Raw genomic sequence first — 56,484 nt, 5'->3', positions numbered from 1 at the left:
CTTCATCGAAATTCTTGTATTGCTGGTGCTGGTCTGCGCCACGATCGTTGCCTTTGCGCGCATCCGCCGCATGGCGGCACTGATGCTGCTGCCTTACCTGGCGTGGATTTCGTTTGCATGCGCGCTCAATTTCTGGGTGTGGCAGGCCAATCCCGCGGCACTATGACCGCTGCCCGCTTCACTCACGCCTGGGCAGCGACCTGCGGGCACCAGGCGCGCAACAGCCCCGGCTTGAATGCTTGTTGCCCACAACCGGTAGGGCATCGCACCACGCGTGCCGCCGAGTGGCTGACCAGGCCTTGCCCTTCTTCAGCCTTGAACACGGTTTCGCAGGACAGGCAACGGGCAACCAGCGAGTAGAGATGGAGGAGGCGGCCACTGGCCGGGTCCTGCAGGACATCCACGTCAAGCAATTCGAACTGGCAGCTGTCCGCCAGCATGCGGTAGGGCGAAGAAGGCAGCGTCTGCAGATTCACGGCGTGGAGGGCGATGGATGTGTGCTCACACTAGGCCACACGGTGTCGAGCCGATGTGCAGTGCGCATGCAGCGACCGCGAAGCCCCGATGGGAGCGGCGCCCCGCTAGAGCTTCACGAAACGCTGGATCTTCCGTGCCAGCCAACCACTGAACACCAGCGGTGCGTCCAGTGCGGATACACAGATGCACGGCACGCCCGGCGCGGTCACAGGCTGGTGCTCCACGTCCTCATCCAGATCCGCCACGTCACCCGGTGCGAACAGGCCAAGGGCATCGTTGTAGGAACCGCGCAGGATCTGGGTCAACTCGCTGCGCCCATGGCTGTGCATCGGCAGGCATTTGCCGGGGGCGATCTTCAGCATGATCAACGACGGCATCTGCTCGGCGCGGATGCAATGCACCCCCGGCGCCATCCAGCGCCAGCGCAAACCGCTGAGCGAGGTGCCGAAATACGGATGCAGCGACGCCGGCAGATGGTCCGGATGGGCTTCCGGCCGCTCCCGTGGCATCGGGCGTGCAGATGTAGCCATGGTGATCGGGGCTTCCGTGGCCAGCTGCAGCAGCATCGCCTCACGCAGTGCATCGCGGCGGGCGTCACCGTCGCCCCGTGGCGGCTGCGTCTGTTCCAGCAATACCGATCCGATCGCCTCGGCCTCGCGCAATCGCTGGCGGCAGTGCGGGCACTGTTCCAGGTGCGCGCCGGCAACAATGCTCAATGGTGCCGGCAGTGCGCCCGCGGCGTAACTCATCAGCGTGGATTCGTGCAGATGGTGGTGCGGATTCACAGTGCACCTCCCACTTTGGCCTGCAGTTGCAGGAACGCACGCCGCAGATGCGACTTGACCGTGCCCAGCGGCATGCCCAGCGCCTCGGCGATCTCACTGTGGCTCTTGGCTTCGAAATAGGACATGCGCACCAAACGCGCCTGCACCGCTGGCAGTTCGTTGATGCGCTGGCGCAGGCGGGCCTGGTCGGCGAACTGTTCCGCGCTACTGCGCTCGACCACGTCCAGCGTGGCCGCGTCTTCCACCGCCGCCTGCACCTGCATCCAGCTGCGTTCGCGACGGATGCGGTCGATATGCAGGTTTCGGGCAATCCGGTACAGCCAGGTACTCAGCGCGCCCTGGGCCGCGTCGTAGTCGGCGGCCCGCAGCCACAGGCGCAGCAGGCATTCCTGCGCCAGCTCCTCGGCCACGGCGTCGGGCGCACCCAGACCACGCAGGTACACGCACAGCCGGGGCATGAAATAGTCGTAGATCCGCATGAAGCAGTCGCGGTCGCGCAGCCGCGCCACGCCGTCCATGTCGCCGGCCCAGTTCATCGGCTCGCTGCTCGGCTGATGGGAACTGGACACGATGCGTGCGGTATCGAAGTTGAGGAGAGTGCTGGCGGCGTCAGGGTACATCTGCGTTCGCGGCGGGCGGGTGAAGGTCTGTCCTCTGTACGTGCAGGGGCAGCAATTGGATGCAGCCGGCACAGCGCATCCAACCGGCCGCCGCCGCCGTATGACCTGAGCCCTCCCCTTCCGGATGAACGCGATGCGCACTGCCTTGCTGCTGCTGTGCCTGCCCCATGCTGCGCTGGCGACCCCCTGGCTGCGAAGCGAGGGCGTGGCCACCTCCATGCAGGGCGATGTTCTTTACCGCGAAGTGCACTGGCGGCGCGAGGCGACGGAGGGGGCTGAGCGCTGGGTGGTGTACCAGTGCCCGGATGGCTAGCCCTTCGCCCGCAAGCATCTGCCGGCCAGCGTCTTGCCGCAGACGCGGGGTTACGCGCTGGAGGACCGCCGCAGCGGCCAGAAGGCCGAGATCGAGGCGGCCGGCAATACCGTTTCGATTGTGTGGAAGGAGGACGCTGCCAGCCCGCCCAGGCGGGGCCGGCTTGAACTGCCGAAGGATGCCGTGATCGATGCGGGATTCGACGCGGCCGTGCGCCTGCACTGGCCGGCGCTGATGCAGGGCGATCGCATCACGCTGCCATTCCTGATGCCAGGCCGGCAGCGCTACGTCCCGGTGCAGGTGCGGCGCATCGCCCCAGTACGCTGGCAGGGCATCGATGGCCAGTCGATCGAGGTCAGCCTGGACACCTGGTACGGCGGCATCGCGCCGCGCCTGTCACTGGTCTATGCCACCGGTGACCGCCGCCTGCTGGAATTCCGCGGTACCAGCAACCTGCGCGACGCCCGCGGCAGCTACCCGCAGGTGACCGTGCGCTTCAGCTCGCCCTCTGCCGAGCGACCGGCGAGCGAATGGCAGCAGGCATCGACGCAACCGCTGGTTCAACGCTGCGCCGTGACGCCTGGGTGAATGCGAAATTTACTGCGCCGTGGCGCATCCATTGCGCATCCTGCTGCGTACAGGAAGACACGACTCCAACCGGGATCCGTCATGGCCTCTGTAGCGCCCCTTCCCCGCCGACGCCGCCTGCTGCGCACAGTGCAGCGCTGGATCGACACCGGTAGCGGCGCTGATGCCAGCACGGGCCAGCCGGGCCGCATCGACTGGCTGCGGGCGGTACCGTTCGCGCTGATGCATGTGGCCTGCCTGGGCGTGATCTGGGTGGGCGTGTCGTGGACCGCGGTGATCGTGGCCGTCGCACTCTACGCGGTGCGGATGTTCGCGATCACCGCGTTCTACCATCGCTACTTCTCGCACCGCACTTTCCAGGCGTCGCGGTCGGTGCAGTTCGTGTTCGCGGTGATCGGTGCCGCCAGCGTGCAACGTGGTCCGTTGTGGTGGGCCGCGCATCACCGCCACCACCATCGCCATGCCGACCAGCCGCTGGATCCGCACTCTCCGCGCGAACGTGGCTTCTGGCGCAGCCATATGGGCTGGTTCCTGACCCGCGAGGCCTTTGCCACTGATCTGTCGCGGGTGCCCGACCTGGCGCGCTTCCCGGAACTTCGCTGGTTGGATCGCTTCGATACTGCAGTGCCGGTGCTGTTGGCCGTCGGCCTCTATGCACTGGGCGCAGCCCTGCAGCGCTGGGCGCCGGGCCTGCACACCACGGGCCCGCAGTTGCTGGTGTGGGGCTTCTTCATCTCTACCGTGGTGCTGTTCCATGCCACGGTCACCATCAACTCACTGGCACACCAGTTTGGCCGCCGCCGTTTCGAGACCCGCGACGACAGCCGCAACAACCTCTGGCTGGCACTGCTCACCTTCGGCGAGGGCTGGCACAACAACCACCACTTCTTCCCGGGCACCGTGCGCCAGGGCTTCCGCTGGTGGGAGATCGACCTGACCTGGTACGGACTGCGTGCGATGTCCGTGGTCGGGCTGGTCAAAGGGCTCAAGCCGATCCCCGAATGGGTGCTGGCCAAGGCGAGGTACTGACATGCGCATCGCGATCATCGGTTCCGGCATTGCAGGCCTGGCCAGCGCCTGGTGGCTGCACGGCGAACATGAAGTCACGCTGTTTGAAGCCAACGACTATCTGGGTGGCCATACCCACACCCATGACGTGCAGGTGGACGGCAGGCACCTGTCCGTGGATACCGGCTTCATCGTCTTCAATCCGCTGCACTATCCGTTGCTGACGGCATTGTTCGACGAGCTGGGCGTGGCCTCGCAGCCGACCACCATGAGTTTTTCGATGCACAGCGAGCGCAGCGGCGTGGAATACAACGCCACCTCGCTGGATGGCCTTTTCTGCCAGCGCCGCAACCTGCTGTCGCCCCGCTTCTGGGGCATGCTGGGCGACCTGCGGCGCTTCTACCGCGACGCGCCGCTGCTGCTGGCCGAAGACGAGGGCCCCACGCTGGGCCAGTATCTGCGCAGCCAGCGCTATGGCGAGGCCTTCATCGAAGAACACCTGTTGCCGATGGCCTCGGCGCTGTGGTCTTCACCAACGGCCACCGTCATGGACTTTCCGGCCCGCTATCTGGCCCAGTTCATGGCCAACCACCAGATGCTGCAGATGACCGGGCGTTCGCCGTGGCGGGTGGTCAAGGGCGGCTCGGCACGCTATGTCGACGCCCTGCGCGCCCGCTGGCAGGTACGGGAACGACTGGAATGCCCGGTGCATGCTGTCGAGCGCATGCCCTGGGGTGCGCAGGTGCATAGTGCCGCCGGCGTGGAAGGCTTCGACGAGGTGATCCTGGCCTGCCACAGCGACCAGGCGCTGGCGCTGCTGGGCGATGCCGACGCCATCGAGCGCGAGGTGCTCGGTACCATCCGCTACCAGTCCAACGAAGCAGTGCTGCACACCGATGCATCGCTGTTGCCCCGCAAGCGCAAGGCCTGGGCCGCCTGGAACGCGCATGTTCCGCACGATCCTGCCGCGCCGTGCACGGTCAGCTACTGCATGAACCTGCTGCAGGGCCTGCCCGGTAACACTCCGTTGGTGGTGACCCTCAACCGCAGCGAGGCCATCGATCCATCCAAGGTGCTGCGCACACTGCGTTACGCACACCCGTTACACGACCACGCTGCAGTGCGGGCACAGCAGCGCTGGGCGGAACTGCAGGGCCGGCGCCATACCTGGTTTGCCGGTGCGTATTGGGGATGGGGCTTCCATGAAGATGGCATCCGCAGCGCCCGCCGCGTGGTCGACGCGCTGCGCGCCTGCGAGCCGCACCGGCGCGCCCCCTCGTTCGGCGAGGTTGCCGCATGAGCGCCAGCGCACTCTATGTCGGACACGTGATGCACCGGCGCCATCACCCGCACCCGCACGCCTTCCGCTACCCGATCGCACAACTGCTGCTGGATCTGGACGAGATGGAAACTGTGTTCACTGGCCGCTGGCTGTGGTCGGTCAACCGACGCAACCTGGCCGAGTTTCGCCGCACCGACTACTTCGGCGATCCCGCACGGCCACTGGCCGATGCGATACGCGACCACGCTGCAGGCACGCTCGGCTACCGGCCAACCGGCCCGATACGCCTACTCACCCATCTGCGCTTTGCCGGCCACGTGTTCAACCCGGTCAGCTTCTACTACTGCTACCAGGCCGATGGCAGCACGCTGGACTGCGTCATCGCCGACATCACCAATACCCCGTGGAAGGAACGGCACGCGTATGTGCTCCCCGTTTCCACCGCCCTCCATGAAGGCAGCTCGCTACGCTGGCAGTTCGACAAGTGCTTCCACGTATCACCCTTCATGCCCATGGACTGCCGCTATGACTGGCGGTTCAACGCTCCAGGCGATGATCTGCGCGTGCATATGCAGGTCTGGCGCGACGGCGTTCGGCAGTTCGATGCCACCCAAGCCATGCAGCGGCGCCCCCTGGATGGGCGCGGGCTGGCCCGGGTCCTCGCCTGCTATCCGCTGATGACCACCCAGGTGGTGGCTGCCATCCATTGGCAGGCGTTGCGCCTGTGGCTGAAACGCAACCCGGTGCACGACCACCCTTCCCTTGCCGAGAAACCCCGATGAACGAGATGAATCCCTCGGTAGCCCTGCCACAACCGGGCACGCTGGACGTTTTCCTGCGCCGCCGCCTGCTGGCGCAGCTGGCGCCACTGCGCGATGGATACCTGTGCGTGCGCGATGCGCTGGGCGAGGTCCGGCTGGGCGACGCCCGCGGCAGCCTGCACGCCACGGTCACCATCGACGACCCGGCGTTCTATCGGAAAGTGGCTGCACAGGGCAGCGTCGGGGCCGGCGATAGCTACATCCACGGCGACTGGCACTGTGATGATCTGGTAGCCCTGGTGCGGCTGCTGGTTCGCAACCGCGATCTGCTCGACAGCATGGAACACGGCCCAGCCCGCGTCGGCGGCTGGCTGCTGCGCGGGTGGAACCGCCTGCGCCGCAACAGCCGCGAAGGCAGTCGCCGCAACATCGCGGCCCACTATGACCTGGGCAACGATTTCTTCGCGCTGTTCCTGTCGCCGGACCTGATGTACTCCTCGGCCCTGTTCGCCAACGACAGTGAGACATTGGAGACGGCTTCACAACGCAAGCTGGACCGCATCTGCCAGCAGCTGCAACTCAAACCGGGCGACCACGTGGTCGAGATCGGCACCGGCTGGGGCGGTTTTGCCGTACATGCGGCCCAGCACTACGGCTGCCACGTCACCACCACCACCATTTCCGCCGAACAGCACGCACTGGCCGTGCAGCGGGTGCAGGCCGCCGGCCTGCAGGGCCGCGTCACCCTGCTGATGCAGGACTACCGCGACCTGCAGGGACGCTACGACAAGCTGGTGTCGATCGAGATGATCGAAGCCATCGGCGCCGAATACCTGGATACCTACATGGCTACGCTGCAGCGGCTGCTGAAGCCCAATGGCGTGGCGTTGCTTCAGGCCATCACCATCGAAGACCATCGCTACGAACAGGCCCGGCGCAGCGTGGACTACATCAAGCGCCATGTATTTCCGGGCAGCTTCATTCCCTCGATCAACGCGATCATCGCCGCCAAGACCCGGGCCAGCGACCTGCAGCTGATCGCACAGCAGGACTTCGGTCATTCCTATGCGTTGACGCTGCGCGCATGGCGGCAGCGCTTCCTCGCCCAGCTGCCCGCAGTGCAGGCACAGGGATTTGATGCGCGCTTCTGTCGACTGTGGGAGTTCTACCTGGCGTACTGCGAGGGAGGGTTCCTGGAGCGTTCGATCGGCGTGTCGCATCTGCTGCTGGCGCGCCCGGGCCACCAGCCTGCGGCGCCCGTGGGCGATGACCACTGAGATGCAGCGCTTCTGGGCCAACCTCATCGGCAACCAGCTGGTCTGGCTGTGTGCCGTGGCCGGCGCTGGCCACGGTTGGCAATGGCCGGCGCTGTTGGCTGCCACTCTTTACGTGGGCAGCCAGGTGCTGACATCGCCTCAGCCGCGGGTGGACCTGCGCCTGTTGCTGGTTGCGATGGCCTGTGCGTGGCTGGTAGATGCCAGCGCGGCTGCAAGCGGTGCGGTGCGCTATGCGGCCGCCCCCCTCGGCTGGGCGCCGCCCCCGTGGATCATGGCGCTGTGGGCGGCGTTCGCGATGACACTGACCACCTCGATGTCCTTCCTGCAGCGGCACCTCGTACTGCCGATTCTGTTCGGCATGCTGCTGGCGCCGCTGGCCTACCTCTCGGCCTCCCGGGGCTTCGGTGCAGTGCAGTTCCGGGCGCCCGCATGGCAGGGCCTTCTGGTGTTCGGCCTGGGCTGGAGCATTGCCCTGCCGTTGCTGTGCGCAGCGGCCCGACGCTGGTCCCGGCCTTCACGCCACCCGCCGCTTGCAGGAGCCTCGTCATGATCAATCTGTGGTGGGTGCTGCTGTACGCAGTGGCGGTGATGAGCTGGGGCTGGGCCTGGCAGCGGCGCCACACCAACATCGGCGTGGTCGATGTGCTGTGGGCCAAGGGCGTGGGTGCCTCTGCGCTGTTGCTGGCGCTGCTCGGCGATGGCGCAGTGATGCCGCGGGTTGCGCTTGGCGTGCTCGGCGGACTCTGGGGCAGCCGCCTGGCCCTGCATCTCTGGCATCGGGTCCGTCACGAACAAGAGGACGGGCGCTATCGCTATCTGCGCGAGCATTGGCGTGGTCACCAGGGCAAGATCTTCGGCTACTTCATGGCCCAGGCGCTGCTGATCATTCTGTTCGCCCTGCCCTTTGTCGCGGTGGCGGCCAATCCGCGCCCGGGACTGTCACTGTGGTGGGTGGCTGCAGCGGGCATCTGGCTGCTCAGTGTGGGCGGCGAGGCACTGGCTGACCGCCAACTGGCCCGGTTCCGTGCCGACCCGGCACACAAGGGCCGCACCTGCCGTGATGGGCTCTGGCGCTATTCGCGGCACCCGAACTACTTCTTCGAATGGCTGCACTGGTTCAGCTACGTGCTGCTGGCGGTGGGCTCACCGCTGTGGTGGCTGTCGTGGTCCGGGCCACTGCTGATGTATGTGTTCCTGCGCTACCTGAGCGGCATCCCGTTCACCGAGAAGCAGGCCCTGCGCAGCCGCGGCGAGGACTACCGCGCCTACCAGCGCAGCACACCGATGTTCTTTCCCTGGTTCCCCCGCCCTTCCAAGGAGCAGTCCCCATGAACGCCATTCCGTCACTGAACCCGACCGAAGACGCCGAGACCGGGCTGATCGCCTGGGCCGAGCGCGGCCTGGTACCCGATGCCGCGTTGCGTGCCGGCATCCGCCGCCTCTGCGCACAGCGCCTGCATGACGAGGCCGAGGGCGGAATCGAGGGGCAGTCGGCACGTTTCAGCCGGGGCATCACCGAACTGGCCGGCAGCCCGCTTGCACTGCATACCGATGCCGCCAATCGCCAGCACTATGAAGTACCCGCAGCCTTCTTCCAGGCGTGCCTGGGCAAGCGCCTGAAGTACAGCAGCTGCTACTACCCCAGCGGACGGGAAACGCTGGACCAGGCCGAGGAAGCCATGCTGGAGCTGTACGGCCAGCGCGCCGGTCTGGCCAACGGCCAGCAGATTCTTGAGCTAGGCTGCGGCTGGGGCTCGCTTACGCTGTGGATGGCCGAACACCATCCGCAGGCCAGAATCACCGCTGTCTCCAATTCGCACAGCCAACGCCAGCACATCATGGCGCAGTGCGCGGCGCGCGGCCTGGACAACGTCGAAGTACTGACCCGCGACGTCAACGAGCTTGAACTGGCGCCGGCGCAGTTCGACCGCTGCGTGTCGGTGGAGATGTTCGAGCACGTGCGCAACTACGAACGGTTGCTGGCAAACATCGCGCACTGGCTGAAACCCGACGGCGCGCTGTTTGTGCACATCTTCGCCCATCGCACGCTGATGTACCCGTTCGAGACCGACGGGGGCGACAACTGGATGGGGCGCCACTTCTTCACTGGGGGCCTGATGCCGGCCGCCGACACACTGCTGCACTTCCAGCGCGATCTGCAGCTTGAGCAACGTTGGTTGCTGGACGGCACCCACTATCAGCGCACCGCCGATCACTGGCTCGCCAACCAGGACGCGGCGCGGGAGGAGCTGATGCCCGTACTGGTCGCCACCTATGGTCAGGCCGCCGCGAAGGTCTGGTGGCAGCGCTGGCGGATGTTCTGGATGGCCTGTGCCGAGCTGTTCGGCTACGACGACGGCCAGCAATGGCTGGTGGCCCATTACCTGTTCCGCCCACGCTGAGGTGTGACATGCGCATTTTCCCGCTGCTTCCCCTGCTCGCCGCCGGCCTGTTGGGCGCCGGTTGCAGCTCCAGCGACACCCGGCCCCTGCCCCGTCCGCCATCGGTGGATGTTCCACGTTTCATGGGCGACTGGTACGTAATCGCCCACATTCCATCGCGCCCTGAACGCGACGCCTTCGACGCAGTGGAAAGTTACGCGCTGCGCCCGGATGGACGCATCCAGACCACCTTCACCTATCGCAGGGGAAGTTTCGACGCGCCACAGAAATCAATGCATCCGATCGGCCGGATCGAAAAGGAAGGAAACGGCGCGATCTGGGGCATGCAGTTCATCTGGCCGATCCAGGCCGAGTACGTCATCGCCTGGCTGGACGATGGCTACGGCCAGACCATCGTGGCACGCAGCAAGCGCGACTACGTCTGGTACATGGCGCGTACACCGCAGGTCTCGGACAGTGACTACCAGCAGGCCGTGCAGCGCATCGCGGCCATGGGCTACGACACCGCCAAACTGAGGCGGGTGCCACAGTCGCTGCGCTGAGGACGCCTCTCGTGAGAGCCACTGCCGCTGCAGCAGATGGCCGGATCAATCCCATCAGCCCCATCAATGACCGGTGAGAAATTGATGGGAATTGCACATCGATTCTTAGGAATAATCGCAAAATTCAGCGAAATTCGATGTACTGGGTGGCAGTGACGCCAGAATGATGACCACGCCCTTGGGCGCTGATCACCTCCCCGCGCATGAATGGACATCCTGCACCGCGCCGCCTGCGCCTGGCGCTTCTGGACGATCATGAAGTCGTCCGTCGCGGCATCGCCCTGCACCTCACCCGCGACCGCCGCTTCAGCATCGCCGCCAGCCACTCCCTCAGCGAAGATTTCATCACCACCCTGCATCGATTGCCGGTCGATGTGGCGATCATCGACCTGGCCCTGAGCCCCGGCGACCGCGGCAGCGACGCGCTGATTCCCCTGCTGCGTTCGACTTTCCCCCGCATTCCACTGCTGGCATTCGCCACACTCTCGCCTGCGACCAACCTCAGCCACCTGATCAATGCCGGTCTCAGCGGCATCGTCGGCAAAGCCGAACCGCTGCCGATGCTGTCCGACGCCATTGTGCGCGTGCATCAAGGGCTGAACCGCCTTCCCCCTGGCTGCATCCTTCCTGCCGACTGCAATGTACTCAGCCGCAACGAACGCGAGGTGCTGGAGCTGGTGCTTGCAGGGCTCACCGTGTCCGAGATCGCGCTGCGCCGCCACCGCAGCGTCAAGACCGTCAGCACCCAGAAGGTGTCCGCGCTGCGCAAGCTCGGCGTGCGCAACGATGCCGAAATCTACGCCATGCGGCCACACGCGGGCGCCTCATGAGCCGGCAGGTCCGCTCGCGACTGCGCACATCCTTCGCCCTGCTGCTGGTGCTTCTGCTGCTGCCGGCGGCATCGGCCGAAGATGTCCGGTCACAACACTGGGGCCCAGATCGCGAGGTGCGGGTAGCGACCGCCCCGTTCCTGCGCCCGGTCCCTGCAGCTCTTTCAGAAGCGACATCGCTCCCCACCCTCGCCCACGGCTACACCGGCCTGGTGGCGCGGCATACCCGGCTGCATTTCCTGGATCTGCCCTACCCCAGCATCACCGCGTCCGTGGCTGCGGTATGCCATCGCGACGCCGATCTGGTGCTGGTGGTCCGCGGCTCTGCTCCGTTGCAGCTCCCGTGTGCAGACCTGGTCGCCTCCACGCCCTTCCGTGGTGGCAGGACAGTCCTTGCCGGACGCCCCGGCCAATGGCTGCCCCGCGGCTTGCCCGATCTTGAAGGGCGGACGCTGGCCGTACTTGAAGGCGGCCCCTATACCCGCTGGCTGGATGCACACCACCCACAGATTGATCTGCTGCGCCTTCCCGACCAACATGCGGTACTTGCGGCGGTCATTGCCGGCACTGCGGATGCTGCGATCGGCGTGGATACGACGCTGCGCCCGATGATCCACCGCTACTTCAGCGGCGAACTGCTGCTGCAGGCGATCAGCAGCGACTTCTCCACCGACCTGCATCTGCTCGCCCGCCGCGAGGACAGGCACCTGCTCGAGCGCATCGACCAGGGCCTGCAGGACATCACACTGGAAGATCACGCCAGCCTGCTGCATCTCTGGGCCCAGCAGATGCTGCCAGCATCGGTCGAACGGGTGCTGGACCGGGTGCGCTCGCCACCGCCGGCCTGGCTGCTGACAGTGATCGCGCTGCTGGCCGGGCTCCCGTTGCTCTGGCACCCGCTACGCCGTCGCTTCGGCCGCAGCGAGCGTGACCGCGCACGTGCGATCGGCATGATCAGTCACGAAGTACGCAATGCCGCACAGGCCCTGCTGGGTTCGATCGTCCCGCTGCAGCAGGCGCAATCGCCGGAAGGCCGCCGCGAACTGCTTGCGGCGACAACCGCGGCCGGGCGCGCCTTGCGGAGGCTGCTGGATCGCTCACTGGACTTCTCACGCCTTGCCAGTGGCGGCTTCATGCCGCGGCGGCAAGCCTGCGACGTGACGCAGCTCTGCAACCAGTCGCTGGACGCGATCCGCCCGGAAGCAGGCAGGAAAGGCCTCAAGCTCAGACTGGACTGCGATGCAGAACCGCTACCGCTTCTCCTGCTGGATCCGGATGCGCTGCGCCAGGTCATCGACAATCTGCTCGGCAATGCGCTGAAGTTCACCGACGTCGGCGGCATCGATCTGCGCCTGCGGCTGCAGCCATCAACGCGCCCGCATGCGCTGCTGCTGGAGGTGATCGACAGCGGCATCGGCATTGCCGCTGCGCAGGCGACCTCACTGTTCCAGCCCTTCCAGCAGGGCGAGGAAGGACAGCAGCGCGGCGGCAGCGGATTGGGGCTGGTGATCGCGCGCGAACTGGCGCGCTCGATGGACGGCGAGCTGACTGTCCATAGCGTGCACGGTCGCGGCAGCCGCTTCACCCTGCGCCTGCCGGTACGGATTGCCAGACCAGACCTGCGGCGTGGGAACACGTCCCTGCAGGACAAGCCACTTGCCGGCCTGGATCTGCTGCTGGTCGAAGACCACGACCTCAACCGCCGCCTCATGGCTGCCCAGCTGGAGCGGCTGGGTGCTGATGTGCTTGCACTTGTCACCGCCGGCAGCGCGCTGGAAGAGCAGGCATTACGTCCGCGCGGCACGGTGCTGCTCGACATCGGGCTTCGCGACATGGACGGCTATGCGCTCGCCGGCAGGCTGCGTGCGCAGGCGCGCACACCTCTGCAACTGATTGCGTTGTCGGCACGCGCAGGCCGTCGCCATGCGCGACGCTGCCGCGAAGCGGGGTTCGACGCAGTCCTTGCCAAGCCGTTGCAGATCGAGAGATTGCTGCAGGTGCTGGGTCTGCCGGAACCTCAGCAGACACCCCCGCTCGAAGGCGTGGATTGCATGGATTCGGCCTATGTGGCCGACATCGGCACGGAACTGGCCGCCATCGAGCGTGCGATCACCGACACCGTTGCGGATGCCTTGCGCCATCACGCCCATCGCCTGCAGGGCACGCTGCAGATCTGCGGCGCAACGGCTCAGGCCGGTACCGCCGCCGACCTCTGGGAGCTGGGACACGACGCCGCGCCCGACTGGGGCGATGCGCGGCGCTTGCTGCAGGCGCTGCAGGACTGGCACGGCTCCCCAGCGCAGGGAGCCATGCCTACGGCCTGATCAGGCTGCCAGGCGCTCGACCTGGCGACGGGTCAGGTCGTTGAAGCGACCCAGCGACATCAGGTGCTGATGGATCAGCGCCAGCCAGCCGCTGCGGTGCCACTCGACCACGGTGGCGTCCGGCAGAGCGACGAACTTCTCGACATCCACCACCAGGAAGCCGTTGAGGTTGAACTCGCGGCCGTCCGGGGTGCGCACGGTGGCGTTGCGCTCGACCAGCAGGCCGTTGTCGACCAGTGCCTTGGAGAAGGCCTGGGTCTGTTCGTGCTCGCGGGTGTACTGGCCGCAGAATTCCAGCGCCTGCTGCACCATCTCGGTGGCCTTGCCATCGGCGAACAGCGGCTGGCCTTCGTCACCGCCCTTGACCACGCGCGAGCTCGCTTCGTCGATGCCCAGCAGGAAGTCGTTGTCCGCGCCGGTGTCGATGAAGATGAAGGGGTGGCGACGCAGGTAGGCCGGGATATAGGCCTCGTCTTCCCACAGCCCGTCCTTGATGAACAGGTTCTGGTCGGACACACCGACGGCTGCCATCGGCACCGCGGTCGGGCCGGCGAAGAGAATCGGGAAGTGGTGCAGGGCCAGCGAGAACTCGCCCAGCACCAGCGGAATGGCGTTGTTGCCGGCGGCAAACTCGAGCCTGCCCGGCAGGATGCGCAGATCGGCATGCACATCGGCCTGCAGCGGCACCGGACGGGTGTAGAACAGGGGGGCGCTGCTCGGCGCCGCTTCGGTGGTGGTGTCGCTGGTGGTGGTCATCTTGGGAACCGTTCGATCATGCACGCCTGCCATCCCGGGCGCGCCAGCGGGAACAACCTGAATCCCGCATTATCAACAAGCTCGATGACAACGGCCACCCCACCGACGGCCTATTTCAACTGCAGGGGGTAACGCTGCCAGAGAACGTGGACCAGGAAGCCAGCCAGCTCGGTATCGCGGGCGCTGACCGCAGCGCGGATCTTGTCCAGCAGCACCATGTCGCTGCATGCACGTACATCGGCGTGATTGGCCTGCCCGGCCCGGCGCGCCCGGTAGCGCGCGGCCCGCTGCGCGTCACTCATTGCGTAACCGAACTTGGGCGGACGGCCGCGTTTGCGCGGCAGGGTCAGCTCCAGGGTTCCGGGATCTTTGTCATCACGCATGAGAGGGGTGCGGGCGGCGGCGAGCAACGGGGGGTGCGCAATTTATCGTGAGGCATCACTTTAATCCAGCTTTTTCTGCAGTTTTGTTGCAATGCAGTGCAAAAACTCGCACCTCAAGGACTGCATCCACGCATGGCGTGGATCTACCGCAAAGCCCGCAACCCGGTTGCGCAGCCGACCCGCGCCATGCGTGGATGCGGAGACCCGCAAGCACCCCGGTAGATCCACGCCATGCGTGGATGCGGAGACCCTCCAGCACCGGTAGATCCACGCCATGCGTGGATACGGAGACCCGTCAGCCCCAGTAGATCCACGCCATGCGTGGATACGGAGACCCGTCAGCCCCAGTAGATCCACGCCATGCGTGGATACGTGCTCCCGACCACAAAAAAGGGAGCCCGCGAACGGGCTCCCCTCACCTTCCTTCATGCAGCGCGCACCGGCTCGTAGCCGTGCAGGTGCGCTTCGCTGCTGGCCCGTCCCTGGCTGAGCGAACGCAGTGCAGTGGTGTAACCCACCAGCTGCGCCAACGGCGCAAACCCGCTGACTTCGGCCCGACCTTCCTGGTCTTCGATGCGGGCAATGCGGCCATGGCGGCGGTTGAGGTCGCCCACCACATCACCCACCGACGCCGACGGCGAATGCACCGTCACCGCCATCACCGGCTCCAGCAGCTGCGTGCCACCTTCCACCAGCGCCGCCTTGATCGCCTCGGCACCCGCACGGTGGAACGCCATCTCCGAAGAATCCTTGGCGTGGGTCTGGCCATCGACAAGACTGACCTCGATACCAACCACCGGATGACCCTGCGGCCCTTCCGACAGCGCAGCACGTACGCCCTTCTCCACCGCGTTGATGAAGCTGCGCGGCACCACGCCACCGACAATGCGGTCGTTGAACACCACCTGGCCGTCCTCGCGCGGCGACACATCCAGCACCACGTGCGCGAACTGACCCTGGCCGCCGGTCTGCTTGACCAACCGCCCGACGACACGGGTCATCGCACGCATCGGCGTCTCCTGGTAGGCCACGCGCGGCGCACCTACGCCCACATCAACCTTCCATTCGCTGCGCAGGCGCTCGACCATCACCTCCAGGTGCAGCTCGCCCATGCCCCAGACCAGGGTCTCCGCCGTGTCGCGATCGGTTTCGACGCGGAACGAGGGATCTTCCTGGGCCAGGCTGGCCAGGCCCTGCGCCATCCGGATCAGGTCGGCCGCACGTGCGGGCTCCAGCCGCCAGGCCAGTACCGGCGCCTGTGCCTGGATGCTCTCCAGGCGCAGCGGCTGCGCACGACCGCTCAGCGTTTCACCGCTGACCGCATCCTTCCAGCCCAGCACCGCGACGATGTCACCGGCCACGGCCTGTTCGATGTCGTGGGTCTGGTCGGCCTGCACCCGCACCAGGCGGCTGACACGCCGTCCCTGCGGATGCTGCGAACTGGCCACGGCGTCGCCCACCTTCAAGGTACCCGAGTACAACCGCACGAAGCTCAGCGCGCCGTGCTGCTGGTGGGTGATCTTGAACAGCAGGCCGGCCAGCGGACCGTCCGGATCCGGCGGCAGCACCACCTCGCCCTCATCGCTTTCAGCGCTCACGGCAGGGCGATCCAACGGCGATGGCAGGTAGTCGACCACCGCGTCCAGCAACGTTTCGATGCCCTTGTCCTTGAAGGCGGCACCGGCAAGCACGGGTACGCCCCCACCGGCCAACGTCGCCCGACGGATCGCAGCCCGCAGCTGCTCCGCATCGATCACACGACCTTCCAGCCAGGCATCGGCCAGCAGTTCGTCGTGGTCCGCCACGGCCTCGACCAGCGCATCGCGTTGCGGTTGCCACTGTGCGCGTGCCGCGTCGTCCCACGAGGTGATGACCGTCGCCGCACCGTCGCGCCACTGCAGCACCCGCTCGTCGACCAGATCGACCCAGCCATTGAAGTCGCTTTCGCTGCCCAATGGCACACCCAGCGCCCAAGGTCGCGCCTGCAGCTTGTCCTGCAACTGCTCAAGCACGCGCTCGAACGAGGCGCCGACGCGGTCCATCTTGTTGACGAAGGCAATCAGCGGCACGCGATGGCGACGCGCCTGACGCCACACGGTCTCTGACTGCGGCTGCACGCCGTCCACGGCCGAGAACACGGCCACGGCGCCGTCGAGCACGCGCAGTGAACGCTCGACTTCGATGGCGAAGTCGATGTGGCCAGGGGTGTCGATCAAGGTCAGCCGATGCGGCGGCAGGTCACGCGGCGCCCACTGCGCCTGTACGGCGGCAGCGCCGATGGTGATGCCACGCTCGCGCTCGATCGCCGAGAAATCGGTGGTCGCATTGCCGTCGTGCACTTCGCCGACGCGGTGGATTTCGCCGCTTTTCCACAGCAAGCGTTCGGTCAGCGTGGTTTTGCCGGCGTCGATGTGGGCAATGATGCCAAGGTTGCGACGACGGGAAAGGACTTGGGTGTTCATGAGAAAGGTTCCTGCAAAGCCAACTTCGGGGGCCGCGCACCCCGGTTGGCGACAGGGTGCGCGGCTAGCGTTCGGTCTCGGCGATCTGGTGCATGGCACGTTCTCCTTGGGGTACTGGGTGGAGTCGATTGGGTAGAGTCGACTGTCAGTCGACTTGCGGGAAATCAGAAACGAAAAGAGCGCCCCGGAGGGCGCTCTGTCGAAGGTCCAGCGATGGCCGTCTCAACGGCCTCGTGGGGCTCCAGGCAGACACGCCCGTTCCGCGCTTGCGCGGGTCAGGGTGAAAAACTTCAGGAGCGGCATCCGGTTCATGGGGCGCATTCTAGACCTGCCAATCTGGCGCGCAAGTGAATATTGCATACATAAATGGAACGATGCGCACCACAGTAGAGCCACCCCACGGGTGGCTGTGTTGAGTGCCCGGTGCCTTACTTGCACCCATGCAGCGTGCGCGCCTCCGCCACCGTTGCTGCCTGGCCATCCCCCATCGAAATCCACCCCTTCAACGACGTCGCCGGGTCCATGTGCGGCAGCCGTGGGCCACCATGGATCAGCACCTCGGTCCAGCTCCCCACCGGCGTCAGCTCAGACAGGCGTGCCGCCTGGTCATCCTCGGTACTGAACATGTCGTCCGGCGATGCAGGCTTCGCATTGTTCACGGTCTCGGCCTTGAGCGCCCGAACCCGCAATACGCCATCAGCCATGCGCTGGGTGGTGACGTCATAGCGCTCCACGCCGTAGGCCCAGTTGCTTTCGCCCGTGCTGCGCAGCTCGCTGCCGTCGTCAGCCACCACCACCGAATCACCCGCCGCCTCAGCCACGGCTGCAATCGCGCCCAACCCTGACATCACCGCCTGATAGACGATCATCTGCCGCTGCTCCGCACTGAGCGCACGCGCATCCGCTTTGGCTGCGGGAATATTCAGGTACGCCACTTCTTTGCACAGCACCAGCACCTGCTGGTCGTCCCAACGTATCGACAACTCGTCGTTGGCATAGTGACGAGTCGACATCGTGGCAATTGGCATGCCGTGGCTTGCGGAGTGCCGGGTCTCGATCAGCGATGCCTGCTCGGACGCGCTCATCAGTGACACCGAGGACGTGGAGGCCGCATTGGCGGCACAGACAGAAGCGGCCATCGCGGTCAGCAGCACACCGCGAGAAACGGTACGGATCATTGCATCAGTCCATTGAGATACTCAGATGCACCATGATATGTCGAGCGAGGCACGATGGGCCCGTGCGGCCCTGATCAGCTCATTTCCCCGTAGGTGCAGCCTACCGTCACCCATCCCGGCGAATAGGAAAGATCAACAATCATCCGTACATGTCGATCACCAGGAAGCGTTTTGTACAGATTGAGTCCTTTCCAGCCATACACTCTTTCCATGGCCCCCGCATCCCAGCGCGATGACATACCCCCGATATGGTTGGCAATGGATCTCCCTCGCGCCATCTCTTGTCCGACGGGCGCCGGAATGGCAAGAAGCATCTCCTGAACGCCCGAAACATGCACGAGCGTCGAGGATTCTCCCCACGCCATGACAGGAGCCCGAGCCTCCCAGAGCATCAGTGCCGCGCCATTGCCTGCCTTGCTCTGACTGAAATCCGTCAGGTCGCCCACTGCAATCCGACCAGTGAAGCTGTCCAATTCCTTGTGAGTCAGCTGGCACTGCAACAAGCGGGACAGGGTCGACGATACATCCTGTTGCGCTTGAGCGGGACATGAGAGCCCCATTGCCACACAGAGTACCGCCGCCCGCGCGCCCCGCACTTCATTAAACATCACACCCACACTGAGCATCCCTCTCGAAATTTCGGCGAAGGCCAATCAATGCGGTAGAGCATTCAAGAAGTAAAGCCGATGCGCCACCCGCCGGAGCATCGCCCACTGGGCGCAATGCACCTGCCAAAGCAGCAGGCCACTAACGCCGGTCCATTTGCGTCGAAGATGAGAGGCGCAATTACCTGCGCCCTCCTCCTTCGCAGGCGGATCCAGGCTACGTCACCACCACCAACGGCACCCCACGCCGCGGGTGCTCCAGTACCACAACATCCTGCTGGTAGACCCGCTGCAGATTGTCTTCGGTCAGCACCTGCAACGGCGTGCCATCGGCCGCCACCCTGCCCTGCTCCAGCAGCACGATTCGATCGGCATAGCCAGCGGCCAGATTGAGGTCGTGCAGCACCACAATCACGCACGCACCGGCTTCGGCACAGGCGCGCACACTGCGCAGCGTGCGCTCCTGATGGCGAAGATCCAGCGCGGCGGTCGGCTCATCCAGCAGCAGCAGCGGCGTGTCCTGCGCCAGCACGCGCGCGAATGTGGTGCGGGCGGATTCGCCACCGGACAACTGCTGCACCTCGCGCAGGCGCAGCGCCTGCAGTTCGGCGGCATCGATTGCCGCTTCCACCTGGGCGTCGTCCACGGCTGGATCCGGCGGATGCGGCAGTCGACCCATCGCCACCACTTCCTCCACGCTGAAGGCAAAGCGCACGCCGTGCTCCTGCGGCATTACCGCGCGCTCGCGTGCCAGTGGCCCCGCCTTGTAACTGGCCAACGGCTTGCCCAGCAGGCTCACCTCACCCACGTCAGCGCGCAGATCACCCGCCGCAACGGCCAGCAAGGTGGATTTGCCCGCGCCATTCGGGCCAACCAGCGCAGTCACCGTACCCGGCTCGAATGCCAGCGAGATGCCGTGCAGAATCTCGCGCTGCTGGCGGCGCACCACCACCTCGTGCAGCTTCAGCAGCACGCTCATGGCGCCGCCTTGCGGCGCTGCTGCAGCACCAGCCAGAGGAAGAACGGCGCGCCCAGCGCGGCCGAGAACAGGCCCAGCGGAATCTCCGCGGGCGGATCCAGCGTGCGTGCGGCGGTGTCGGCCACCACGATCAACAGCGCACCGAGCAGGCCGGACAACGGCAGCAACCAGCGATGACCGGGGCCGACAAGCAGGCGCGCCACGTGCGGCACCACCAGGCCAACGAAACTGATCGAACCGGCAAATGCCACCGCTGCGCCCACCAGCAGCGCACTGAACGCCACCAGGCGACGCCGCGTGCGGGTGACATCCAACCCGAGGTGCTGTGCCTGGCGTTCGCCCAGCGCCAGCATGTCCAGCGGCGTGGCCAGTCGCTGCAGCGCAAACACGCCAATCGCAAACAACGGCACCACGGCTGCCACATCGGCCCAGTTGGCGCGTGCCAGCGAGCCCATCTGCCAGAACACCAGCGACTGCAGCTCGCTTTCGCTGGCGATGTACGTGAGGAAACCGATCAGTGCCGAGCAGAAGGCTGCCATCGCGATACCAACCAGCAACAGCGTCGCGTTGCCCGAACCTTTGCCAGGCCGGGCCAGCGCGTAGGTCAGGCCGATCGCCAGCGCACCGCCGGCGAATGCCGCTACAGGCACCAGCCAACCGGCTGCGCCCGCAGCGCCGAGAACAATGGCGGCGACTGCACCCAGCGCAGCACCCTGGCTGACACCTACGATGCCGGGGTCGGCCAGCGGATTGCCGAACAGGCCCTGCAGGCTGGCACCGGCCATCGCCAGCGACGCACCGACCATCGCACCCAACAGGGCACGCGGAATGCGCAGCTGCCAGACCACGGCGAGGTCGCGGCTGCTGACCGCCTGCGGATCGAGCAGGCCCAGCTTCACCGCCAACGCCTGCATCACCTCCAACGGCGGCAGCCGCAGCGGGCCCACGGCAAACGAGGCCAGCACCGCACCCAGCAGTGCCAGCAACGCCACCAGCAACATCGTCCGCCCGCGACGGCGGCGCCGATCCGCCGGACTCATGCCTTCGGCAACGCCGCCAGGGCCTTGGCCAGCGCCAGCGCGCCAGCACCTGAACCGACGCTGGTGTACTTCAGCTGCACATCCGGCATCACCCAGACCCGGTTGGCCTGCCCGGCCGGAGTCTGCTTCAGCGTCGGGTACGCCTTCCACAGGCCTTCGGCACCACCGAACAGCTGCAGGTCATGCTCGGTCACCAGGATCACCTCCGGTGCCGCGGCGACCACGCCTTCATTGCTCAGCTGCGAGTAGTTCTTCACCCCCGCCTCGGTGCCGATGTTGACGCCGCCAGCCAGCGCGATCAGCTGCGCCGACGCGCTGTCGGCACCGGCTACTGTCGGTGAGCCGCCAGCGCCCGTTGCCGACACATGGATCAGTCGTGGCGCATGGCCCAGGCCCTTGCCAATCGCTGCAGCCTCGTCGAGCTGACGCTGCACCTGCGTGGCAAGTACCTGCCCTGCCTCGGCCAGCCCTAGTGCGGCGGCGACCTTGCGCACCTTGTCCGGCGCCGGCTGCAGGTCATCGATGACCACCGCCGGCTCGCCCACTTCGCGTAGCTTCTTGGCCAGCTCGGTGTGGCGGCGCAGGCTGTTGCCCAGGAACAGCGAGCCCTGCAGGCTCAACACGCCCTCCACGCCGGTAGTGCGGTTGAACAGGAACTGATGCGGCGCGGCCAGGCCAGCCTGGGTGGTGGTGTTGGTCGGCGCTGCAAACACCTGCTTGCCCAGCCCCAGTGCTTCGATCACCGCGATGACATCGTCGCCGCCGGCAATGATGCGGCTGGTGTCGGCTACTTCGATGTCAGCGCCATCGTCGGAATGCACCTTGGTCGGCAGCACCGCCTTCTGGTCATGCACGGCCGGCATTTCGGCACCGGCCACGCGCTGCCAGCCTGCCGGCAACGCGGCTTCCGCAGCCGCCGTCGTTGCCGCGGGCGGCTCGGCAGGTTTCTTGGCTTCGGAGGGAGCCGACGGGCCGCCACAGGCGGCCAGCGCCAGCGAAACGGCCAGCGGGAGCGCACACAGGCGCAGACGGGACGCGATGTTCATGGACAATCTCCTTGCTGGCAGGGCGACGCGCACGCCGCCCCGCCGTGTGACTTACTGCTTCGGGGTGATGCGGGTGATGCGGTCACCCTTCGGGTCTTCGGCGCCACGCGACTTGTTCACCGCGAACACGTTGCCCTTGCCATCGGCGCGGACATGGTTCGGCAGCGTGCCGCCGTCGAGGTTGGCGACCACCTTGCCGTCACCGTTCACCACGGTGACCGTGCCAGCGCCACGGTTGCTGACGTAGGCCAGGCCGGAGGCATCATCGAAGGCGACGTTCAGCGCGCCGGCGCCAACCGGCACGTCGTGCAGCACCTTGCCGGCGGCCACATCGACGATCAGCAGGTTGTCCGTGCCCTGCGAGGCCACGTACAGGCGGTTGCGCGCTGCGTCGAAGGCCACGCCCGAGGCACTGATCGAGTTGCCCAGGTCGATGACCTTCTCGACCTTGCCGCTGGCCACATCGATCACCGCCGCTTCCGGAGTGCCGATGCTGACGGTGAACAGCTTGCCGGCCTTTTCGTCCAGCACCAGGCTCATCGGGGTGAACTTGCCGTCATCCACGCCGGATTCCAGCGTCACCGCCGGCAGCTCCTTGAGGGTCTTGGCATCGAACACCGACAGGTGGTCTTCACCCGTGGCCGAGGCGAACACCTTGCCGTGGGTGCCATCGACCACCACGTCGCGCGCATGCGGCACGGTGTCGACCGGGAACTGATGGACCAGCGACAGGTCCTTCTGGCGATAGACCGCGATGGAGTTCTGGCGGGTGTTGGTGACCCACACGTTGCCGTTGGTGTCATCCACGCCGACGCCGTAGACCGCGTACACCGCACCGTTGGTGCTGCCCGGCACCTGCGCCGGGGTGATCGCCTTGGTCACCTTCAGCGACTTCGGGTCCAGCTTCAGCAGCTGCGACTGGGTCACCGGCGGGCGGCCCACGGCCGAGGTCACGAACACCGCATTGCTGGCGGCGCTGTAGGCGGACTGGTACAGGCCCGGCACCAGCTTGTTGGACTGGGTGGCGAACTGCGCCTGGCCGGACAACGGCAGCTGCGGCGACACGCGCAGCTTCAGCACGGTGGCTGCGGCCGGCTGGCTGGCACGCACCACCACCGGGTGGGTACCCGGCACCGCGTCGGCCGGAATGCTCAGCTGGGTCTTGAAGTTGCCATCGGCATCGACCACCAGCGGCTGCGTGTTGAGCACGTTGTCGCCACGCAGCAGGCTGACTTTCTGGCCCGGCACGAAACCACGACCGACCACGTCGGCAGTGCTGCCGGGAACCACGTTCTCACCACGTGAGACGACTTCACCCTTGAAGGTGGCATTGGCCGGCTGGTCGAACACCGGCTGTGCGGTGGCGGTCACGGCCAGCAACAGGCCGGCGGCGAGAGAGGTGAGACGGAAAGACGGACGGAACGACATGGAAGGCTCCTTGCACACGTAGGCCGCGCCACGTGACGCGGGATTCATCGGTTGCCTGGGCCGCTGCACATCGGCAGCCTCGCCTGGGTAGTGGGGTCGCACGCCTTTGGCGCGCGAAGGGATTCATTCGGCGGCGTTGTCACCACCGTTGGGCGAGCCGTCGCCGGCACTGCGGTCGGTCACGCCATACAGCTCATGCAGCGCAGCGTGGAACGAAGCGGGCAGCATCGGGCCGTGGCCGAGGCCGTCGAACTCACGGTACTGCACGCTCAGGCCCGGCACCTTGCCCAGCCGTTCGGACAGCTGCATCGCTGCATCCGGGGTGGCGCCACCGATGCGGCGCAGGTGTGCAACCACGCGCGGATTGTTCATGTCGCGCTTGCCGCGATCGCCGACACGCTCGGCACCTCCCAGCATCAGCCACAGCTTTACCGGCTGGCCGTGCACGTTCTGCACGAACTGCTGTTCCGGATCACCCAGCGCCGCGCCCTGGCTCCACCACAGCGACGGGCTGGCTGCCAGATAGGACTGGAAGGCTGCGGGGCGGGTGTACAGCGCGTTGAGCACGAACAGGCCACCCAGCGAGTGCCCCCACAGTGCTTGCTGCTGCGTATCGATGCGTGCGCGACGCTCGACTTCCGGCTTGATGCGGCGTTCGATCACATCCAGGAAGGCCACGGCGCCACCGCCGACCGCCTGGGTCGTACCGCTCTCGTCATCGGCGCGGTCGATCCACGCGGTGTAATCGCGGGTGCGCGCCTTGGAATCGATGCGCAGATCGTTGTCGTAGCCGATCAGCACCAGTACCGGTGGCGCCTTGCGCGCGGCCAGTTCGGCCAGCAACGGCTGGTCCAGGACCATGGCGACGGCGTTCCCGTCCAGCGCGTACAGCACCGGGGAGGACGTTCTGCCGGCCTTGGCCGGGATCGCCAGGTTCACCCGCCAACGGCGCTGCTGGTCCGGGCTGTCCACCACGAAATGCTCGAAGCGATAGCTGGCCGCCGGCTCGTCGAGCACGGTGTGGCCGATCTTCTGCAGCGGATTGCGCTGCTGTGCATGGGCGTACGGGGTGGCCAGGAGCAGACCCATCATCAAGGCGGCCAGGCCGCGGGCCAGCGGACCACGACGCGAAGGCGGGACGAAATGCTTCATCAGCGGCGACAGAAGCGGCCCAGGGCCGCCGGTTCACAAGGGACCGCAGTCTACCTTAAACGCGAATGATTATCACATCGATCGAACGTCACGCTGTGTATCACGCGCGCGATGAATTCACGTTTCCCGGTTGCGCCGGAAACACCGAATCCACTATTTTCCCGGACAACGGGGCGCAGGAGCGCCCTACCCTCGCAGGGCTGCGGATGGATGGGCGATCGAGTCGCCGGCCGCGCCCTGTCCATTGCTGCCCGCATCCACGCCTGCCGTGGATTTACCGACCACCACCCACGGGATTGGATCCCGTGACTGCGAGAACACCTTGAAGCGCACCCGCCTGATCGCACTCTCCCTCGGCCTGCTCGCACCGCTGGCCGCCCATGCCGCGCAGGACCTGCCCACGCTCTACCAGGCCTACGAAGAGGCCGGTTACTCGACCCTGAGCATGGAAGAACTCAACCAGACGGTGACCTTCACCGCCGTGGCGCTGGGTGTTTCCAGCAACCTGCAGGGCGAGCCATTGATCGAGGCCGGCGATGACCAGGGCAACGTCCTGGCCCGGCTGACTACCTCCGACGCCCCGCAGGCCGCCAAGCTCGGCGCACTGGAAGAAGGCGCCGTGTTCACCGCCAGCTGCACGCTGCAGTTCAGCTCCGGCTCGGACTACCTGTCCTTCGGCGATTGCGCCATCAAGTAAAGACGAAGCCGGCGAAACGCCGGCTTCTTTTCTCTGCCCCTGTGGAGTCGAGCCATGCTCGACTCATGCAAGATCACGGCCCCGCAGGCACCGGACCATATGGGTTTTCCTGTGGCGTACCCGGCAGCAGCGAGAAGATCATGATCACGATTCCGCCGCCCGGCACCAGCGCCAGCAGGAACAGCCAGCCCGACTGATTGCAGTCATGCAGGCGGCGTACGGTCACCGCGACCAGCGGCACGATCGTGACCAGCCACATCACACACAGCAACACCACCATGCCGATCAGGATGCCGGCCAGCGCATCGGCACTGTTGCGCAGAAGGATCGCCAGTACACCGGCCAGCAGCATCACTGCCGTTGCGACCAGGAACAGGAACAGCTGGTACATCCAGTATTCGCGGCGGTTGGCGCGACCCTCGAACTGGGCGTAGCGCTTCAACGGCAGAATCATTTCCTGCACGGCATCGATCCTTGAAAAAGTGGCCGCGCAGTGTGCCAAATGCAGGCGCCGGGAACAATATTGTCACTGTAGAGTCGAGCCATGCTCGACTGCTTTACCGAATGTGCCAACAATCCGGCCAGGAGCGAAGTCGAGCATGGCTCGACGCTACACAAGCGGGGTCAGCGGCCCTTCGCGGCCCTTGCCGCCTCACGCTCGGCGCGCAGCCGATCCAGCTTTTCCTTCAACTTGATTTCCAGCCCGCGCGGCACCGGGTTGTAGTACACCCGCTCACCCATCGCATCCGGGAAACCGGTCTGGTCCAGCGCGATGCCCCCTTCGGCGTCATGGTCGTACTGGTACTCGGCGCCGTAGCCCAGCTCCTTCATCAGCTTGGTCGGCGCATTGCGCAGGTGCAGCGGCACTTCTTCGGTACCGCTCTCGCGCACGTCGGCCTTGGCCTGGTTGAAGGCGGCATAGCCGGCATTCGACTTGGCGGTGCTGGCCAGATAGAGCACCAGCTGCGCGAACGCGAGCTCGCCCTCTGGGCTACCCAGCCGCTCGTAGATGTCCCAGGCTTCCAGCGCCATGCTCTGCGCGCGCGGATCGGCCAGGCCGATGTCCTCGATGGCCATGCGGGTCAGCCGGCGCGCCAGATACGACGGATCGCAACCGCCATCCAGCATGCGGGTCAGCCAGTACAGCGCGGCATCCGGGTTGGAACTGCGTACCGACTTGTGCAGCGCCGAGATCTGGTCGTAGAACTGCTCGCCGCCCTTGTCGAAGCGACGGGTGCGGTCGGCCAGCACCTGGGTCAGGGTCTGCGGGGTGATGCGACCACCCTCCCCGCCCGCCAGTTCGGCGGCGATCTCCAACAGGGTCAGCGCACGGCGCACATCACCATCGGCGGCGGTGGCGATTTCCAGCAGCAGCTCGGGGGCAACCTCGATGCCCTCCTCGCCCAGGCCGCGCTCACGATCACCCAGCGCACGTTCCAGCGCCTCGACGATGTCGGTGGGCGAAACGCCCTCCAGCACATGCACGCGGCAACGCGACAGCAGCGCCGAGTTCAGCTCGAACGACGGGTTCTCGGTGGTGGCGCCGACGAACAGGATCGTGCCGCGCTCGATGTGCGGCAGGAATGCATCCTGCTGCGCCTTGTTGAAGCGGTGCACCTCGTCCACGAACAGCACGGTTCGGCGGCCTTCGGCAAAGCGCTGCGCGGCCTCGGCCAGCACCTGGCGCACTTCCGGCAGACCGGACAGCACGGCGGAGATGGCCCGGAACTCGGCATCGGAGTACTCGGCCAGCAGCAGCGCCAATGTGGTCTTGCCGCAGCCCGGCGGCCCCCACAGGATCATCGAGTGCACGCGACCGGATTCGACTGCGCGACGCAGCGCACTGTCGGGCGCGAGCAGACGCTTCTGCCCGACCATTTCGCCGAGGGTGCGGGGGCGCATGCGCTCGGCCAGCGGGCGCATGTGTTCCCGATCAACGCTCAGCAGATCGGGGCCGGGGAATGAAGTGGAGCGATGTCTTGGCACGCGGTCATTGTACCGCGAGAGTGTGCCAACCAAGGTTGGCACCCACCAGAGCAGGTCGCGCCGGGCCCTGCCCGGCAGATCAGGCCGCAGGGTTCGGTAGTGCCGGCCGCTGGTCGGCAGATCAAGAGAGTGTCAACCAAGGTTGACCTCCACCAAGGCGGTGCGGGTTGACACCCACCAGGGCAGGCAGCGCCGGGCCATGCCCGGCGACCCGTATCAATTACCGATGACGTCGGTGCCCTTCGGCGGGGTGAAGCTGAAGGTGCCTGCGGCGAAGCCCGGGTTGCGTTTCCAGCCACTGAAGGTGATCACGGTGCGCTGGCCGACGGCATCCGTGATTTCCATCTTCGCCAGGCCCTGGGCATTGAAGCCCAGCGCGGCGTACTGGAAGCTGGCTTCGGTATCGCGCTTCGGCGACAGCGACAGCCACTGCAGGCCATCCCGCTGGGCGGCTTCTTCGCTGAGGTCGTACTGCTGCTCCAGCAGTGCCGGGTTGATCAGCGCGGTCAGCGGGCTGTTCTGCTCTTCCTTGCCCTGCTCGCGCACGGTGGCCTGTTCCAGGTCCGGCTCGTACATCCAGACCTTCTTGCCGTCGGCCACGATCAGCTGTTCGTGCGGACGCACGTACTCCCAGCGGAACAGGCGCGGCGCCGACAGGGCCACGCGGCCACTGGTCGATTCCTTCACCTTGCCGCGGCTGTCGAACACCTGCTGGCTGAACTGTCCATCCAGCCCCTTCAGGCCGCTGGTGAAGGTCTTCAGGTCATCGCGGGCGCCTGCCCAGGCGCTACCGGCAGCGGCGCAGGCCACGGCCAGGGTGGTGGTGGCGAGGAAACGGCGGAGACGAAGGTTCATGCGGGGATCCTGTAGGCACGCAGGCCAGGAAGGTTGAGATGAGTGTGCCCGGGGCAAGCTGAATGGGCGATCAGGGCGCCATTATGACGCCCTGATCGTCGAACGGCGATGCACGCGTCGAGGTCTCGTTTCATCCACGCATGGCGTGGATCTACCACCACCACTGACATGAGTGGCCGGCATCGCACCACCCACGCGTGGTGTGGCTCTACTTCAACTTGCCGTACAGCACCTGGCCGCGGAAACCGCGCCGCACTTCGCGATACAGCGCGCGGAACGCGGTGTAGTCCTGCGGCTGGCACAGCGCCTCTGGCCCACGCACCGCGTTCTGCTGCAACCGGTGGTGCACGATCACATCCTGCTCCTCGCGACTCCAGTCCACCCGGTACTCGCCGGCGGCATTGGTGAAACGCTGGCTGGCCGGGATGGCGATGATCGGTGCATTGGCCGGGAACTGCAGGCGATAGGTCTCTTCGCGCAGGCTGGCATTGCAGTAGAACGGCGTCTCGTTGGCCGGCGCCGAGGCGGTTGCATACAGCCCGCGCACCGACTCGCCACCCGGCGGATCCGGCACGGCCATGCCGCCGGCCACGCTGAAGTCGGCGTAGTCCTCGGCCTGGAACGCCATGCGATAGCCGAACGGCCGGGTCAGGTCGACCGGCACGCCCTGGATCTGCAGCTGCCCTCGCCCGTCGAAACCGGACGCGGCCATGATCTGCTCTTCAGCGCGCGCACGGTTCTGCGCGTTGAGCTGGGAGAACTGGGCGCGCATGCCGATCTCGGCGTTCTCGCCCAGCTTGGGAATCGTCTCGCCGCGCAGGTTGCCGTTGGCGTCGAAGGTGAAACGCACTTCCATCGAGGTGGCATTGCGCTCCGGCGTGTTGGCCGGGGTACGCGCCAGCGTGGCGTCGCGGGTGCGCATCACCGGCGCACCCAGGTCACCTTCCGGCAGCTGCCCGAAGCGCGCCCACGCAGTGGTCGAATCGAGATACAGATCGAACTCGGGGATGTAGGTGATGGCGTGGTTGAAGCGGCCCAGCACCGGAATCTTCGGCAGCGTCGGGCCACCGCCCGCGCCAATCAGCACCGGCGAACTGGCGATGCCCTTGGCCGCCAGCAGCGCCTCGAGGATCGTCACGTGGTCCTTGCAGTCACCGTAGTGGTTGTCGAGGATGCTCTGCGCGCTGTTCGGCTCCAGGCCGCCATTGCCCAGGTACACCGCCACATAGCGGATGTTCTGCGCCACCCAGCGGTACAGCGCATCGGCCTGCTCGCGACGGTCACTGATGCCGGCGGTGACCTGGTCGGCCAGCGCCTGCAGTTCCGGCGTGACCTGCGCGGCCGGGCCGGCCTTGAGCTGATAGGCGCGACCCATCTGCGACCAGTCACGATACGTGCTGGCCATGATGTTCGGGCCGAACTCCCAGCCCGCCGCCGACCAGTTCTGTGCTGGCATGGCTTCGCGACGCTGGTAGCGCCAGCGCCACTGCGCCTGGCCGTTCTTCACCGTCGGGCGATCGCTGCCCTGCACGCCGCGGCTGTCGACGAACATCGGCAGATTGGCCGGCGCACTCAGGGTGACTTCGGCGTCCTCGTATTCGGTGAACACGTTGAAGGTTTCCCACAGGCCGAAGTAGCCCGGGAAGTACGGCGTGGCCTGGGTGCGGCGCACCTGGTAGTAGAGGCGCGTACCCGGGGCCAGGTTCGGGAACACGATCACCCGCACCTTGCGGTCGGCATACATTGCCGCCGAGGCGCTGGAGTAGCTCTCCTGGGTGTAGATGCGGTCGGCCGGCACGTCACGGCGCTGGCCATCGGCGGTGATGGTGTAGGCGCCGAGCACTTCCAGCGTCTCCATCTTTTCGCTGTAGCTCAGCCGCACCTGGCTGAACTGCTCGACCGAGGCCTTGGTCTTGAGCAGGACTTCGTAGGTTTCGGTCTGCACATTGCCTGCATCCGGCCGCACCTGGTAGTCGGCGCGGTAACGGACAATGCTGAAATTATTGCTGGCTTCGGTATCGCCGCGAGTGGAAGGCGGCGCCGTGGCGGGCGCGGAGGTGGCGGTGTCTGCCAGTGCCGGGCCGGCAGCCAGGAAGGCTGCCAGCGCCAGTGCCAGCGCGCTGGGTACGGGGTGAAGCATGCGTCGGTTCCTTGGACGTCGTGGGGGATACGTCGGGTCTTACTTCGGCGGCGGCGGTGCCAGCACCGTGCGGTCGCCGTTGTGCTCGGGCGAACTGACCACGCCGGCCGCTTCCATGGCCTCGATCAGTCGCGCTGCACGGTTGTAGCCGATCTTCAGCCGGCGCTGCACGCCGGAAATCGAGGCGCGGCGGGTCTCGGTGACCACCCGCAGCGCTTCGTCATACAACGGGTCGGACTCATCGCCGGCAGAGCTGTTCTCGGGCAGGCCGGTGGCACCGACGACCACGCCGTCGCCCATCGTCTGCACTTCGTCCAGCACGCCGTCGACATAGTCGGCCGGGCCCATCGCCTTGAGGTGTTCGACCACGCGGTGCACTTCCTCGTCGGAGACGAACGCGCCGTGCACGCGCTCGGGCATAGCGGTACCCGGCGGCAGATACAGCATGTCGCCGTGGCCCAGCAGGGTTTCCGCACCGGACTGGTCGAGGATGGTGCGCGAGTCGATCTTGGAGCTGACCTGGAAAGCGATGCGGGTCGGGATGTTGGCCTTGATCAAGCCGGTGATCACGTCCACCGACGGGCGCTGCGTGGCCAGGATCAGGTGGATGCCGGCCGCACGCGCCTTCTGTGCCAGGCGCGCGATCAGCTCTTCCACCTTCTTGCCGACGATCATCATCATGTCGGCGAATTCGTCGATGAAGATGACAATGAACGGCAAAGTCTCCAACGGACGCGGCGCCTCACCCAGTTCCGGGTTCGGCTTGAACAGCGGGTCCATCATCGGCTGGCCGGCGTCCTGGGCTTCCTTCACCTTCTTGTTGAAGCCGGCCAGGTTGCGCACGCCCACCGCGCTCATCAGCTTGTAGCGGCGCTCCATCTCGGCCACGCACCAGCGCAGGCCGTTAGCGGCCTCCTTCATGTCGGTGACCACCGGCGCCAGCAGGTGCGGGATGCCCTGGTAGACGCTCAGTTCGAGCATCTTCGGGTCGATCATCAGCATCCGCAGGTCTTTCGGCGAGGCCTTGAACAGCAGGCTCAGCACCATGGCGTTGACCGCCACCGACTTGCCCGAACCGGTGGTACCGGCCACCAGCAGGTGAGGCATGCGCGCCAGATCGGCCACGGTCGAGCGCCCGGCAATGTCCTTGCCCAGCGCCAGGGTCAGCACGCTGGCCGACTTGTCGTATTCCTTCGAGCGCAGCAGCTCGGACAGGTAGATCATCTCGCGGGTGACGTTGGGAATTTCCAGGCCGATCACCGACTTGCCCGGAATCACGTCCACCACGCGCACCGACTTCACCGACAGGCCGCGCGCGATGTCCTTGTCCAGCGAACTGATCTGGCTGACCTTGATGCCCGGCGCGGGCTCGATCTCGAAGCGGGTGATGACCGGGCCGGGGTTGGCACCGACCACCTGGGCGTCGATGCGGAAATCCTTCAGCTTGAACTCGATCTGCCGCGACAGCGCGTCCAGGGTTTCCTTGTCATAGCCCACCGGCTGCGGCTTGGGGTCGTCCAGCAGGGCCAGCGGCGGCAGGTCCGAGCCGTCGCCGTTGACGCCACGGAACATCGGAATCTGCGTGTCGCGCTTGGCCCGATCACTCTTCTCGATCACCGGTTCCGGGCGCGGCTCGATCTTCACCGGCTCGCGCTTGGCGCGCACCTCAGCATCGGCCTTGCGCACTTCCTGGCGCTCCTCGCGCATCACCCGGGTCTGCTTCCACTCGGTGACTTCTTCCTTCTTGCGCTCCAGCAACGGCGCCAGCGACATCACGCCGCGGCCGATCTTCTCCATCACCACGAACCAGGACAGCCCGGTCGCAAGGGTGATCGAGGCCAGCAACAGGACCAGCACGAACAGGTTCGCGCCCAGCGCGCCGAAACCCACCGTGAGCGAATTGCCGACCAGTTTGCCGAGGATGCCGCCCGCACTGGAGACGTCACCGCTGAACAGGCGAACGTGCAGGAAGCCGGTGCCCGCGATCAGGAAGCCGACCAGCCCGACCAGGCGCAGCGCCGGGTCCAGGTCATTTTCGCCCTTGCTTTCGCGCTTGAGCCCGAACATGGCGATCCACGCCAGCGCACCCAGCACCACCGGGAGCAGGAAGGCGATGTAGCCGAACAACTGCAGCAGCACGTCGGCGATCCAGGCCCCGGCGCGGCCGCCAAGGTTGTGCACCGGCGCGACCACGCTGCCGGTGTGCGACCAGCCCGGATCGGTAGCTGAATACGTGAACAGACTGGCCGCCAGGTACAGCAGCGCCGGCGCGATGGCGATCAGGCCAAGGTCGCGCCAGAGGCGTTGGCGGCGTGGATTGTCGGTCGTCGCCGCCGCGGCCGTGCGACGTGACGCCTTGCTGTCGTCGGACTTGGAGCGTTCGGGGACCTGCTTCGCCACCTTAGACCATACCTTTGGAATGCGCTGTTAGTGATTGATAATAAATGAGACGGCGTCAGTTTTCAGTTATGCGACATCTGACAGGGCGTTTGGCCGCCAGAACCACCGCTGGATGACGGCGTTCTGTTCATCGGCTTGAATCGCCCTGCCCCAGCCGCCACTCTATGACCAGCCACGGATGCTGCGCAAACATCGCCAGCGCCTTGTCCCATCTACCTTTTCGCGAGTTTACATGAGCACCAGCCTGCCCTCCCGTCACCAGCGCCTCGTCATCCTCGGTTCCGGCCCGGCCGGTTGGACCGCCGCCGTCTACGCCGCCCGCGCCAACCTGAAGCCGGTCGTGATCACCGGCCTGCAGCAGGGCGGCCAGCTGATGACCACCACCGAGGTGGACAACTGGCCCGGTGACGCCCACGGCCTGATGGGCCCGGACCTGATGGCGCGCATGCAGGCCCACGCCGAGCGCTTCGAGACCGAAGTCATCTTCGACCACATCCATACCGCCGACCTGTCGCAGCGCCCGTTCAAGCTGATCGGCGACAGCCACGAGTACACCTGCGATGCGCTGATCATCTCCACCGGCGCCACCGCCAAGTACCTGGGCATTCCGACCGAGGACGAGTTCAAGGGCCGCGGCGTGTCCGCCTGCGCCACCTGTGACGGCTTCTTCTACCGTGACCAGGACGTCGTTGTGGTCGGCGGCGGCAACACCGCCGTGGAAGAAGCCCTGTACCTGTCCAACATCGCCCGCAAGGTCTACCTGGTCCACCGCCGCGACACCCTGAAGGCGGAAAAGATCATGCAGGACAAGCTGTTCGCCAAGGTTGCCGCCGGCAAGATCGAAACGGTCTGGCACCACCAGGTGGAAGAAGTGCTGGGCAACGAGGCAGGCGTAACCGGCGTGCGCGTGAAGTCGACCCTGGACGGCAGCACCCGCGACATCGACGCCCACGGCTTCTTCGTGGCGATTGGCCACCATCCGAATACCCAGCTGTTCGACGGCCAGCTGGCGATGAACAACGGCTACCTGGAAATCCGTTCGGGCCTGGGCGGCAACGCCACCGAGACCTCGGTGGAAGGCGTGTTCGCCGCCGGCGACGTGGCCGACCAGCACTACCGCCAGGCGATCACCTCGGCCGGCTTCGGCTGCATGGCCGCGCTGGATGCCGAGCGCTACCTGGACGCGCAGGGCAAGGCCAGCTGAGAGGCGGACCCGCTTCTGTAGGGTCGAGCCACACTCGACTCCGGATAGAAGGCCGACGCCAGTGCGTCGGCCTTTTCGTTTTCACGAACCGGCCAGCCCTGTCGCCGCAACACTCAACCCATCTGGCCGCCGTATGCACTGCACCCTGTGCCTGACCGGCGGCGACGTCACCCCATCGGCATCGACCACCTGCGTGTTCCAGAACAAGGGGGCGCTGCCAGCGTTCTCGCACTTCATGATGATCTGACTGGGCTTCTCGTCCGGCGCAGCGATGTGGACCTTGCCGTCGGTGCAGGTCCACCCGGGCGGGCAACCCACATTGGTGGTGACCAGATCAATCGGGTACCGGGGGTGGCCCTCGAACACCACGTCGACACGCCGAGAATTCCCCGCGGACAGCTCGATGGACTGGATGGGCTCCACCTTCAACGGCACACAACCCTCGCCTTCGCGGAACAGCCGATAGCCCTTCTCGACACCCTTCATTGAGGCGGTGCGAAATGCCGGGTCCAGCAACGCTGCGGCATCGGTTGGGTTTGTGTGGAAGGCAACTTCGACAACCACCGATGGCATCTGCGCGAATCCGTTTTCACCGTGGCCGGCGGCTGCACCCGCCGCCGCAACAGGGAAGTCTGCATACTCCTCCTGTGCCGTAATGAGCTCGCGCATGTAGCAGAGCACCATGTCGGCAAGCTGTTGATCACCTGGCTTGCGCGGATGGTAGTACACGCGCGTGCCCCGAGCCGCGCCCGAGGCATCCGCATTTGTGTGGATGCTGAGCAACCCTGCTGCACCAAGATGATTCGCATAGTAGGGCCGGGCACGAATATCATCGGAAACCTCCCTGTCTGTCGCCGCGCTGTTGACAAAGTGATTCCAGATATCCGGCCGATCTGGCAGCAGATCGCGGAGATGGTACCTGGATGACATTTCGTTCCAGGCCCTCTCGGACTCTGGATGCAGGTCGCCCTGATTGCGACGCGCCCGGTGGATCACCCGCCCTCCACGCTCTTCCATCAACTGCTGCAGTTCTTCGGCATAGCCAACGGTAATCAGATCCTCCTGAACGCCATTCCTGGCAGGGCGCTGGAACTCCCACTCCAATCCAGGATGCACACGAACCAGGCCGTGACTTGCAGAGACCAGTACCGGGTTCACCCTTGAAGCATCCGATGACTGAGAGGCTGCCGCAGGCATGATTGGAAAGTGCTCCCAGTAGGGCTTTCCTTCGTACAGGACCTCCGACTGGACCTCGCCTGCGCCGGACGTCAATGCATAGAACTCAAGCGAGCTCCGGATGTACTGCTCGATTTCCTCAAGTGAGTGATCATCCTCCGCAGGCAACATGCCAGGGCCGAAGCGTATGATCAGCCGCTGGCGTTCCAGATCGACGGAAGCCTTTACGACCACATGAGTCGACCGCGACGTTCGGATCTGGTGCGCGTCAAGCATCCGCTGCGCCTCTCGCGTCAGCAGCAGATCCAGCGCTGGATCAGTCTCGATCATCGCATGTGCGGGCTGGGCAATCGCTGCCGGCCCAGCGCCCAGGCCAGCAATGATCAGTGCAAACGCAGAGCAACGGAGAGCATTCATGCATTCCATGTATCGAATCCTTCGATGTGGGTATGCGCCAGAAGGGCGCGAAGATGGAATGTCCCATCCAGCTCCCAGCTACTTCGTTGAACCGACTCGCGATTTCGACCAATTCGGATAATCCTCAAGTCGAGTGCGGCAACACTTTTCGCACCCCGCCTGCCCTATCCTTCCCCCATGTCTTCCCCCCGCTTCCTCGACTCCCTGCAGTCCATTCCCGCCACCGACTGGGATGCCCTGCACGACGGGCAGAACCCGTTCGTCAGCCACGCCTTCCTCTCAGGCCTGGAACAGCACGGCTGCCTGCGCGAAGACTGGGGCTGGCAGCGCCGGCACTTCACGCTGTGGGAAGGTGATCGCCTGACTGGCGCCATTCCGGGTTACCTGAAGACCAACTCGCACGGCGAGTTCGTGTTCGATCACGCCTGGGCCAACGCGTATGCCCGCCATGGCCGCGATTACTACCCGAAATGGCTGGGCGCGGTGCCGTACTCGCCGGTCACCGGGCCGCGACTGCTGGCCCGTCACGATTCAGAGCGCGCCGCACTTCTGTCAGCACTGCGTGACGCGCTGCCGGCGCTTGATGTCTCCTCCGCCCATATCAACTTCCACACCGCCAGCGACGAGTCCCAGTTCGGCGATGACTGGCTGCTGCGCGAGGACGTGCAGTTCCAGTGGCAGAACCCGGGCGACTGGACCACGTTCGATCAGTTCATCGGCGCGATGGACCACAAGCACCGCAAGAACATCCGCCAGGAGCGCGCCAAGGTCACGCGCCAGGGCATCAGCTTCCGCGTGGTGCACGGCGACGACGCCAGCCGCACCGACCTGCAGGCGATGTACCGCTTCTATCTGCAGACCTTCCTTGAATACGGCAACGCCCCGGCGCTGACCGAGACCTTCCTGCGCCACCTGGCCATTTCATTGGGCCGCGGGCTGGTGCTGTTCCTGGCCGAACAGGACGGCGAGCCGATTGCCGGCGCGCTGTGCCTTCGCGGAGGTGACACGCTGTACGGCCGCTACTGGGGCGGCGCTACCCTGCCCGGCCTGCACTTCGAGGCCTGCTACTACCAGGGCATCGAGTACTGCCTGCGCGAAGGGCTGACCCGCTTCGAGCCCGGGGCGCAGGGCGAGCACAAGCTGGCACGCGGGTTCCTGCCAACCCTGGTGCGCAGCCGGCACTGGGTGGCCGATCCGGAATTCGCCGAGGCGCTAGGGGACTGGTGCAGACAGGAGCGACGCGATGTGCGGCGTTATCAGCAGGAGCAGCAGGGGCATAGCCCGTTCCGCGCAGGAACGTAGAGTCGAGCTTGCTCGACCGGCGCGGTGCCGAAAAGCGTGCCAACCAAGGTTGGCATCTACCAGGGCAATGAGGCGTGCCAACCAACGTTGGCATCTACCAGGGCAATAGCGAGGACGCAGTGCTCAGGTGCACTGCCAGAAGTGCCCGCTCACCCTGCACGTCGCGCACCAGAACGTATAGAGCATCCCGCCACTGCCCCACAGCAGCGTGCCCTCACCCGTGGTTGGCAGTGTCGAATCCAGCTGCATCACGAATGGCATCTCCTGGCCGCAATCGATGCACGCCGGGTACCAGGCGCTCTGCACCCAGCTGGGCGCACCGCCCACGCGCGACAGGTTCTGCCGATGGTTGGACTGCCCCCAGTCCTGTTGTTGCCAGCGCGCACTGTCCATGGCGGCCAGCCCCACCTCGGCACGCAACAGGTCACCGCTGTCGGTGGGCGTGGCCGGCACCTGCAGATGCTGGCTGGGGTGGCAGCTTGGCAGGCCGGCGGCATCGTGGCGATAGAAGCGCACGGGCGGATCTTCCCAACCGCAGCAGTCCAGGCACAGGCCAAGCGTGATCTCGCCCGCCGCGCCAGGCTGCAGCGCGGCGGCATCGGTCTGCAGCAGGCGCTGCAGCGGTGCGTGGCAGCTGCCACACAGCGCTTCCAGCGGTCCTCCCATATGGCCGGCGTGATGCACCTGCCCACCATTCCAGGTCGGGTGCAGGCGCCAGATGCGTTTGCGCCAGCTCGGCTCGTCAGCCTGCTGCGCGCGGTGTTGCTCGCGGCCAAAGCGGATGTGCAGCGGTCGCTCCCCATGCAGGCGGCGCGGCAGCGGCCCATCGGCCACGCCGGCCCAATGTGCCCAGACCTCAGCATCCAGCGCGCCCCAGTCAGCGAGGTAGCCGCGGGCAACGGCATAGCTCTCGGGCTGCGCCGCGAGTAGTAGCGCCCTGGCCCGCGCCATCTCGCGATCGTCGTCGGCCTCCGCCAGAATCTGCGCCCACTGCGCGGCAGTGGCGGACGGCAGCCCCTGCCATACCTGCGAAGCCAGCTGCAGCTCGTCTTCGATGGCCAGCGCCAGCAAGGCTTCCCAGTCGTCCTGCAGCACCTGCGGCGCCTGGTAGCTGGTGAATTCGATCACGCTGGCCAGGAGTTCGCCGCGCTCGCCATCCCGATAGCGACGCCAGGCCTCGGCACAGGCCGGCACCACTGATTCGTCCGGCAACAGGTCCAGCGCGGTATCGAGGAAGGTCGAGCTGGGCGAGCGCCGGATGAGTGCCTGCAGCATCAGCGCACCGAGCTGGTCCGGCTGCTCAGTGGCCAGCGCCAGCAGCATGCCCTGACTGTCGTTGCGCGTGCGCGGGGTGTCGTGCACATCGAGGATAGCGGTGATCGCGTCACTCATGCGTGGGGCTCCTTGCCGTTGGACGCTGATGGTGCCAGACATCCGCGATCACCACGACGAATACAATGGCGGCATGACCCGCCAGCTGCCCTGGCGCCTGGCCGATGCGCCGGACGCTCCTTTCCCTCCGGCCGAGACCGCCCTGCGCCAGCCAGACGGCCTGCTCGCGGTGGGCGGCGACCTGCACCCGATGCGCCTGCTCAACGCTTATGCCGGCGGCATCTTCCCGTGGTTCAGCGAGGGCGAGCCGATCCTGTGGTGGTCGCCGGACCCGCGCATGGTGTTCCGCACCGAGGGCGTGCATCTGTCCAGCCGCTTCCGCCGCCAGTTGCGCGGCAGCACCTGGGAGGTCACCGCTGACACCGCCTTCAGCCGTGTGATGCGCGCCTGTGCGGCGGCACCTCGGCCCGGCCAGGACGGCACCTGGATCAGCCCGGCGATGGTCGAGGCCTACAGCCAGCTGCACGACCTCGGCTTTGCCCACTCCGTCGAGGTCTGGGACCGGCAGACCCTGGTCGGCGGCATCTACGGGGTGGCCATCGGGTCGATGTTCTTCGGAGAAAGCATGTTCAGTGGTGCCAGCGGCGGTTCCAAGATCGCACTGGCCGCGCTGGCATCCACGCTTCACGGCTGGGGCTGGGAGCTGATCGATGCCCAGGTGGAAAATCCGCACCTGCTGCGGATGGGCGCCGAACACCTGCCGCGCGCGGAATTCCTCGATCACGTGCGCCAAGCCGTGCGCAGTGACGGCCGTGAAGGCCATTGGACACAGGCTGTGGGGCGCTTTCCGGCACGACGTTTGGCCGGGGGTTAACGCAAACTTTGCAAGCTGGGCGCATCACGCGTAAAATACCGCGCCTTAGGCCCAGCGTGGCCGTTTTCTGAACCGCACAGGACTACATGTCGAAAGACGATTCCATCGAGTTCGAGGGCACCGTCAGCGAGACGCTGCCGAACACCACTTTCCGCGTTCGTCTGGAAAATGGGCACGAAATCATCGCCCACATCTCCGGCCGCATGCGCAAGAACTACATCCGCATCCTCACCGGTGACCGGGTCAAGGTTGAAATGACCCCGTATGACCTGACCAAGGGTCGTATCACCTACCGCATGAAGTAAGCGGTCGGCGCTTGGCGCCACTCCGACAGGGCCGGCCTTGCTGCTGGCCCTTTGTCGTGCGCGGAAGAATAGTGCCAGTCATTGAGATCGTTCATTTTCGTCCTTGTCTGAAATCCAGCATCGCGCCGGGAGTCTAGACTCAACGCGTTCTTCACAGAGGGCGTTGCGCGCATGACCTACCTGATCGTCCTGGATCCACAGTCCGTCACCAGCCGCTGCTATGCCAGCAAGGGCCCGGACGGCACCTGGTTCGGCCAGCCCTGCCTGGTCTGCACCAGCATGGACGCGTCACACCCGCTGTACCTTGCGGTCCAGCGCGAGATCTCCCACGCGGGAAGCACGCTGAAGCAGCGCCTGCATATTCCACATGAGGCCGTTGCATTCGTCATCGAGGATGGCGGCGACCACGGGCGCCAGCAGGGATTCCGATCGATCACAGCCTGATGCGCCAAAGGTCATCGTGACCGAACTCACCGTGGCTTAGGTCAGCCCTGCTTGCGGCAGATTCGCATTTGCAGTGACGGCGGCATCTTGGGATCCGATCCAGTCCGGATCGTCGCCCCCTGCCCCCGCCATGAACCTGTCCTCCCTGCTCATCCCCCTTCCCGTGTCCGTGGCCATCCTGCTGGCGTCGCCCGCCCGTGCAGCCGAGACCACTCCGGCCACATGTGTGCCCCTGTCCGGCGAACAGCAGATCGTCCGCGCCGGTGCGGACAAGAACATCCTGCTTCGCTCCGACGAAGACCACTATGTCGTTCACTTCCGCAACAGCTGCTCCTCGGCCGTGCTGGCACCCCGCCTCGTTTTCAAGACCGACGGCAAGGCCGCTGACCAATTGTGCGACGGGGGAAGGAGTGAGCTGGACACCGGTCGCGGCAGCTGCGAGGTTGCGCGCATCGAGCCGATCGATGGCGAGCGGTTCAAGCGTGAAGCACGCCGCCGCAGCCGCTGACACCAGACAGGGCAAGGGCGGCCGAAGCCGCCCTTGTCATTCCCAGTCTTTCACGCCAAACCTATGGCGTCAGCTCAATCCACTGTCACCGGCAACAACCGCTCCGGCTCGGCCTGGGTCTCAACCACCAGCTCGTCGTCGCGGACATCAATGCTGACCCTGCCACCGTTGACCAGCTTGCCGAACAGCAGCTCGTCGGCAAGCGGGCGCTTGATCTTGTCCTGGATCACGCGGGCCATCGGGCGGGCACCCATCAGCGGATCGAAACCGTGGTGGGCCAGCCAGTCGCGCGCGGTCGGCGTGGCCGACAGGCTGACGTGCTTGTCCTGCAGCAGCATCTCCAGCTCGATCAGGAACTTGTCGACCACGCGCAGGATGTGCTCGAAGCCCAGCGCCTGGAACTGAACCACTGCATCGAGGCGGTTGCGGAATTCCGGGCTGAAGCTGCGACGGATGGTCTCCATCGCGTCGGTGGCATGGTCCTGCTTGGTGAAGCCGATCGAACGCCGTGACGCCTGGGCCGCGCCGGCATTGGTGGTCATCACCAGCACCACGTTCTTGAAGTTGGCCTCGCGACCGTTGGTATCGGTCAGCACGCCGCGGTCCATTACCTGCAACAGGATGTTGAAGATGTCCGGATGCGCCTTCTCGATCTCGTCCATCAGAAGCACGCAGTGCGGGGTCTTGACGATCTTCTCGGTCAGCAGGCCACCCTGGTCGAAACCGACGTAGCCCGGAGGGGCGCCGATCAGGCGGCTGATCGAATGTGGCTCCATGTACTCGGACATGTCGAAGCGGACCAGCTCGATGCCCAGCTGCAGCGCCAGCTGCTTGGTCACCTCGGTCTTGCCGACACCGGTCGGGCCGGCAAACAGGAAGTTGCCGATCGGCTTTTCCGGATTACCCAACCCGGAACGGGCCAGCTTGATCGCCGAAGCCAGCGTATCGATGGCCGGGTCCTGGCCGAAGATCACCATCTTCAGGTTGCGCTCCAGATGCTGCAGCACATCCTTGTCTGTGGCGCTGACCTGCTTGGCCGGGATGCGCGCCATCTTGGCGACGATGGCCTCCACTTCCTCGACGTCGATCAGCTCCTTGCGCTGGCCTTCCGGCAGCAGGCGCTGGCGGGCTCCGGCCTCATCGATCACGTCGATGGCCTTGTCCGGCAACAGGCGGTCGCCGATATGCTTGACCGACAGGTCCACCGCCGCCTGCAACGCCTCGTCGGAATAGGTCACGCCGTGGTGCTGCTCGTACTTGGACTTCAGGCCCTGCAGGATCTCGTAGGTCTCACCCACCGTCGGCTCGACGATGTCGATCTTCTGGAAGCGACGTGCCAGGGCACGATCCTTCTCGAAGATGCCGCGGTATTCCTGGAAGGTGGTCGAGCCGATGCAGCGCAGCTCGCCGGACGCCAGCGCTGGCTTGATCAGGTTGGACGCATCCATGGTGCCGCCCGACGCCGAGCCGGCACCGATGATGGTGTGGATCTCGTCAATGAACAGCACCGCGTTGGGCACCTTCTTCAGCGCGGTCAGCACGCTCTTGAGGCGCTTCTCGAAGTCGCCGCGATACTTGGTGCCAGCCACCAGCGCGCCCAGATCGAGCGAGTAGATCACCGCATCGGCCAGCACCTCCGGCACCGAACCTTCAATGATGCGGCGGGCCAGGCCCTCGGCGATGGCAGTCTTGCCCACGCCGGCCTCACCCACGTACAGCGGATTGTTCTTGCGGCGGCGGCACAGCACCTGGATGGTGCGCTCGATCTCGTCGGCACGACCGACCAGCGGGTCGATGCGACCGGCGCGGGCCTGCTCGTTGAGGTTGCTGGCGAACTCGGTCAGGGCATCGCCCTTCGGCTCGCCCTCCGCGCCTTCGATGCGGCCCTCGCCCTCGGAGGAAGAAGAGGGCTGCTCGCCCTCCTCGCCCAGCTTGGCGATGCCGTGGGACAGGTAATTGACCACATCCAGCCGGGTGACATCCTGCTGGTTGAGGTAATAAACGGCGTGGGAGTCCTTCTCGCCGAAGATGGCGACCAGCACATTGGCGCCGGTGACCTCCTTCTTGCCCGAGGACTGCACGTGGTACACGGCCCGCTGCAGCACACGCTGGAAGCCCAGGGTCGGCTGGGTATCGCGGCCGTCATCTTCGGCCAGGCGGGACACGGAGGCCTCGATGGCCTGCTCCAGCTCCTGGCGCAGGCGTTCGGCGTCTGCACCACAGGCCTTCAGTACGGCCTGGGCGGACGGGTTGTCGAGCAGTGCCAACAGCAGGTGTTCGACCGTCATGAACTCATGCCGGGCCTCACGGGCGCGCTTGTAGCACTGGCCGATGGTGTGTTCGAGGTCTTTGCTGAACATGGATTACTCCGGCGGCAGATGGGGACAATATGCGGCCTGACTACGCGATTTCCATCACCCTAGCGGATTGCTGCGTTCAGATGGCGTTATCAGTGCGAATCGCTTGATCTTCATTCACTCCAGGACAGCCCACCGAGCATGAGCGAACCCTACCTGAGCCGCTGGCGATTGCGGCGTGATGGCCCGGCCATCGAAACGCCCCATGCCCGCCTCTGGCCGGTACTGACCACCACCGGCGAGCCAGCGATGCTGAAGATCAGCAGCGAGACCGAGGAGCAGAACAGCCATCGCCTGCTGCGCTGGTGGGAGGGCGATGGCGCCGCCCGCCTGCTGGCCCACGAGGGACCGGCGATCCTGATCGAACGCGCCGACGGTGATTCATTGCGGCAACGCTCGATCGACGGCGACGATGACGCCTGCACCACGATCCTGTGCCAGGTTCTGCAGCGGCTGCACCGGCCACGGAGCGCGCCGCCAGCGGAACTGGTCTGCCTGACCAGATGGTTCGCCGACCTGCTGCAGCCAAGGGCTGCGCTGCCGCCACTGCTGGAACAGTGCAGATCACTGGCGGTGGCCTTGCTGGAAGAGGAACAGGAAATCCGGCCACTGCACGGCGACCTGCATCATGACAATGTGCTGGACTTCGGCGCACGCGGCTGGCTGGCGATCGACCCTAAGCGGTTGCTGGGTGATCGCGCATTTGATTACACGACACTGTTCAGCAACCCGGACCTGTGCGGGCCGGACATCCACGTTGCCACCCGGCCCGAGCGGTTTGCCGCCCGGCTGGAACAAGTGAGCGCGCTGGCCGGCCTGGAACGCACGCGCCTGCTGCGCTGGATCGCGGCGAGCGCGGGGCTATCGGCGGTGTGGTTCCGGGATGACGGAGACCCCGCCGAGATCGACGAGGTAGTGGCGCGGATGGCGCTGGAGGCGCTGGCGGAGGGGTGAGATCCGCGCTTGGCACGTGCCCACCCTGGTGGGCACGCTCCATCCACGATCGATACAGGCCTCTGCCCTGGTAGCTGCCCACCTTGGTGGGCACACCGGGTCCGGAATCGACGCAGACCCCTGCCCTGGTAGCTGCCCACCTTGGTGGGCACACCGGGTCCGGAATCGATGCAGGCCCCTGCCCTTGTAGGTGCCCACCTTGGTGGGCACACCCACCCCGGGTCGACACGCCCGGGTGAAAAGCAGTCGAGCATCGCTCGACTCAACAAAAAGCCGGTCAGGCCTTTTCCATCGTGCACAGCAGCGGGTGCTGGTTCATCCGCGAATATTCGTTGACCTGGGCCACCTTGGTCTCGGCCACTTCGCGGGTGAACACCCCGCACACACCCCGGCCGCGGGTATGGACGTGCAGCATCACCTGCGTGGCCTTGTCCAGGTCCATGGTGAAGAACTGCTGCAGCACGTCCACCACGAAATCCATCGGGGTGTAGTCGTCATTGAGCAGCATCACCTGGTAGAACGGCGGCGGCGCCACTTCCGGGCGCGCGGGTTCCACGGCAACGCCGTGCTCGTGATGGGAATCGGGGGAAGACTCGCGGGGCATCTGCCCATTATAGAGGCTCGAGCGGGCCTGCGTCGGCCCGCCGCAGATTGGACGGCACGCACGGCCGCCGTCACAATTGCACCCTCTCTCAATACTGTTTCACAGGATCTTCATGAAAAGGACCCTTCTCCCCGCCCTGCTGATCGCCCTGGCTGCCGCAGGCTCTGCCGCCGCTGCGCCGGAGGGTGACAAGGCCGTGGCCCGCCACCTGGACAAGCTGGGTTACAACTACGAGGTTGACGAAGACGGCGACTACCGTCTGGTGTTCGACGTCGAAGGTGATCGTACCCAGATGGTCTACGTGCGTTCGTCGGTGGAGGACTTCGGTACCCACAACATCCGCGAAATCTGGTCGCCGGCCTACAACGCCAAGACCAAGCAGTTCCCGGTGGCCGTGGCCAACCGCCTGCTGGAAGATTCGCAGGACGCCAAGATGGGCGGCTGGGTGAAGCAGGACACCACCGCCATGTTCGTCGTGAAGATCGACGCCGACGCCACTGCGGACCAGCTCAGCGACGCCATCGATGCGGCCATCCGCACCGCTGACGCCATGGAGCTGGAACTGACCAAGAAGGACGAGTTCTGAGTTGAACGCCACGCCGGACCCGCGCTGGGCACCGCACGCCACCGTCGCCACTGTAGTTGTCGACGGCGGCCGCGTGCTGCTGGTTGAAGAAACCATCGACGGCCGTGCGGTGCTGAACCAGCCGGCCGGCCACCTCGAGCCGGGCGAAAGCCTGGCCGAGGCGGCACTGCGCGAGACCCGCGAGGAAACCGGCTGGACCGTGCAGCTGACCCACTTCATCGGCTGCTACCAGTGGACCGCAGGTGACGGCACCGCTTTCCTGCGCTTCTGCTATGCGGCGCGCCCGGTCTCGCACGACCCGGCGCAGCCGCTGGACACCGGCATCGACCGCGCGCTGTGGCTGACCCCCGCCGAGCTGCAGGCCGCCGGCGAACGCCAGCGCAGCCCGTTGGTGTGGCAGGTGGTGGCCGATTACCTGGGTGGCCAACGCCATCCACTTTCGCTGGTACGGGAGGTCGCATGAGCACTCCGCGTGTGATGGTGGGCGTCTCCGGTGGCGTCGATTCCTCGGTCGCCGCCTGGCGCCTGGTGCAGCAAGGCGAGGCCGTGGCCGGTCTGTTTATGCAGAACTGGGCCGACGACGGCAGCGGTGACTGCCGGGCCGAGGACGACCGCCGCGACGCGGTGGCCGTCTGCGGCCTGCTCGGTATCCCGTTCCACTTCCGCGATTTCTCCAACGAATACTGGCAGGGTGTGTTCGAGCACTTCCTGGCCGAGTACGCCGCTGGCCGCACGCCGAACCCGGACGTGCTGTGCAACCGCGAGGTGAAGTTCAAACATTTCCTGGACGCCGCCCGCGAGCTGGGCGCCGAACGCATCGCCACCGGCCACTACGCGCGGGTGAGCCAGCGCGGCCACCAGTGGCTGCTGCTGCGTGGCGCCGACCGCTCCAAGGACCAGAGTTACTTCCTGCACCAGCTGGGCCAGGAACAGCTGTCGGCGACCCTGTTCCCGATCGGCGACCTGGAAAAGACCGACCTGCGCCGGATCGCGCGTGACGTCAGCCTGCCGACCCATGCCAAGAAGGATTCCACCGGCATCTGCTTCATCGGCGAGCGCGACTTCCGCGAGTTCCTCGGCCGCTACCTGCCGGCCAAGCCCGGCCAGATCCTCGACCCGGCCGACGGCAGCGTGATCGCCGAACATCCGGGCGTGTTCTATTTCACCCTGGGCCAGCGCGAGGGCCTGAACATCGGCGGCGTGCGTGGACGTCCGGCCGCGCCGTGGTACGTGGTCGGCAAGGATGTGGCCAGCAACGTGCTGTACGTGGACCAGGACCGCGACAGCCCGTGGATGCTGTCCGAGCGCCTGCGTTCGGAAACCGCGCACTGGATCGCCGGCTCGCCGCCGGCACGGCGCTTTGAATGCACCGCCCAGACCCGCTACCGCCAGCCCGACGAGCCGTGTACGGTCGAGGTGCTGGACGATGGCAGCGTACTGGTCACCTTCGCCCGCCCGCAGCGCGCCGTTACCCCCGGTCAATCGCTGGTGCTGTATGACGGTGATGTGTGCCTGGGTGGCGCGGTGATCGCCGCCACCGATGCGCCGCTGGAACAGCGCCTGCGCACCACCCCTTCCCCTTTTGAGGTAATCGCTGCATGAGTTTCACTGTCGACGACCGCGTTCTGGCTTTGGCCGGCATTGCCCAGGCCCTGCAGCAGGTACGCCGTATCGCCGATACCGGCCATTCCGACGCCGCCGCCGTTCGTACCGCCGTGGAGAGTGTGTTCCGCGTCGACGCGTCCTCGCCGCAGGAGGTGTTCGGTGACCGCCATGCGCTGAAGGCCGGGCTGCGCCTGCTGCACAACTACTTTCGCAGCCAGGGCCAGGATCCGATCCTGCCCAAGTTGGCTCTGTCGGTGCTGCAGCTGGAGCGCCGCTTCGTGCAGGAAGGCGCCACCGTGAACAAGGTCGCGTCGGGCATCGAACTCGCCCAGCGCCAGGCTGCCGAACTGGGCGACAGTGGTCACCCGGACGTGCTGGCCAACCTGGGTGGCCTGTACGCGGACACCATCAGCCACCTGAAGCCGCGGGTGATGGTGCAGGGCAACCCGCATTACCTGGGCCAGGCCGGCGTGGTGGCCGAGATCCGTGCCCTGCTGCTGGCCGCGGTGCGCTCGGCAGTGCTGTGGCGCCAGCTGGGCGGCAGCTATTGGGACTTCCTGTTCGGCCGCAAGGCGATGATCGAAGCCGTGGACCGGCAGCTGGCCTGAGCCCCATGGGGTCAGAGCCCTTTTCCACGGAAAAGGGATTCGACCCCGTCGCTGCCTGCCCAAGGGGTCGGATCCCTTCCCTGCACGGGAAGGGCTCTGACCCCGAAGCCGCCAAGGCGTCGGAAAACCGGCGCATTCAGAATGCACTTCGAGGCACATCGACGTTAAAGAGAAAGGGGGTACGGCCGATACATCCTCCGTGCACCTCCCGAGAACGTCCATGTACTCACGCATTTTCATCCGTCTGGCCGCCCCCCTGGCTCTGACCCTGCTGCTCCCCTTCGCCATCGGTTTCGAATGGCCGGCCGCCCTGCGCTGGGCGATCCTGACCACGATGACGCTGAGCTGGCTTGGCTTTGCGTGGTGGACCACCCGCGCCCAGGCGCACCGTTCCCCGGAACATGCCCGTGTCCTGCGTGAGCAGGACCAGCTGCTGACCGAACTGCGCAACTTCGTCGGCAACGAGATCGACGGTTCGCGCGGCGAAGTGGAACGCGCCCGTGACCTGATCCGTCAGGCCGTCTCCAGCCTGGGCGGCAGCTTCGACGCGATGAACCGCAAGTCGCGCCAGCAGAGCCAGGCCTTGTCGCGCATCGTCGACCGCGCCGGCGATGAAGGCAGCGCCGGCCTCGACGTTGCCCGGTTTGCCCAGCACGCCAGCCACCGCATGGAACAGCTGGTGGAAGCGCTGGAACAGGTCAGCGGCCAGAGCAGCACCACCGTGCAGCACATCGACCAGATGGCGCAGCACCTGGATGGCATTTTCGCGCTGCTGGAAGACGTCAAGTCGATCGCTGACCAGACCAATCTGCTGGCGTTGAATGCCGCCATTGAAGCGGCGCGTGCCGGTGAAGCCGGTCGTGGCTTCGCGGTGGTGGCGGACGAAGTGCGCAATCTTTCCGAGCGCTCCACCACGTTCAACGAGCAGATCCGCAAGCTGGCGCACAGCTCCAAGGATGCCATTGCCAAGGTTCGCGAGACGGTCTCGCACATGGCCTCGCGCGACATGGACCGCTCCCGCGAAGCCCGCCAGGAAGCGGCGGCGATGCTCGACAACGTCGCGCAGATCAACGCATCGCTGGGCGACGGCATGCGCGAAGTCTCCGATTGCGCCCGTTCGATCGACGGCAGCGTGGCCGAAGCCGTGCGCGCCCTGCAGTTCGAAGACATTGCTACCCAGGCGCTGGGCGGCGTGCACACCCACCTGGACCGCCTGACCGCAATCAACCGCGAAGCGGTGGCCCTGCAGGAACTGCTGCACCGCAATGGCGGCGTGTTCGACGAAGAGATCGCCACCGCCCTGCAGCGCACCGGCAGCCGCCTGCGCGAACTGCGCAGCGAATGGGAGCGCCCGCCGCACAAGCCGGTTGCCCAGCAGAGCATGGGCGCCGGCACGGTCGAGCTGTTCTGACCCTGATGTCTGCTGCCGCTACCGGCAGCCCGCAAGGCCCCGGTTCGTCCGGGGCCTTTGCCTGTCACCTGCCGTTGGATGCATCCTGTACGCGCACCATGACCCTGATCCGCGCCCTGCCCTCCCTCACCGACACCGAGCGCCCGCGCAACGCGAGCGTGCGTGAGCAGCTGCAGCAGCTGGAAGAGGTCGCCCGCGAAGAGATCCGGGAACTGCAGCAGCTGGCGGACGCGCGCCCGGCCCCCGCTGTGGACGGCCACGATCTGCTGGGGTTGGCGTGGGACCTGGGGTTGGATGGCGAAGCCCTGAAGTAGATCCACGCCATGCGTGGATGGGTGCCGCGACATCTGCAATCTCTGCTTCGCCTGTCGCCTTTTAGGATTTGTTGCATAGCCTGAGGAAGGGGAAGAGAACACACTGCCCACTCCTCCCCTGTCTCTCTGGCCTCTGCATGACGTTCAATCTGGAAGAAGCCCGCGAGGCTTTTGAGCGATTCCTGGTGTTGATGGACGGCCAGATAGAATGGCTGGTTGCGCAGGCTCAAATGCATGGCATTGAACTGGATAGCAGCCCCGAAAGTCTCGACAGGCTGGAACACCTCCATGACTTGATGGCAGCCACGCTGTCTGAGGATGAGCGGGACTCTCTGAGGGTCGTGTTCGCCCGATATCTAGGGGAGACCGTCAGGCTGGTACACGGTGGGAAGTGGACCCTGCCACTTGATGACCCAAAGGACATCAACTTCAACAGGCCCGTCATCGTGGGGCACTCGCGCTACCCCATGTGTGAATTCAGCCCCATCCATGCGATACGCGCCTACTCGCTTCGCCGCCGCCCGGGCTGATCAGAAGCATCGTAGCCAGCAGCGTCAATCCGCAGATCCTGGACCTAAGCAATCTCGCCGAAGAAGATTGACCCAAGTCGATCCCGAGAAGCATCTGACCTGCTGCACGGACTCGAACCCCCGCGCCGCCGGCCACCGCTGACCATGGCATGATGCCCCGGTCCCGTTCATGGAAGACCGATGGCCATCGCCCTCATCGCAGTGCTGTTGATCGAGACCGTCCTTCTGATGGCCTGGGTGGCCGGCTATTTCAGCTGGGGCATCACCCTGTTCAATGAGCGCATCGCGGCGTCACCGGCCATGCAGGCTCGGCTCTCGCTGGGCAGCCTGGAACGCGACCTGCCGCAGGACAAATGGCTGCAACTGGCCTTCCATGCGCTCCCCGACGGCAGCATGGCGTTCCGCGAGAGCTTCGCGCCGAGCTTCGGCCTGCGCTACTTCCCGGTGATGCGCGGTCGCATCGTGCTCAACGCGCGACGGCACGAGGTGCGAGTGATCGGCCTGTGCAGCTGGTTCGTGGCAATCCTCTCGTTGCTGCTGTTGCCGCTGGTGGCGATGCGCCCGATGGTGGCGCCGCTGCTGCTGGTGCTGCCGCTGTTCCTGGCCAGCTATCTGGTCCAGAAGCGGCGCTATGCGGCCATTGTCGAGACGCTGCGCATGCAGTTGAAGGCGGAGTTCCCGAGGTAGATCCACGCCGTGCGTGGATGGTCGCGAGCATCAGCATCCGTGCCGACCAACGGTCGGCACCCACCTAAGTCGGCGCCATGCGTGAATGATGCCCCGCGATGCCTGTATTTCGGATTGTTTGCATGGATCGTGAGCGCTCGGCCCTTCATCGTAAAGGGCCGATTCCGGTTCAGATCAGCCCAATGACCAGCGCCGCCCTCTGCCTTTCACTCGCTTTGCAGCTCCCGGTTGCCTCAGAACCGCTTGCGGTAGATCCCAACTCCCTGCTCGCCCTTCAGCAGGCGCTCCAGTCATTCGGCGAGTTTCAACAGCCCTACTCCGCACCTGTAGATGTGACCGATCCTGATGCAGGTGTGACCGATGCAATTGTCGAGATCTCCGCCGGGTGTGTGCAGGATGGTCCGGAGGTCATCATCCTGGACGCTGATGTCGACGACTCATCCGAGCGCTATCTTGTACTGAACGAGCCATGGCAAAGTCTCCCGGCGGGAACGTTGTTGCTTGTCTCTGGAAGCACCGCGACCGTCATTTCAACCCAGGAGGCAAACAAGAAAAGCGCAGAGGCTGAGGCAATGTTGAACTTCCTGGACTACCTGCCCATCGACCTGGGTTCGAACTCCCTGGCCGGACCAAGCCCCGACGTGACGGCGGCAGAGGTCGATTTCGACAGGTTCATGCAGAATTTCGCTGTGAGCAGCGAAGGTGAACCTGTTACCGAAGTGGCCTTCGCAGCGTGGGAAGGCAAGCTGCCAGGATTGCTGCTGGCGCTGTGGCGACGCGACGGGCTGGCACGCTATCGCGATGACAGGCTCGTCTTGGTCGATCCCCATCTGTATGCGGAGGTCGCTACCGCGTTCATGCAGGGCAATCCAATGGAAGGTGCCGATACTTTCCATGTCTACGCGGTGACCACTTTCGGCCAGATTCTGTTGTGTGGGGAGAGCACCTCCGCGCAGATCAGCATCGACCCGCACAGCGGAAACGTGTCGACGGAATCGAATGCGCCAGGCCCCGCCGATGCAGCAGAACGCAACTGGAAACTGGCGTTTCTGCTGGAGGCCCTGGATGGGCCCTATCTTGACGTCACCGACGACGATGAGCGGCCCCTGCATGCGCATGTACGTGACCGACTGGGGCCATTGGCTCCAAATGAGATCTACAGCTTTTCGCCCGCAGTTTCCGAAGGCGGCTGGAATGCGGCGCATCTGGTGAAGACAGATCGCCTCGCTGAGCTGAAAGCCCTTGCTGCGACAGTGGCCAGGACGCAACCAACGCAACCGGATGTCAGTGGCAGATAGTTGCACACCGTGCGTGGATGGTCGCGAGCGCAGGCATCAGTGCCGACCAACGGTCGGCACCCACCAAAGTCCGCGCCGTCAGTAGATCCACGCCATGCGTGGATGGTCGCGAGCGCAGGCATCAGTGCCGACCAACGGTCGGCACCCACCAGAGTCTGGCTATCAGCGCACCAGCACCGCTTCGCCGCTGGCGTCGGTACGCATCGGCGGCGGGTGTTGCTGGCGCAGCCACTGCGCCAGGTCACGCGGGCTGAGCGGGCGCGAGTACAGGTAACCCTGGATCTCGTCGCAGCCCTGCCGGCGCAGCATGTCTTCTTCCTGGTGCGTTTCCACGCCTTCGGCCACCACCTTCATGCCCAGCGCATGCCCCAGGTGCACGATGGCCTGGGTCACTTCCGCTGTCCCGGAATCATGCAGCATGCCCTGCACGAAACTGCGGTCGATCTTCAGGCGGCCCACCGGGAAACGGTTGAGATAATTGAGGTTGGAGAAGCCGGTACCGAAGTCATCCACCGCCAGCGGCACGCCGTGCCGTTCCAGCACGTCGAAGCAATGGCGCAGGATGTCGGTGTCACGGATCAGCGCCGACTCGGTCAGCTCCAGCTCCAGCCGCTGTGGCGGCCAGCCGTGGGCGTGGCAGATCTCGATCACGCGTTCGGCAAAGCCGCGGTCGCGCAGCTGCACCGCAGAGACGTTCACCGCGATGCGGTCGAAGCGCAGTCCGGCGAGGTCCCAGGCCGCCGCCTGACGGCAGGCTTCGTTCAACACCCAGTCGCCGATGCGAACGATCTCGCCGCATTTTTCTGCAATCGGAATGAACTCAGCCGGGCTGCAGTAGCCAATCCCCGGCCGGTGCCAGCGCAGCAGTGCCTCGATCGCCGGCGGCTCGCCATGGTGCGCGTCCAGCAACGGCTGATAGGCCAGACTGAATTCTTCGCGTTCGATGGCCCCGTGCAGGGCATGTTCGAGCTCCAGCTTGCGCTGGATGCGAGCCAGCGCGTCCTGGCTGTAGTACTGGTAGGTGTTGCGCCCTGCTTCCTTGGCCGCATACATCGCGGCATCGGCCGCGCGCAGCAGCGAATCAAAATCGGTCTGAGCCTCGCCGAGCATGGCGATGCCCACGCTGGCACCGACCTTCAGCGTGGTCTCACCGCGGCGCAGCGGCTCGGCCAGTGAAGCAATCAGCTTGCGCGCGACATGACCGGCATCTTCCGGCTCTGCCAGGTCACGCAGCACCACAATGAATTCGTCGCCACTGAATCGGCCGAACAGATCGTTGTTGCGCAGGTTCTGGTGCAGCCGCGTGGCCGCGGCCTTCAGCAGCGCATCGCCGGTGGCGTGGCCGAAGCTGTCGTTGATGGTCTTGAAGCCGTCCAGATCGATGAACAGCATCGCCAGCGAGGTGCCGCGATCGCGCGCTTCCTCGATGGCTTCTGCAGTCTGCTCGCCGAGCAGCACGCGATTGGGCAGCCCGGTGAGCAGATCGTAGTGCGCCAGCAGCTCGATCCGCTCGTTCGCTTCGCGCTCGCGGGTGATGTCACGGAACAGCACTACGACGCGCGGCGGCAGGCCATCGCGACGGTCCAGTTCGATCAATACCTGCACCCACACGCGCAGGCCGGACTGGCGGTAGAAGCACAGGTCCAGTTGTTCGGGGAGGCCGCCGCCGGCAATCCGGATCAATGCGGCTTCGAAGGCATTGCGCGAATCTTCGGTGTACAGCGCCAGCGCCTGGTCCAGGGTGATCGGCTCCTTGCGCAGGCCGTGGATGCGGTAGCACTCCTCGGTCCACTGCATGTGCCGGGTCTGCACTTCGATCTCGCAACCGCCGATGCGGCCCAGGGCGGAGACGCGGTTGAGCAGCTCGGTGCGCCAGCGGATCAGTGCGTCGGTCTGGTGCTGCTCGGTGATGTTCTGCACCTGGCCGAGCAGGCGCTTGGGCTGGCCATCGGTGTCCAGCAACGGTTGCATCCACAGCCGCAGGTGCTGCGAGGGCTCGTTGCCGCGGGTCAGTTCCAGCTCGATGTTGGCCGCGCGGCCGTCGCGCCAGACACGCCGCCAGGCGGCACGCAGCGCTCCGCGCGAACGGGGATGAAGTTGCTTCAACCAGCGCCGCTGGCCGGGCACGCTGCTCTGCTCCAGCGACAGCAGTGAACGCAGCTCCGGCGACCACCAGAACTGCCCGCTACCGGGATCGAACGACCAGCTGCCCATGCTGGCGATGCGCTGGGCTTCGCTCAGGTGCAGCTGCTGCTCCTGCAGCAAGCCTTCCAGCTGCTTCTGCTGCTCGATATCGGTATGGGTGCCGACCATGCGCAGCGGCTGGCCGTCGGCCGTGCGCGCGACCACACGACCGCGATCAAGCACCCAGCGCCACTGGCCATCGGCCTGGCGGAAACGGAACTGGGCGCTGTACTGCTCGCTCAGGCCACGCAGGTGCTGGTCCAGCGCCACGCGTACCTGACCGATGTCGTCGCTGTGTACGCGCGCGAGTATTTCGGTAGCGGTTTCATCACCCAGCGCCGGCGTGCGGATTACGCGGTCGCTGGGAATGTCCCAGTCCCACAGGCTGTGGCCGGCACTGTCCAGTGCCAGCTCCCAGCGCCCGCCACCATCGACCGGCACCGGCTCGGGGATGCTCAGCGTGAAGGCCAACAGGTTGCCGGCACCATCATGGACGGCGCGCAGATGGCCATCGTAGTGCCCGCGCGGGCCACCGGGCAGCGTGCAGGCCACGATGCCACCATCGGCAGCCAACAGGCGCAGATCTTCCAGCATCGGCGCGTAAGCAGCCACGGTGGCCGGCAGGCCATGCTCGCGCGCAGCCGGATTGGCCGCCAGCGGGCGGCCCGTGCGGTCGACGATGACCAGCGCCGACGCAAGCGGGTGCTGCAGCAGGCTGGCGATGATCCCTTGGTCCACGCGATCTTGCTCCGGATGACACGCCCGTCAGCGGGGCACGCAGTGATTAACGGCGCCTGCGCCGGATAATTGAGTGGTCAGGGCACACCCGCGCGGTAAGATGGCCGGCGCCCCTTTCCCCCATCCCGTCCATGCCTGCAGAACCGACCGGCAACGCCCCAGTTCCCGACCCGCGGATGGCGCAGGCGCTGAGCCGTGACCGGCGCCGGGTGGTATTGAGCTACCTGGTGATGGCGCTGGCCTGGATGATCTCCACCGACAGCGCGGTGCAGGCGCTGGTGCCCGACCCGCAGCAGGCAGCGTTGTGGCAGGGATTGAAGGGCTCGTTCTTCGCCTTGGCCAGTGCTGGCCTGCTGTACCTGCTGCTGCGCCCGCTGGCCGAGCACGTGCTGCATACCCACGCCCGCCAGCAGGCCTCCGAGCTGCGCCTGCGACAGATGTTCGAAGGCAACCCCGGCCCGATCCTGGTCTACGACCTGGACACGCTGGCGATCCTCGACGCCAATCCGGCCGCCTGCAGTACCTTCGGCTGGGACCGCGACGAACTGCTGGAGCAGACCATCGACTCCTTGTGGCCGCCAGGCCAGGACCAGGCGCTGCAGACCAAGCTGGAGGCGATCCGCGAAGCGCCCGAGGAGCTGTGCATCCTGCGCACGCAGCTGCAGCTGCGTGACGGTTCGCTGCGGCAGATGGAGCTGCGCTCCAATGCGATCAGCTACGACGGCCACAACGCCCGGTTGCTGATCGCCATCGACCGCACCGCCGAGGACCTGGCACAGCTGCGCCGCGACCAGGCGCTGGCACGGGTCGAGGAAGCGCATGAGCTGGCCCGCATCGGCGCCTGGGAACTGGACCCGTCCACCGGGCTGGGCCGCTATTCCAACCAGGTCTATCGACTGCTTGGCCGACGCCCGCCGGAAGCCCGGCGTTGGCACCGTTTCGACGAGCTGCTGGTGCCGGCCGACCCGGCCACCGCAACCCAGACCGAGCAGCTGCTGGCCGAGCTGTGCTCCGGCGAACCGGTGCAGGTGGACGTGCTGCTGCCGCTGCTGGCGATGGACGGCCACGCATTGATGGTGCACCTGCGTGCCGCCAGCGGTACCGATGAGGCCGGCCGCAATCGTGTGCTCGGCACGCTGCAGGACGTCACCGAACGTGAGCAGTCACGCCGCCTGCTGCGTGAACGAGAGGAACAGTTCCGCGAGCTGGTGCGGGTACTGCCCGATGGCGTGGTGATCCTTTCCGATGAGCACGTGTTGTATGCCAATGCCTGGGCCGCAGGCCTGTTCGGCTACGGCAGCCACACGCTGCTCGGCGAGCCGCTGTCGGCGCTGGTTGCCGCCACCGATCTGGCCCGGGTGCGCGCCCAGCTGCGCGCCGGCCAGCCCCATCTGGGCCCTGGCCACAGCAGCGTGGTGGCAATGCAGTGCGCCGACGGCCGCAGCTTCCATGCCGGCCTGGCCGTTGGCGAAGTGCGCTATGGCGGTCGCGACTGCAAGCTGCTGATCGTGCGTGACCTGAGCGATTCGGAGCGCACGCGGGCTGCGCTGGAAACCAGCAACCGTGAGCTGCAGGCGATGGCCGGGCGCCTGTTCTCCCTGCAGGAGGACGAACGCCGCGCGATCTCGCGCGACCTGCACGACGACATCGGCCAGGCGATCACCGCGATCAAGCTGTCGGCCTATGCAGCGCAGGATGAAGCCGATGCGCAGCGGCGTGGCGAGGATCTGGCACAGATCGTCAGCCTCGCCGACACCACCGTGGCCAAGCTGCGCGACATTTCCACCCTGCTGCGGCCACCGCAACTGGATGCGCTGGGCCTGGAGGCCGCACTGAGCTGGCAGGCACGGGTACTGTTCCGTTCCTCGCCGGTTGAACTGCTGGCCGAGATCGAGCCGCTGCCACAGCGTCCCGACAACAGCATCGAGCAGGCCTGCTTCCGCATCGCCCAGGAAAGCCTGACCAACGCGCTGCGTCATGCCCGCGCCAGCCAGGTGCTGCTGCAGCTGCGCGACGTCGGCCAGCGAAGCCTGCACCTGCAGATCCGTGATGATGGTGAGGGCTTCGACCCGGACGGTCCGCGCGGCCTGGGCCTGATCGTGATGCGCGAACGTGCGCAGAGCGTCGGTGGTCACGTTCGGATCGAGTCCGCGCACGGCGAAGGCACCCTGATCGACGTCCACCTCCCCTACCAGGCGGCCAGTATGGCCGCCGTCGAGTCACCGGAATACTGAGCCTATGTGGAATCCCAACCAGCCCCCGGTCAGCATCGATGATGCGCCCGACCGCCTCGGCGCCGGCAACCCCGCGTTGCAGGCTATGGTCGCCGAGGCAGCCTCCGGCGGCACCGCGCTGATGTTGATGCACGTGGACATCGACCACTTCGCGTCAGTCAACGAGAACATGAGCGCCGAAGTCGGCGACCAGGCGCTGGTGCTGGTGGCGCAACGCCTGCAGTCCTACCTGCGCGGGCGCGGCAAACTCTGGCGCCATGGCAGCGATGAATTCCTCATTGCCGTACCGCGCACTGCCGACGTTCCACTGCCGGAGGACTTCGCCGAAGAGATCCGCCAGCAGATGGAATTGCCGCTGTCGGTGCTGCCATACACCCTGTTCATGACCGGCAAGCTGGGGGTCAGCCTGTGCCCGGAACATGCCAGCAGCACCTCGCGCCTGCTCGACCATGCCGAGGACGCGCTGTACCAGGCCGCCCGCGAAGGTGGCAACGCG

53 protein-coding genes and 1 pseudogene (2 of these 54 running past the window's edge) are annotated in these 56,484 nt (G+C 65.9%); 31 read left to right on the top strand and 23 right to left on the bottom strand.

The features are described from left to right. Positions 1–166: the end of a TspO/MBR family protein gene (locus ABR323_RS13305; RefSeq protein ID WP_439449646.1), read on the top strand. 320 nt of this gene lie to the left of the window's left edge; only the last 166 of its 486 coding nucleotides appear in the window; its start codon lies off the left edge, out of view; the stop codon is at positions 164–166. A 16-nt stretch (positions 167–182) separates the two neighbouring features. Here ABR323_RS13305 and ABR323_RS13300 read toward each other — a convergent pair whose 3' ends face one another. The 3 genes from ABR323_RS13300 to ABR323_RS13290 form a co-directional block, all read right to left on the bottom strand. Then, positions 183–476, bottom strand: a complete 294-nt coding sequence (locus ABR323_RS13300; protein ID WP_439449645.1) for a hypothetical protein — start codon at positions 474–476, stop codon at positions 183–185. Between the two features lie 105 nt (positions 477–581). Continuing rightward, positions 582–1,262, bottom strand: coding sequence for a ChrR family anti-sigma-E factor (locus tag ABR323_RS13295; protein WP_439449644.1), 681 nt, complete (start codon positions 1,260–1,262; stop codon positions 582–584). Next, a complete protein-coding gene (locus ABR323_RS13290; RefSeq protein WP_439449643.1) occupies positions 1,259–1,882 on the bottom strand; it encodes a sigma-70 family RNA polymerase sigma factor in 624 nt (207 codons plus the stop codon). Before ABR323_RS13290 ends, ABR323_RS13295 begins: the two co-directional genes overlap by 4 nt. Positions 1,883–2,015: 133 nt before the next feature. On the opposite strand from ABR323_RS13290, the pseudogene ABR323_RS13285 reads away from it, so the two are divergent. The 11 genes and pseudogenes from ABR323_RS13285 (at position 2,016) to ABR323_RS13235 (ending at position 13,209) form a co-directional block, all read left to right on the top strand. Next, positions 2,016–2,783, top strand: a pseudogene (locus ABR323_RS13285) (hypothetical protein). 81 nt (positions 2,784–2,864) lie between these two features. After that, positions 2,865–3,812, top strand: coding sequence for an acyl-CoA desaturase (locus tag ABR323_RS13280; protein WP_439449642.1), 948 nt, complete (start codon positions 2,865–2,867; stop codon positions 3,810–3,812). Between the two features lies 1 nt (position 3,813). After that, positions 3,814–5,091: an NAD(P)/FAD-dependent oxidoreductase gene (locus ABR323_RS13275; protein WP_439449641.1), complete on the top strand. Its 1,278-nt coding sequence runs from the start codon at positions 3,814–3,816 to the stop codon at positions 5,089–5,091. Next, a complete protein-coding gene (locus ABR323_RS13270) occupies positions 5,088–5,855 on the top strand; it encodes a DUF1365 domain-containing protein (protein WP_439449640.1) in 768 nt (255 codons plus the stop codon). The genes ABR323_RS13275 and ABR323_RS13270 overlap by 4 nt, the downstream gene beginning before the upstream one ends. Continuing rightward, positions 5,852–7,111 carry a class I SAM-dependent methyltransferase gene (locus tag ABR323_RS13265; protein WP_439449639.1) on the top strand — a complete coding sequence of 420 codons (1,260 nt, stop codon included), beginning with the start codon at positions 5,852–5,854 and terminating at the stop codon, positions 7,109–7,111. Before ABR323_RS13270 ends, ABR323_RS13265 begins: the two co-directional genes overlap by 4 nt. 1 nt (position 7,112) lies before the next feature. After that, positions 7,113–7,661, top strand: coding sequence for a DUF2878 domain-containing protein (locus ABR323_RS13260; protein ID WP_439449666.1), 549 nt, complete (start codon positions 7,113–7,115; stop codon positions 7,659–7,661). Further along, entirely contained in the window at positions 7,658–8,443 is a 786-nt protein-coding gene (locus ABR323_RS13255; RefSeq protein ID WP_439449638.1) for a DUF1295 domain-containing protein, read from the top strand. Before ABR323_RS13260 ends, ABR323_RS13255 begins: the two co-directional genes overlap by 4 nt. Continuing rightward, entirely contained in the window at positions 8,440–9,513 is a 1,074-nt protein-coding gene (locus ABR323_RS13250; protein ID WP_439449637.1) for an SAM-dependent methyltransferase, read from the top strand. Before ABR323_RS13255 ends, ABR323_RS13250 begins: the two co-directional genes overlap by 4 nt. Before the next feature lie 8 nt (positions 9,514–9,521). After that, positions 9,522–10,055 carry a lipocalin family protein gene (locus ABR323_RS13245; RefSeq protein ID WP_439449636.1) on the top strand — a complete coding sequence of 178 codons (534 nt, stop codon included), beginning with the start codon at positions 9,522–9,524 and terminating at the stop codon, positions 10,053–10,055. A 203-nt stretch (positions 10,056–10,258) separates the two neighbouring features. After that, positions 10,259–10,885, top strand: coding sequence for a LuxR C-terminal-related transcriptional regulator (locus ABR323_RS13240; RefSeq protein WP_439449635.1), 627 nt, complete (start codon positions 10,259–10,261; stop codon positions 10,883–10,885). Further along, complete coding sequence (locus ABR323_RS13235; protein WP_439449634.1) at positions 10,882–13,209, top strand: ATP-binding protein; 2,328 nt, start codon at positions 10,882–10,884, stop codon at positions 13,207–13,209. The genes ABR323_RS13240 and ABR323_RS13235 overlap by 4 nt, the downstream gene beginning before the upstream one ends. Here ABR323_RS13235 and ABR323_RS13230 read toward each other — a convergent pair whose 3' ends face one another. The 10 genes from ABR323_RS13230 to ABR323_RS13185 form a co-directional block, all read right to left on the bottom strand. Continuing rightward, positions 13,210–13,965 (bottom strand): SapC family protein, encoded by a 756-nt coding sequence (locus ABR323_RS13230; RefSeq protein WP_135273594.1) that lies wholly within the window; start codon positions 13,963–13,965, stop codon positions 13,210–13,212. A 110-nt stretch (positions 13,966–14,075) separates the two neighbouring features. Beyond that, positions 14,076–14,348, bottom strand: coding sequence for a hypothetical protein (locus tag ABR323_RS13225; RefSeq protein ID WP_006366874.1), 273 nt, complete (start codon positions 14,346–14,348; stop codon positions 14,076–14,078). 425 nt (positions 14,349–14,773) lie between these two features. Further along, a complete protein-coding gene (fusA, locus tag ABR323_RS13220; RefSeq protein ID WP_439449633.1) occupies positions 14,774–16,810 on the bottom strand; it encodes an elongation factor G in 2,037 nt (678 codons plus the stop codon). Positions 16,811–17,238: 428 nt separating this feature from the next. After that, a complete protein-coding gene (locus ABR323_RS13215; protein WP_439449632.1) occupies positions 17,239–17,988 on the bottom strand; it encodes a hypothetical protein in 750 nt (249 codons plus the stop codon). A 74-nt stretch (positions 17,989–18,062) separates the two neighbouring features. Further along, on the bottom strand, positions 18,063–18,641 hold the full coding sequence (locus ABR323_RS13210) for a hypothetical protein (RefSeq protein ID WP_439449631.1): 579 nt from the start codon (positions 18,639–18,641) through the stop codon (positions 18,063–18,065). A gap of 169 nt (positions 18,642–18,810) precedes the next feature. Next, positions 18,811–19,572: a heme ABC transporter ATP-binding protein gene (locus ABR323_RS13205; RefSeq protein WP_149501009.1), complete on the bottom strand. Its 762-nt coding sequence runs from the start codon at positions 19,570–19,572 to the stop codon at positions 18,811–18,813. Then, complete coding sequence (locus tag ABR323_RS13200; protein ID WP_049450246.1) at positions 19,569–20,612, bottom strand: FecCD family ABC transporter permease; 1,044 nt, start codon at positions 20,610–20,612, stop codon at positions 19,569–19,571. The genes ABR323_RS13205 and ABR323_RS13200 overlap by 4 nt, the downstream gene beginning before the upstream one ends. Further along, entirely contained in the window at positions 20,609–21,658 is a 1,050-nt protein-coding gene (locus ABR323_RS13195) for a heme/hemin ABC transporter substrate-binding protein (RefSeq protein WP_439449630.1), read from the bottom strand. The genes ABR323_RS13200 and ABR323_RS13195 overlap by 4 nt, the downstream gene beginning before the upstream one ends. Positions 21,659–21,709: 51 nt before the next feature. Further along, positions 21,710–23,086, bottom strand: a complete 1,377-nt coding sequence (locus tag ABR323_RS13190) for a YncE family protein (protein ID WP_439449629.1) — start codon at positions 23,084–23,086, stop codon at positions 21,710–21,712. A gap of 123 nt (positions 23,087–23,209) precedes the next feature. Then, positions 23,210–24,238, bottom strand: coding sequence for an alpha/beta hydrolase (locus ABR323_RS13185; protein WP_439449628.1), 1,029 nt, complete (start codon positions 24,236–24,238; stop codon positions 23,210–23,212). Positions 24,239–24,560: 322 nt separating this feature from the next. On the opposite strand from ABR323_RS13185, the gene ABR323_RS13180 reads away from it, so the two are divergent. Continuing rightward, positions 24,561–24,935 (top strand): hypothetical protein, encoded by a 375-nt coding sequence (locus ABR323_RS13180; protein WP_439449627.1) that lies wholly within the window; start codon positions 24,561–24,563, stop codon positions 24,933–24,935. Between the two features lie 73 nt (positions 24,936–25,008). Here the strand turns inward: ABR323_RS13180 and ABR323_RS13175 are convergent, their stop codons facing one another. The 5 genes from ABR323_RS13175 to ABR323_RS13155 all read right to left on the bottom strand — a co-directional run bounded on the left by ABR323_RS13175 (position 25,009) and on the right by ABR323_RS13155 (position 32,316). Next, complete coding sequence (locus tag ABR323_RS13175) at positions 25,009–25,398, bottom strand: DUF805 domain-containing protein (protein WP_439449626.1); 390 nt, start codon at positions 25,396–25,398, stop codon at positions 25,009–25,011. Positions 25,399–25,559: 161 nt separating this feature from the next. After that, entirely contained in the window at positions 25,560–26,858 is a 1,299-nt protein-coding gene (locus ABR323_RS13170) for a replication-associated recombination protein A (protein WP_439449625.1), read from the bottom strand. Between the two features lie 279 nt (positions 26,859–27,137). Beyond that, positions 27,138–27,776: an outer membrane lipoprotein chaperone LolA gene (lolA, locus tag ABR323_RS13165; protein WP_135273583.1), complete on the bottom strand. Its 639-nt coding sequence runs from the start codon at positions 27,774–27,776 to the stop codon at positions 27,138–27,140. A gap of 208 nt (positions 27,777–27,984) precedes the next feature. After that, on the bottom strand, positions 27,985–29,916 hold the full coding sequence (locus ABR323_RS13160; protein ID WP_439449624.1) for a DUF3857 domain-containing protein: 1,932 nt from the start codon (positions 29,914–29,916) through the stop codon (positions 27,985–27,987). A gap of 39 nt (positions 29,917–29,955) precedes the next feature. After that, positions 29,956–32,316 carry a DNA translocase FtsK gene (locus ABR323_RS13155; RefSeq protein ID WP_135273581.1) on the bottom strand — a complete coding sequence of 787 codons (2,361 nt, stop codon included), beginning with the start codon at positions 32,314–32,316 and terminating at the stop codon, positions 29,956–29,958. Positions 32,317–32,548: 232 nt separating this feature from the next. Here ABR323_RS13155 and trxB point away from each other — a divergent pair, with 232 nt between their 5' ends. Next, on the top strand, positions 32,549–33,520 hold the full coding sequence (gene trxB / locus ABR323_RS13150) for a thioredoxin-disulfide reductase (protein WP_135273580.1): 972 nt from the start codon (positions 32,549–32,551) through the stop codon (positions 33,518–33,520). Positions 33,521–33,601: 81 nt separating this feature from the next. On the opposite strand, the gene ABR323_RS13145 is transcribed toward trxB, so the two are convergent. Beyond that, positions 33,602–35,113, bottom strand: a complete 1,512-nt coding sequence (locus tag ABR323_RS13145) for an N-acetylmuramoyl-L-alanine amidase family protein (protein WP_439449623.1) — start codon at positions 35,111–35,113, stop codon at positions 33,602–33,604. A 177-nt stretch (positions 35,114–35,290) separates the two neighbouring features. Between ABR323_RS13145 and ABR323_RS13140 the strand changes: the two genes are divergently transcribed. Further along, positions 35,291–36,415: a GNAT family N-acetyltransferase gene (locus ABR323_RS13140; protein ID WP_439449622.1), complete on the top strand. Its 1,125-nt coding sequence runs from the start codon at positions 35,291–35,293 to the stop codon at positions 36,413–36,415. A 123-nt stretch (positions 36,416–36,538) separates the two neighbouring features. Here ABR323_RS13140 and ABR323_RS13135 read toward each other — a convergent pair whose 3' ends face one another. After that, the gene (locus ABR323_RS13135; RefSeq protein WP_439449621.1) at positions 36,539–37,807 is read right to left on the bottom strand and encodes a hypothetical protein; all 1,269 of its coding nucleotides are present in this window, start codon (positions 37,805–37,807) and stop codon (positions 36,539–36,541) included. A 73-nt stretch (positions 37,808–37,880) separates the two neighbouring features. On the opposite strand from ABR323_RS13135, the gene aat reads away from it, so the two are divergent. The 4 genes from aat (at position 37,881) to ABR323_RS13115 (ending at position 39,878) form a co-directional block, all read left to right on the top strand. Further along, the gene (aat, locus tag ABR323_RS13130; RefSeq protein WP_439449665.1) at positions 37,881–38,621 is read left to right on the top strand and encodes a leucyl/phenylalanyl-tRNA--protein transferase; all 741 of its coding nucleotides are present in this window, start codon (positions 37,881–37,883) and stop codon (positions 38,619–38,621) included. Positions 38,622–38,707: 86 nt separating this feature from the next. Next, complete coding sequence (infA, locus tag ABR323_RS13125) at positions 38,708–38,926, top strand: translation initiation factor IF-1 (protein ID WP_005409596.1); 219 nt, start codon at positions 38,708–38,710, stop codon at positions 38,924–38,926. A gap of 171 nt (positions 38,927–39,097) precedes the next feature. Continuing rightward, a complete protein-coding gene (locus tag ABR323_RS13120; RefSeq protein WP_439449620.1) occupies positions 39,098–39,370 on the top strand; it encodes a hypothetical protein in 273 nt (90 codons plus the stop codon). 130 nt (positions 39,371–39,500) lie between these two features. Beyond that, positions 39,501–39,878, top strand: a complete 378-nt coding sequence (locus ABR323_RS13115) for a hypothetical protein (RefSeq protein WP_439449619.1) — start codon at positions 39,501–39,503, stop codon at positions 39,876–39,878. Positions 39,879–39,952: 74 nt separating this feature from the next. Here ABR323_RS13115 and clpA read toward each other — a convergent pair whose 3' ends face one another. Next, on the bottom strand, positions 39,953–42,238 hold the full coding sequence (gene clpA / locus ABR323_RS13110; RefSeq protein WP_439449618.1) for an ATP-dependent Clp protease ATP-binding subunit ClpA: 2,286 nt from the start codon (positions 42,236–42,238) through the stop codon (positions 39,953–39,955). 138 nt (positions 42,239–42,376) lie between these two features. Between clpA and ABR323_RS13105 the strand changes: the two genes are divergently transcribed. Then, on the top strand, positions 42,377–43,189 hold the full coding sequence (locus ABR323_RS13105; protein WP_439449617.1) for an APH(6) family putative aminoglycoside O-phosphotransferase: 813 nt from the start codon (positions 42,377–42,379) through the stop codon (positions 43,187–43,189). Between the two features lie 277 nt (positions 43,190–43,466). On the opposite strand, the gene clpS is transcribed toward ABR323_RS13105, so the two are convergent. Further along, positions 43,467–43,793 (bottom strand): ATP-dependent Clp protease adapter ClpS, encoded by a 327-nt coding sequence (gene clpS, locus ABR323_RS13100; RefSeq protein ID WP_006366596.1) that lies wholly within the window; start codon positions 43,791–43,793, stop codon positions 43,467–43,469. A gap of 112 nt (positions 43,794–43,905) precedes the next feature. On the opposite strand from clpS, the gene ABR323_RS13095 reads away from it, so the two are divergent. From ABR323_RS13095 to ABR323_RS13055, 9 genes are all read left to right on the top strand, one after another. Next, a complete protein-coding gene (locus ABR323_RS13095) occupies positions 43,906–44,379 on the top strand; it encodes a hypothetical protein (protein WP_100468394.1) in 474 nt (157 codons plus the stop codon). A gap of 1 nt (position 44,380) precedes the next feature. After that, a complete protein-coding gene (locus ABR323_RS13090) occupies positions 44,381–44,842 on the top strand; it encodes an NUDIX hydrolase (protein ID WP_439449616.1) in 462 nt (153 codons plus the stop codon). Beyond that, complete coding sequence (gene mnmA, locus ABR323_RS13085; protein ID WP_439449615.1) at positions 44,839–45,981, top strand: tRNA 2-thiouridine(34) synthase MnmA; 1,143 nt, start codon at positions 44,839–44,841, stop codon at positions 45,979–45,981. Before ABR323_RS13090 ends, mnmA begins: the two co-directional genes overlap by 4 nt. Beyond that, positions 45,978–46,592, top strand: a complete 615-nt coding sequence (gene hflD / locus ABR323_RS13080) for a high frequency lysogenization protein HflD (protein WP_135273569.1) — start codon at positions 45,978–45,980, stop codon at positions 46,590–46,592. Before mnmA ends, hflD begins: the two co-directional genes overlap by 4 nt. A gap of 220 nt (positions 46,593–46,812) precedes the next feature. Further along, on the top strand, positions 46,813–48,003 hold the full coding sequence (locus ABR323_RS13075) for a methyl-accepting chemotaxis protein (protein ID WP_008268676.1): 1,191 nt from the start codon (positions 46,813–46,815) through the stop codon (positions 48,001–48,003). A 98-nt stretch (positions 48,004–48,101) separates the two neighbouring features. Continuing rightward, positions 48,102–48,317, top strand: coding sequence for a hypothetical protein (locus tag ABR323_RS13070; RefSeq protein ID WP_135273568.1), 216 nt, complete (start codon positions 48,102–48,104; stop codon positions 48,315–48,317). 137 nt (positions 48,318–48,454) lie between these two features. After that, positions 48,455–48,847, top strand: a complete 393-nt coding sequence (locus ABR323_RS13065; protein ID WP_439449614.1) for a hypothetical protein — start codon at positions 48,455–48,457, stop codon at positions 48,845–48,847. A gap of 180 nt (positions 48,848–49,027) precedes the next feature. Then, positions 49,028–49,534: a hypothetical protein gene (locus ABR323_RS13060; RefSeq protein ID WP_439449613.1), complete on the top strand. Its 507-nt coding sequence runs from the start codon at positions 49,028–49,030 to the stop codon at positions 49,532–49,534. Between the two features lie 122 nt (positions 49,535–49,656). Continuing rightward, positions 49,657–50,832 carry a GAD-like domain-containing protein gene (locus ABR323_RS13055; RefSeq protein ID WP_439449612.1) on the top strand — a complete coding sequence of 392 codons (1,176 nt, stop codon included), beginning with the start codon at positions 49,657–49,659 and terminating at the stop codon, positions 50,830–50,832. 162 nt (positions 50,833–50,994) lie between these two features. On the opposite strand, the gene ABR323_RS13050 is transcribed toward ABR323_RS13055, so the two are convergent. After that, the gene (locus ABR323_RS13050) at positions 50,995–53,754 is read right to left on the bottom strand and encodes a bifunctional diguanylate cyclase/phosphodiesterase (RefSeq protein ID WP_439449611.1); all 2,760 of its coding nucleotides are present in this window, start codon (positions 53,752–53,754) and stop codon (positions 50,995–50,997) included. A gap of 131 nt (positions 53,755–53,885) precedes the next feature. Between ABR323_RS13050 and ABR323_RS13045 the strand changes: the two genes are divergently transcribed. Both ABR323_RS13045 and ABR323_RS13040 read left to right on the top strand, forming a co-directional pair. Then, a complete protein-coding gene (locus ABR323_RS13045) occupies positions 53,886–55,988 on the top strand; it encodes a sensor histidine kinase (RefSeq protein WP_135273565.1) in 2,103 nt (700 codons plus the stop codon). 4 nt (positions 55,989–55,992) lie between these two features. Further along, a protein-coding gene (locus ABR323_RS13040) for an EAL domain-containing protein (RefSeq protein ID WP_135273564.1) crosses the window boundary here: on the top strand, positions 55,993–56,484 show its beginning. Its footprint extends 1,284 nt past the window's final position; 492 of the gene's 1,776 nt are visible here — the first part of the coding sequence; the start codon lies at positions 55,993–55,995; the stop codon falls past the right edge of the window.

It is taken from the genome of Stenotrophomonas sp. ATs4, assembly GCF_051861585.1.
Taxonomy (GTDB): domain Bacteria; phylum Pseudomonadota; class Gammaproteobacteria; order Xanthomonadales; family Xanthomonadaceae; genus Stenotrophomonas; species Stenotrophomonas maltophilia_AS.
Note: the sequence above shows the minus strand (reverse complement) of the source record. Positions and strands in the feature narration are given on the sequence as shown.

What these genes read in the sequence shown, in the direction of transcription:
- ABR323_RS13290 (WP_439449643.1), bottom strand. Translation starts at nt 1,882, where the DNA reads ATGTACCCTGACGCCGCCAGCACTCTCCTCAACTTCGATACCGCACGC.
- ABR323_RS13280 (WP_439449642.1), top strand. Translation starts at nt 2,865, where the DNA reads ATGGCCTCTGTAGCGCCCCTTCCCCGCCGACGCCGCCTGCTGCGCACA.
- ABR323_RS13275 (WP_439449641.1), top strand. Translation starts at nt 3,814, where the DNA reads ATGCGCATCGCGATCATCGGTTCCGGCATTGCAGGCCTGGCCAGCGCC.
- ABR323_RS13270 (WP_439449640.1), top strand. Translation starts at nt 5,088, where the DNA reads ATGAGCGCCAGCGCACTCTATGTCGGACACGTGATGCACCGGCGCCAT.
- ABR323_RS13265 (WP_439449639.1), top strand. Translation starts at nt 5,852, where the DNA reads ATGAACGAGATGAATCCCTCGGTAGCCCTGCCACAACCGGGCACGCTG.
- ABR323_RS13260 (WP_439449666.1), top strand. Translation starts at nt 7,113, where the DNA reads ATGCAGCGCTTCTGGGCCAACCTCATCGGCAACCAGCTGGTCTGGCTG.
- ABR323_RS13255 (WP_439449638.1), top strand. Translation starts at nt 7,658, where the DNA reads ATGATCAATCTGTGGTGGGTGCTGCTGTACGCAGTGGCGGTGATGAGC.
- ABR323_RS13250 (WP_439449637.1), top strand. Translation starts at nt 8,440, where the DNA reads ATGAACGCCATTCCGTCACTGAACCCGACCGAAGACGCCGAGACCGGG.
- ABR323_RS13245 (WP_439449636.1), top strand. Translation starts at nt 9,522, where the DNA reads ATGCGCATTTTCCCGCTGCTTCCCCTGCTCGCCGCCGGCCTGTTGGGC.
- ABR323_RS13240 (WP_439449635.1), top strand. Translation starts at nt 10,259, where the DNA reads ATGAATGGACATCCTGCACCGCGCCGCCTGCGCCTGGCGCTTCTGGAC.
- ABR323_RS13235 (WP_439449634.1), top strand. Translation starts at nt 10,882, where the DNA reads ATGAGCCGGCAGGTCCGCTCGCGACTGCGCACATCCTTCGCCCTGCTG.
- ABR323_RS13230 (WP_135273594.1), bottom strand. Translation starts at nt 13,965, where the DNA reads ATGACCACCACCAGCGACACCACCACCGAAGCGGCGCCGAGCAGCGCC.
- ABR323_RS13225 (WP_006366874.1), bottom strand. Translation starts at nt 14,348, where the DNA reads ATGCGTGATGACAAAGATCCCGGAACCCTGGAGCTGACCCTGCCGCGC.
- fusA (WP_439449633.1), bottom strand. Translation starts at nt 16,810, where the DNA reads ATGAACACCCAAGTCCTTTCCCGTCGTCGCAACCTTGGCATCATTGCC.
- ABR323_RS13215 (WP_439449632.1), bottom strand. Translation starts at nt 17,988, where the DNA reads ATGATCCGTACCGTTTCTCGCGGTGTGCTGCTGACCGCGATGGCCGCT.
- ABR323_RS13205 (WP_149501009.1), bottom strand. Translation starts at nt 19,572, where the DNA reads ATGAGCGTGCTGCTGAAGCTGCACGAGGTGGTGGTGCGCCGCCAGCAG.
- ABR323_RS13200 (WP_049450246.1), bottom strand. Translation starts at nt 20,612, where the DNA reads ATGAGTCCGGCGGATCGGCGCCGCCGTCGCGGGCGGACGATGTTGCTG.
- ABR323_RS13195 (WP_439449630.1), bottom strand. Translation starts at nt 21,658, where the DNA reads ATGAACATCGCGTCCCGTCTGCGCCTGTGTGCGCTCCCGCTGGCCGTT.
- ABR323_RS13190 (WP_439449629.1), bottom strand. Translation starts at nt 23,086, where the DNA reads ATGTCGTTCCGTCCGTCTTTCCGTCTCACCTCTCTCGCCGCCGGCCTG.
- ABR323_RS13185 (WP_439449628.1), bottom strand. Translation starts at nt 24,238, where the DNA reads ATGAAGCATTTCGTCCCGCCTTCGCGTCGTGGTCCGCTGGCCCGCGGC.
- ABR323_RS13170 (WP_439449625.1), bottom strand. Translation starts at nt 26,858, where the DNA reads ATGCGCCCGCTGGCCGAGCGCATGCGCCCCCGCACCCTCGGCGAAATG.
- lolA (WP_135273583.1), bottom strand. Translation starts at nt 27,776, where the DNA reads ATGAACCTTCGTCTCCGCCGTTTCCTCGCCACCACCACCCTGGCCGTG.
- ABR323_RS13160 (WP_439449624.1), bottom strand. Translation starts at nt 29,916, where the DNA reads ATGCTTCACCCCGTACCCAGCGCGCTGGCACTGGCGCTGGCAGCCTTC.
- trxB (WP_135273580.1), top strand. Translation starts at nt 32,549, where the DNA reads ATGAGCACCAGCCTGCCCTCCCGTCACCAGCGCCTCGTCATCCTCGGT.
- ABR323_RS13145 (WP_439449623.1), bottom strand. Translation starts at nt 35,113, where the DNA reads ATGAATGCTCTCCGTTGCTCTGCGTTTGCACTGATCATTGCTGGCCTG.
- ABR323_RS13140 (WP_439449622.1), top strand. Translation starts at nt 35,291, where the DNA reads ATGTCTTCCCCCCGCTTCCTCGACTCCCTGCAGTCCATTCCCGCCACC.
- ABR323_RS13135 (WP_439449621.1), bottom strand. Translation starts at nt 37,807, where the DNA reads ATGAGTGACGCGATCACCGCTATCCTCGATGTGCACGACACCCCGCGC.
- aat (WP_439449665.1), top strand. Translation starts at nt 37,881, where the DNA reads ATGACCCGCCAGCTGCCCTGGCGCCTGGCCGATGCGCCGGACGCTCCT.
- infA (WP_005409596.1), top strand. Translation starts at nt 38,708, where the DNA reads ATGTCGAAAGACGATTCCATCGAGTTCGAGGGCACCGTCAGCGAGACG.
- ABR323_RS13120 (WP_439449620.1), top strand. Translation starts at nt 39,098, where the DNA reads ATGACCTACCTGATCGTCCTGGATCCACAGTCCGTCACCAGCCGCTGC.
- ABR323_RS13115 (WP_439449619.1), top strand. Translation starts at nt 39,501, where the DNA reads ATGAACCTGTCCTCCCTGCTCATCCCCCTTCCCGTGTCCGTGGCCATC.
- clpA (WP_439449618.1), bottom strand. Translation starts at nt 42,238, where the DNA reads ATGTTCAGCAAAGACCTCGAACACACCATCGGCCAGTGCTACAAGCGC.
- ABR323_RS13105 (WP_439449617.1), top strand. Translation starts at nt 42,377, where the DNA reads ATGAGCGAACCCTACCTGAGCCGCTGGCGATTGCGGCGTGATGGCCCG.
- clpS (WP_006366596.1), bottom strand. Translation starts at nt 43,793, where the DNA reads ATGCCCCGCGAGTCTTCCCCCGATTCCCATCACGAGCACGGCGTTGCC.
- ABR323_RS13095 (WP_100468394.1), top strand. Translation starts at nt 43,906, where the DNA reads ATGAAAAGGACCCTTCTCCCCGCCCTGCTGATCGCCCTGGCTGCCGCA.
- mnmA (WP_439449615.1), top strand. Translation starts at nt 44,839, where the DNA reads ATGAGCACTCCGCGTGTGATGGTGGGCGTCTCCGGTGGCGTCGATTCC.
- hflD (WP_135273569.1), top strand. Translation starts at nt 45,978, where the DNA reads ATGAGTTTCACTGTCGACGACCGCGTTCTGGCTTTGGCCGGCATTGCC.
- ABR323_RS13075 (WP_008268676.1), top strand. Translation starts at nt 46,813, where the DNA reads ATGTACTCACGCATTTTCATCCGTCTGGCCGCCCCCCTGGCTCTGACC.
- ABR323_RS13070 (WP_135273568.1), top strand. Translation starts at nt 48,102, where the DNA reads ATGACCCTGATCCGCGCCCTGCCCTCCCTCACCGACACCGAGCGCCCG.
- ABR323_RS13065 (WP_439449614.1), top strand. Translation starts at nt 48,455, where the DNA reads ATGACGTTCAATCTGGAAGAAGCCCGCGAGGCTTTTGAGCGATTCCTG.
- ABR323_RS13060 (WP_439449613.1), top strand. Translation starts at nt 49,028, where the DNA reads ATGGCCATCGCCCTCATCGCAGTGCTGTTGATCGAGACCGTCCTTCTG.
- ABR323_RS13055 (WP_439449612.1), top strand. Translation starts at nt 49,657, where the DNA reads ATGGATCGTGAGCGCTCGGCCCTTCATCGTAAAGGGCCGATTCCGGTT.
- ABR323_RS13045 (WP_135273565.1), top strand. Translation starts at nt 53,886, where the DNA reads ATGCCTGCAGAACCGACCGGCAACGCCCCAGTTCCCGACCCGCGGATG.